Annotated in this window: 53 protein-coding genes (2 of these 53 cut by a window edge); 27 read left to right on the top strand and 26 right to left on the bottom strand. The window is 66.4% G+C overall.

Going from position 1 to position 55,496, the window contains the following annotated elements; genetic code table 11:
- Positions 1-196: the 5' portion of an efflux RND transporter periplasmic adaptor subunit gene (locus ACQR1L_RS06765; RefSeq protein WP_434857143.1), read on the bottom strand. It extends 911 nt beyond the left edge of the window; the window shows 196 of its 1,107 coding nt (coding positions 1-196); the start codon lies at positions 194-196; the stop codon falls past the left edge of the window.
- Positions 197-525: 329 nt separating this feature from the next.
- Complete coding sequence (locus tag ACQR1L_RS06770) at positions 526-1,857, bottom strand: MFS transporter (RefSeq protein WP_434857144.1); 1,332 nt, start codon at positions 1,855-1,857, stop codon at positions 526-528.
- Positions 1,858-2,228: 371 nt separating this feature from the next.
- Here ACQR1L_RS06770 and ACQR1L_RS06775 point away from each other — a divergent pair, with 371 nt between their 5' ends.
- Positions 2,229-2,666, top strand: coding sequence for a DUF2809 domain-containing protein (locus ACQR1L_RS06775; protein WP_434857145.1), 438 nt, complete (start codon positions 2,229-2,231; stop codon positions 2,664-2,666).
- Positions 2,667-2,888: 222 nt separating this feature from the next.
- On the opposite strand, the gene ACQR1L_RS06780 is transcribed toward ACQR1L_RS06775, so the two are convergent.
- From ACQR1L_RS06780 to ACQR1L_RS06795, 4 genes are all read right to left on the bottom strand, one after another.
- Entirely contained in the window at positions 2,889-3,851 is a 963-nt protein-coding gene (locus tag ACQR1L_RS06780) for an alpha/beta fold hydrolase (RefSeq protein ID WP_434857146.1), read from the bottom strand.
- Positions 3,852-3,900: 49 nt separating this feature from the next.
- Positions 3,901-4,458: a TetR/AcrR family transcriptional regulator gene (locus ACQR1L_RS06785; protein ID WP_434857147.1), complete on the bottom strand. Its 558-nt coding sequence runs from the start codon at positions 4,456-4,458 to the stop codon at positions 3,901-3,903.
- 125 nt (positions 4,459-4,583) lie between these two features.
- A complete protein-coding gene (locus ACQR1L_RS06790) occupies positions 4,584-5,750 on the bottom strand; it encodes a winged helix-turn-helix domain-containing protein (protein ID WP_434857148.1) in 1,167 nt (388 codons plus the stop codon).
- Positions 5,751-5,811: 61 nt separating this feature from the next.
- On the bottom strand, positions 5,812-6,042 hold the full coding sequence (locus ACQR1L_RS06795; RefSeq protein ID WP_434857149.1) for a hypothetical protein: 231 nt from the start codon (positions 6,040-6,042) through the stop codon (positions 5,812-5,814).
- A gap of 375 nt (positions 6,043-6,417) precedes the next feature.
- Here ACQR1L_RS06795 and ACQR1L_RS06800 point away from each other — a divergent pair, with 375 nt between their 5' ends.
- Positions 6,418-7,065, top strand: a complete 648-nt coding sequence (locus tag ACQR1L_RS06800; RefSeq protein WP_434857150.1) for an OmpA family protein — start codon at positions 6,418-6,420, stop codon at positions 7,063-7,065.
- Between the two features lie 3 nt (positions 7,066-7,068).
- Here the strand turns inward: ACQR1L_RS06800 and ACQR1L_RS06805 are convergent, their stop codons facing one another.
- Positions 7,069-8,667 (bottom strand): response regulator, encoded by a 1,599-nt coding sequence (locus ACQR1L_RS06805; protein WP_434857151.1) that lies wholly within the window; start codon positions 8,665-8,667, stop codon positions 7,069-7,071.
- Positions 8,668-8,781: 114 nt separating this feature from the next.
- The gene (locus ACQR1L_RS06810; protein WP_434857152.1) at positions 8,782-10,116 is read right to left on the bottom strand and encodes a glycosyltransferase family 39 protein; all 1,335 of its coding nucleotides are present in this window, start codon (positions 10,114-10,116) and stop codon (positions 8,782-8,784) included.
- Positions 10,117-10,248: 132 nt separating this feature from the next.
- Between ACQR1L_RS06810 and ACQR1L_RS06815 the strand changes: the two genes are divergently transcribed.
- The 5 genes from ACQR1L_RS06815 (at position 10,249) to zigA (ending at position 16,889) form a co-directional block, all read left to right on the top strand.
- Complete coding sequence (locus ACQR1L_RS06815) at positions 10,249-10,950, top strand: FecR family protein (protein WP_434857153.1); 702 nt, start codon at positions 10,249-10,251, stop codon at positions 10,948-10,950.
- Positions 10,947-12,113 carry a hypothetical protein gene (locus ACQR1L_RS06820; protein WP_434857154.1) on the top strand — a complete coding sequence of 389 codons (1,167 nt, stop codon included), beginning with the start codon at positions 10,947-10,949 and terminating at the stop codon, positions 12,111-12,113. Before ACQR1L_RS06815 ends, ACQR1L_RS06820 begins: the two co-directional genes overlap by 4 nt.
- A gap of 139 nt (positions 12,114-12,252) precedes the next feature.
- Complete coding sequence (locus ACQR1L_RS06825) at positions 12,253-13,701, top strand: MATE family efflux transporter (RefSeq protein ID WP_434857155.1); 1,449 nt, start codon at positions 12,253-12,255, stop codon at positions 13,699-13,701.
- 294 nt (positions 13,702-13,995) lie between these two features.
- Entirely contained in the window at positions 13,996-15,222 is a 1,227-nt protein-coding gene (locus ACQR1L_RS06830; protein WP_434857156.1) for a TadE/TadG family type IV pilus assembly protein, read from the top strand.
- Between the two features lie 461 nt (positions 15,223-15,683).
- Positions 15,684-16,889 (top strand): zinc metallochaperone GTPase ZigA, encoded by a 1,206-nt coding sequence (gene zigA, locus ACQR1L_RS06835; RefSeq protein WP_434857157.1) that lies wholly within the window; start codon positions 15,684-15,686, stop codon positions 16,887-16,889.
- Positions 16,890-17,029: 140 nt separating this feature from the next.
- Here the strand turns inward: zigA and ACQR1L_RS06840 are convergent, their stop codons facing one another.
- Complete coding sequence (locus tag ACQR1L_RS06840) at positions 17,030-17,548, bottom strand: cupin domain-containing protein (RefSeq protein WP_434857158.1); 519 nt, start codon at positions 17,546-17,548, stop codon at positions 17,030-17,032.
- A 144-nt stretch (positions 17,549-17,692) separates the two neighbouring features.
- Here ACQR1L_RS06840 and ACQR1L_RS06845 point away from each other — a divergent pair, with 144 nt between their 5' ends.
- Positions 17,693-17,908, top strand: a complete 216-nt coding sequence (locus ACQR1L_RS06845) for a CsbD family protein (protein WP_434857159.1) — start codon at positions 17,693-17,695, stop codon at positions 17,906-17,908.
- A gap of 367 nt (positions 17,909-18,275) precedes the next feature.
- Here ACQR1L_RS06845 and ACQR1L_RS06850 read toward each other — a convergent pair whose 3' ends face one another.
- Both ACQR1L_RS06850 and ggt read right to left on the bottom strand, forming a co-directional pair.
- On the bottom strand, positions 18,276-18,743 hold the full coding sequence (locus tag ACQR1L_RS06850) for an FKBP-type peptidyl-prolyl cis-trans isomerase (RefSeq protein WP_434857160.1): 468 nt from the start codon (positions 18,741-18,743) through the stop codon (positions 18,276-18,278).
- A gap of 1,150 nt (positions 18,744-19,893) precedes the next feature.
- A complete protein-coding gene (gene ggt / locus ACQR1L_RS06855) occupies positions 19,894-21,480 on the bottom strand; it encodes a gamma-glutamyltransferase (protein WP_434857161.1) in 1,587 nt (528 codons plus the stop codon).
- A gap of 132 nt (positions 21,481-21,612) precedes the next feature.
- Between ggt and ACQR1L_RS06860 the strand changes: the two genes are divergently transcribed.
- Together ACQR1L_RS06860 and ACQR1L_RS06865 are read left to right on the top strand one after the other, a co-directional pair.
- Positions 21,613-22,389, top strand: a complete 777-nt coding sequence (locus ACQR1L_RS06860; protein WP_434857162.1) for a rhodanese-related sulfurtransferase — start codon at positions 21,613-21,615, stop codon at positions 22,387-22,389.
- On the top strand, positions 22,376-22,603 hold the full coding sequence (locus ACQR1L_RS06865; protein WP_434857163.1) for a SlyX family protein: 228 nt from the start codon (positions 22,376-22,378) through the stop codon (positions 22,601-22,603). Before ACQR1L_RS06860 ends, ACQR1L_RS06865 begins: the two co-directional genes overlap by 14 nt.
- 13 nt (positions 22,604-22,616) lie before the next feature.
- On the opposite strand, the gene ACQR1L_RS06870 is transcribed toward ACQR1L_RS06865, so the two are convergent.
- The gene (locus ACQR1L_RS06870) at positions 22,617-24,527 is read right to left on the bottom strand and encodes a diguanylate cyclase (protein WP_434857164.1); all 1,911 of its coding nucleotides are present in this window, start codon (positions 24,525-24,527) and stop codon (positions 22,617-22,619) included.
- Positions 24,528-24,688: 161 nt separating this feature from the next.
- Positions 24,689-24,934 (bottom strand): hypothetical protein, encoded by a 246-nt coding sequence (locus ACQR1L_RS06875; protein WP_434857165.1) that lies wholly within the window; start codon positions 24,932-24,934, stop codon positions 24,689-24,691.
- Between the two features lie 171 nt (positions 24,935-25,105).
- On the opposite strand from ACQR1L_RS06875, the gene hemE reads away from it, so the two are divergent.
- Positions 25,106-26,152: a uroporphyrinogen decarboxylase gene (gene hemE, locus ACQR1L_RS06880; protein WP_434857166.1), complete on the top strand. Its 1,047-nt coding sequence runs from the start codon at positions 25,106-25,108 to the stop codon at positions 26,150-26,152.
- A 4-nt stretch (positions 26,153-26,156) separates the two neighbouring features.
- Here hemE and hemC read toward each other — a convergent pair whose 3' ends face one another.
- The 3 genes from hemC to ACQR1L_RS06895 all read right to left on the bottom strand — a co-directional run bounded on the left by hemC (position 26,157) and on the right by ACQR1L_RS06895 (position 30,059).
- Positions 26,157-27,134 carry a hydroxymethylbilane synthase gene (gene hemC, locus ACQR1L_RS06885; protein ID WP_434857167.1) on the bottom strand — a complete coding sequence of 326 codons (978 nt, stop codon included), beginning with the start codon at positions 27,132-27,134 and terminating at the stop codon, positions 26,157-26,159.
- A gap of 15 nt (positions 27,135-27,149) precedes the next feature.
- Positions 27,150-28,775 (bottom strand): GMC family oxidoreductase, encoded by a 1,626-nt coding sequence (locus ACQR1L_RS06890; RefSeq protein ID WP_434857168.1) that lies wholly within the window; start codon positions 28,773-28,775, stop codon positions 27,150-27,152.
- 93 nt (positions 28,776-28,868) lie between these two features.
- Complete coding sequence (locus ACQR1L_RS06895) at positions 28,869-30,059, bottom strand: acetate/propionate family kinase (RefSeq protein WP_434857169.1); 1,191 nt, start codon at positions 30,057-30,059, stop codon at positions 28,869-28,871.
- A 170-nt stretch (positions 30,060-30,229) separates the two neighbouring features.
- Here ACQR1L_RS06895 and ACQR1L_RS06900 point away from each other — a divergent pair, with 170 nt between their 5' ends.
- On the top strand, positions 30,230-31,264 hold the full coding sequence (locus ACQR1L_RS06900; RefSeq protein WP_434857259.1) for a uroporphyrinogen decarboxylase family protein: 1,035 nt from the start codon (positions 30,230-30,232) through the stop codon (positions 31,262-31,264).
- A 136-nt stretch (positions 31,265-31,400) separates the two neighbouring features.
- Positions 31,401-32,036, top strand: coding sequence for a hypothetical protein (locus ACQR1L_RS06905; RefSeq protein ID WP_434857170.1), 636 nt, complete (start codon positions 31,401-31,403; stop codon positions 32,034-32,036).
- Between the two features lie 3 nt (positions 32,037-32,039).
- Here the strand turns inward: ACQR1L_RS06905 and ACQR1L_RS06910 are convergent, their stop codons facing one another.
- The 4 genes from ACQR1L_RS06910 to ACQR1L_RS06925 form a co-directional block, all read right to left on the bottom strand.
- A complete protein-coding gene (locus ACQR1L_RS06910) occupies positions 32,040-33,020 on the bottom strand; it encodes a PDR/VanB family oxidoreductase (protein WP_434857171.1) in 981 nt (326 codons plus the stop codon).
- 11 nt (positions 33,021-33,031) lie between these two features.
- Positions 33,032-33,787 (bottom strand): GntR family transcriptional regulator, encoded by a 756-nt coding sequence (locus ACQR1L_RS06915; protein ID WP_434857172.1) that lies wholly within the window; start codon positions 33,785-33,787, stop codon positions 33,032-33,034.
- A 5-nt stretch (positions 33,788-33,792) separates the two neighbouring features.
- A complete protein-coding gene (locus ACQR1L_RS06920) occupies positions 33,793-34,836 on the bottom strand; it encodes a Rieske 2Fe-2S domain-containing protein (RefSeq protein WP_434857173.1) in 1,044 nt (347 codons plus the stop codon).
- 371 nt (positions 34,837-35,207) lie between these two features.
- Positions 35,208-35,816: a nuclear transport factor 2 family protein gene (locus ACQR1L_RS06925; RefSeq protein WP_434857174.1), complete on the bottom strand. Its 609-nt coding sequence runs from the start codon at positions 35,814-35,816 to the stop codon at positions 35,208-35,210.
- A gap of 1,249 nt (positions 35,817-37,065) precedes the next feature.
- Here ACQR1L_RS06925 and ACQR1L_RS06930 point away from each other — a divergent pair.
- Positions 37,066-37,545: a VOC family protein gene (locus ACQR1L_RS06930; RefSeq protein WP_434857175.1), complete on the top strand. Its 480-nt coding sequence runs from the start codon at positions 37,066-37,068 to the stop codon at positions 37,543-37,545.
- A gap of 35 nt (positions 37,546-37,580) precedes the next feature.
- Here ACQR1L_RS06930 and ACQR1L_RS06935 read toward each other — a convergent pair whose 3' ends face one another.
- The gene (locus tag ACQR1L_RS06935) at positions 37,581-38,300 is read right to left on the bottom strand and encodes a class I SAM-dependent methyltransferase (protein WP_434857176.1); all 720 of its coding nucleotides are present in this window, start codon (positions 38,298-38,300) and stop codon (positions 37,581-37,583) included.
- Positions 38,301-38,439: 139 nt separating this feature from the next.
- On the bottom strand, positions 38,440-39,594 hold the full coding sequence (locus ACQR1L_RS06940; RefSeq protein WP_434857177.1) for a PcfJ domain-containing protein: 1,155 nt from the start codon (positions 39,592-39,594) through the stop codon (positions 38,440-38,442).
- Between the two features lie 255 nt (positions 39,595-39,849).
- Between ACQR1L_RS06940 and ACQR1L_RS06945 the strand changes: the two genes are divergently transcribed.
- The 6 genes from ACQR1L_RS06945 (at position 39,850) to ACQR1L_RS06970 (ending at position 44,334) form a co-directional block, all read left to right on the top strand.
- Positions 39,850-40,812, top strand: a complete 963-nt coding sequence (locus ACQR1L_RS06945) for a PDR/VanB family oxidoreductase (RefSeq protein WP_434857178.1) — start codon at positions 39,850-39,852, stop codon at positions 40,810-40,812.
- Positions 40,813-40,817: 5 nt separating this feature from the next.
- The gene (locus tag ACQR1L_RS06950) at positions 40,818-41,021 is read left to right on the top strand and encodes a hypothetical protein (RefSeq protein WP_434857179.1); all 204 of its coding nucleotides are present in this window, start codon (positions 40,818-40,820) and stop codon (positions 41,019-41,021) included.
- 267 nt (positions 41,022-41,288) lie between these two features.
- Positions 41,289-42,932 carry a SagB/ThcOx family dehydrogenase gene (locus tag ACQR1L_RS06955; RefSeq protein WP_434857180.1) on the top strand — a complete coding sequence of 548 codons (1,644 nt, stop codon included), beginning with the start codon at positions 41,289-41,291 and terminating at the stop codon, positions 42,930-42,932.
- A 24-nt stretch (positions 42,933-42,956) separates the two neighbouring features.
- Entirely contained in the window at positions 42,957-43,763 is an 807-nt protein-coding gene (locus ACQR1L_RS06960; protein WP_434857181.1) for an ankyrin repeat domain-containing protein, read from the top strand.
- Positions 43,760-44,077, top strand: coding sequence for a hypothetical protein (locus ACQR1L_RS06965; RefSeq protein WP_434857182.1), 318 nt, complete (start codon positions 43,760-43,762; stop codon positions 44,075-44,077). The genes ACQR1L_RS06960 and ACQR1L_RS06965 overlap by 4 nt, the downstream gene beginning before the upstream one ends.
- 17 nt (positions 44,078-44,094) lie before the next feature.
- A complete protein-coding gene (locus ACQR1L_RS06970; RefSeq protein ID WP_172114072.1) occupies positions 44,095-44,334 on the top strand; it encodes a hypothetical protein in 240 nt (79 codons plus the stop codon).
- Positions 44,335-44,681: 347 nt separating this feature from the next.
- On the opposite strand, the gene ACQR1L_RS06975 is transcribed toward ACQR1L_RS06970, so the two are convergent.
- Positions 44,682-45,131: a Rieske (2Fe-2S) protein gene (locus ACQR1L_RS06975; protein WP_434857183.1), complete on the bottom strand. Its 450-nt coding sequence runs from the start codon at positions 45,129-45,131 to the stop codon at positions 44,682-44,684.
- 193 nt (positions 45,132-45,324) lie between these two features.
- On the opposite strand from ACQR1L_RS06975, the gene ACQR1L_RS06980 reads away from it, so the two are divergent.
- Positions 45,325-45,966, top strand: coding sequence for a glutathione S-transferase family protein (locus tag ACQR1L_RS06980; RefSeq protein ID WP_434857260.1), 642 nt, complete (start codon positions 45,325-45,327; stop codon positions 45,964-45,966).
- Positions 45,967-46,192: 226 nt separating this feature from the next.
- Here the strand turns inward: ACQR1L_RS06980 and ACQR1L_RS06985 are convergent, their stop codons facing one another.
- Together ACQR1L_RS06985 and ACQR1L_RS06990 are read right to left on the bottom strand one after the other, a co-directional pair.
- Positions 46,193-47,911, bottom strand: a complete 1,719-nt coding sequence (locus ACQR1L_RS06985) for an ATP-binding protein (protein WP_434857184.1) — start codon at positions 47,909-47,911, stop codon at positions 46,193-46,195.
- A gap of 25 nt (positions 47,912-47,936) precedes the next feature.
- Positions 47,937-49,547 carry a flavin monoamine oxidase family protein gene (locus ACQR1L_RS06990; RefSeq protein ID WP_434857185.1) on the bottom strand — a complete coding sequence of 537 codons (1,611 nt, stop codon included), beginning with the start codon at positions 49,545-49,547 and terminating at the stop codon, positions 47,937-47,939.
- A 138-nt stretch (positions 49,548-49,685) separates the two neighbouring features.
- Between ACQR1L_RS06990 and ACQR1L_RS06995 the strand changes: the two genes are divergently transcribed.
- The 6 genes from ACQR1L_RS06995 to ACQR1L_RS07020 all read left to right on the top strand — a co-directional run bounded on the left by ACQR1L_RS06995 (position 49,686) and on the right by ACQR1L_RS07020 (position 53,675).
- Complete coding sequence (locus tag ACQR1L_RS06995; RefSeq protein WP_434857186.1) at positions 49,686-50,090, top strand: nuclear transport factor 2 family protein; 405 nt, start codon at positions 49,686-49,688, stop codon at positions 50,088-50,090.
- A gap of 164 nt (positions 50,091-50,254) precedes the next feature.
- Positions 50,255-50,635: a hypothetical protein gene (locus ACQR1L_RS07000; protein WP_434857187.1), complete on the top strand. Its 381-nt coding sequence runs from the start codon at positions 50,255-50,257 to the stop codon at positions 50,633-50,635.
- A gap of 2 nt (positions 50,636-50,637) precedes the next feature.
- A complete protein-coding gene (locus ACQR1L_RS07005) occupies positions 50,638-51,156 on the top strand; it encodes a hypothetical protein (protein WP_434857261.1) in 519 nt (172 codons plus the stop codon).
- A gap of 92 nt (positions 51,157-51,248) precedes the next feature.
- Complete coding sequence (locus ACQR1L_RS07010) at positions 51,249-51,410, top strand: hypothetical protein (protein ID WP_434857188.1); 162 nt, start codon at positions 51,249-51,251, stop codon at positions 51,408-51,410.
- A 98-nt stretch (positions 51,411-51,508) separates the two neighbouring features.
- Positions 51,509-52,099 carry a cysteine dioxygenase gene (locus tag ACQR1L_RS07015; protein WP_434857189.1) on the top strand — a complete coding sequence of 197 codons (591 nt, stop codon included), beginning with the start codon at positions 51,509-51,511 and terminating at the stop codon, positions 52,097-52,099.
- A complete protein-coding gene (locus tag ACQR1L_RS07020) occupies positions 52,056-53,675 on the top strand; it encodes a rhodanese-like domain-containing protein (RefSeq protein WP_434857190.1) in 1,620 nt (539 codons plus the stop codon). Before ACQR1L_RS07015 ends, ACQR1L_RS07020 begins: the two co-directional genes overlap by 44 nt.
- A gap of 99 nt (positions 53,676-53,774) precedes the next feature.
- Here ACQR1L_RS07020 and ACQR1L_RS07025 read toward each other — a convergent pair whose 3' ends face one another.
- Positions 53,775-55,496: the 3' portion of an ATP-binding protein gene (locus tag ACQR1L_RS07025; RefSeq protein ID WP_434857191.1), read on the bottom strand. 669 nt of this gene lie beyond the right edge of the window; only the last 1,722 of its 2,391 coding nucleotides appear in the window; its start codon lies beyond the right edge, outside the window — the gene reads right to left on this strand; its stop codon occupies positions 53,775-53,777.

Consider the following 55,496-nt stretch of genomic DNA (forward strand, 5'->3'; position numbering starts at 1 on the left):
GCGGACGGATGGTGCCGACGAAGCTGCGCTCCGGCGTCTCGGCCTCGTAATGGACCGAGGCGACCAGAACCGGCCGGACCGGCTCGGCCTTCTGGGCGACGGTTTCATTGCACCCGGCCAGGGCCGCCGCCATGGTGGCCAGCGCAAGGCCAGTCAACAGCTTGGAATAACTCGCGAAAATCAGGCGGATCAACATCGGACACCCCTCGCTGCGAATGCGAGGGAGTGTCGAATGTCGAGTGATGATTGTCAATAATCGTCAGAGATCATGACTTCGTGAATGTTAAGACATCTTGCCGCAGGTGCTGAAGAGAAGGGGCAGATCTCGGTCGGCGGGAGTGTCCATCACCTCACGGCGTCATTCCGGGGCGACCGCGCCAGCGGTCGAACCCGGAATCTCGAGCTTGGTTTGCACCACAGCGACTCATCTCGGGATTCCGGGTTCGGTCGCTGTCGCGACCGCACCGGAATGACGGCGCCTGGTCTCAACGCACGGTGTCCGCAGCGCGGATCACCGCAACGCGCTCACTCCGCCGGCGCCTGGCCCGCGAACTCCACCTTGCTCTCGTGGCCGCCGAAGAACACGAGCAGACCGGCCATCAGCGGCAGCGCCGACAGCGCGAGCAGGCCATGCGTGGTCGAGCCCGTCGTGTCCTTGATCCAGCCGACCAGATAGGGACCGCCGAAGCCGGCGAGATTGCCGATCGAGTTGATCAGCGCAATCGCGCCGGCGGCAGCCGTGCCCGACAGCCACGCCGTCGGCAATGTCCAGAACACGCCGAACACGCAGAACACGCCGATCGCGGCGAAGGTCAGCGCGACCATGGTCAGCGTGGGATCGCCGATCTGGCTCGATGCGGCCAGCGCAATCGCGATCAGGATCATCGGCGCGCCGACATGCACGACGCGCTCGCGCGTCGCATCGGAATGACGCGCCCACAGGATCATCGCGACGGTGCCGAATGCATAGGGGATCGCGGTGACGAAGCCGGTTTGCGTATTGGTCAGGCCGAACGCCTTGACGATCTGCGGCAGCCAGAACTGCATGCCGTAGAGCGCGCCGACGAAGCCGAAATAGATCAGGCTGAGCACGATCACCTTAGGCGACGACAGCGCCTCGCCAAGCGTCATGTGTCCCGCCGCCTGCTTCGCCGCGGTCTCCGCCTCGAGCCTGGCCGCGAGCCAGGCCTTCTGCTCCGCCGACAGCCAGGTCGCGTGCTCCGGCCGGTCGGTCAGATAGAACCAGGTGACGACACCGAGAATGATCGACGGGATGCCTTCGATGATGAACAGCCACTGCCAGCCCTGCAGCCCCATCCATCCGTGCAGGCCGAGCAGCAGGCCCGACACCGGCGCGCCGATCACGGTGGAGACCGGCACGGCCACCGCGAAGGCGGCGAGGAAGCGCGCACGATACTGCGCCGGGTACCAATAGGTGAGATAGAGGATGATGCCGGGAAAGAAGCCGGCCTCGGCGACGCCGAGCAGGAAGCGCAGGATGTAGAAGCTCCACGGACCGGACACCAGCGCCATCAGCGCCGAAATGATGCCCCAAGTCACCATGATGCGGGCGATCCAGCGGCTGGCGCCGAACTTCTCCAGCGCCAGATTGCTCGGCACCTCGAAGATGAAATAGCCGATGAAGAAGATGCCGGCGCCCCAGGCGAACACCAGCGGCGAGAATTTCAGCTCGGCGTTCATCGTCAGCGCGGCGAAGCCGAGATTGACGCGGTCGAGATAGGAGAAGAAATAGGCGAGCACCAGGAACGGAATCAGCCGCCACGAAATGGCGCGGATGGTTGTGGCCTCGATATCGGACCGGCCAGACGCGGCCGGACGAATGGTTGACGAACTCATCGATCTCCTCCCGGGAGCATTGCAAAATTTGATAGTTGATGGCGGTGTTGAGCATCAACGGTGGCAAGTCAATTGGAAAACAAGCAATCCCACAGCATGTCGGTGCATCGCGGGCGCGCGGCGTGCGCATGGCGACCTCCGGGCCTGATGCTCCCGGCCGCGCCGGCTCGACACGCATCGCCGTCACGACACGCCCCATTGTCGTCCCGGCGAAAGCCGGGACCCATACCCCCAGACGGCAGTTTGAGGCACGCTGGTGATTGGCTTTTTCGCAACTCACATCGGCCGCGGCGTCTGGATCCCGGATCGGCGCTGTGCCGCGCGGACGCGCGTCACAGCTTGTCCGGGACGACAGTGGAGGGTGGCCGACCATGACGGGACTGAGTGAGCACCGCCGTGCGTTGGCCCTGGCGACAGCGTTGATCGTCATCGCGCTCGGCCTCGCCTTGCGCTTCTACGGTCTGGGTCTCGGTCTTCCCGCCTTCGTCGTCAAATACGGCGGTTCCATCCTTTGGGCGACGATGGTGTACATGCTCCTGGTCGCGCTGCTGCCGCTGAGGTCGTGGCGGCAGATCGGCGGGCTCGCGCTCGCCGTCGCCGTGATCGTCGAGGCGAGCCGGCTGATCCATACGCCCTGGCTCGACAGCTTCCGCCTGACGCTGGCCGGCGCGCTGCTGCTCGGTCGCATCTTCTCGCTGTGGAACATCGCCGCCTATGCGATCGGCATCCTCATCGGCATAGCGATCGATCGGATCGCGGCGCGGTCTCCTCGGCCTAACAGCACGGCGAAAGATGCTGCCAATTTGTAACTCCGTCATGCCCGGGCTTGTCCCGCCTGCGCGGCCGAAGCCGCTTCGGCGCGGCGAAGGCCCGGGCATCCACGTCGTTCCCAATATGCCGGATGACGTGGATGGCCGGGACAAGCCCGGCCATGACGACGTGGAGATTGACGAGCGCAAAACTGCCGTCCAAATGCCATCGCCCAGCACGGCTTAGGTTGCCTGGGGCGAGGCTCCATGCTGGCTGAGATCTCAGTTCGAATTGGCACCCGCGCGACTGAAGAATGTCATCAGTTCCTCCGCCAGGACGGCCGGCTGCTCTTCCGGGATGTAGTGGCCGCACGAGCCGATCGTGATGCCATCGACGCGCTCGGCGACCTGCCTGAGCGGCGCGGCCATGTCGACGATCGATCCCTGGTCGGCGCCGACCGCCAGCACCGGCGGCTTCAGTTTGCCTTTGGCTTTCAGCTCGCGGTTCTGATCCGCCGACACTACGGCCGCACGATAATAGCCAAGTCCCGCGCGCAGGCCGCCGGCCTTGGTCAGCACGCGCGCGTATTCGTCGAGATCGCCCTCAGAGAATGCTTCGGGATTGGCGCCCTTGCGGCGCAGAAACCAGGCGAGATAATCGCGCTCGCGGCCCTCAATCAGCATCTCCGGAAGGTCCGCGACGACGTGGAACGCGAAGTGCCAGGTGCGCCACGCGCGGTCCGGCGCGTACGGCAACGCCTCGGGCAAGGTCACGCCGGGAATGCCCGCATCCAGCAGCGCCAGGCTTTGCACGGCATCTCCGAACAGTGCCGCGTAGGGATAGGCCACCCACGCGCCGATGTCGTGCCCGGCGAGATGATGGCTGGTGACGCCAAGCTGCTGCAGCAGGCGATGAACGGAGGTGGCGAGCGTCTGGGTGTCGTAGCCATCCGCCGGCCGGTCCGAGTCGCCCTGCCCTGGAAAGTCGATCGCAATGACGCGATAACGCGCGCCCAGCAGCGGCATGACCTTGCGCCAGGCAAACCAGCTCTGCGGAAAACCGGCCAGCAGCACCACGACCTCGCCATCCGGCCGGCCCCCGCTGACATAGTGCAGCCTGAGGCCGTCGACGGTCGCGAACCGGTGCGTGAAGCCGGGCAACGCGGCGTCATCGCGCGCGAATGGTTCCGCCGCGACCAGCCGCGACGGACCTTGGGTAGAAACGACGTTCATCAATTCCGACATGGATCATCCTCTTTATTATAGAACAAACGTTTCCTAATTTCGCGCAACATCACGCGAACAGGGCCGCGGCTTGTTTTGCCACCTTCGTCATCTCGCTCTTGGCGCGTCCGGTCTTGCCGACCACCCGCAGGCCCTGGATGACGCAGAACAGGGCCCCGGCGACGACCTCCGGATCGAGATCCGGCCGGATCGATCCGTCGGCCTGGCCGAGCCTGATCAGGTCGCGCAACAGGGTCTCGACCCGGCGCAGCGAATTGCGGACCTTGGCCGAGGCCTCCGCATCCAAGGTGGCGAGCTCGGTGGCGCTGGTAACGACCAGGCAGCCGCGCCGGCCCTCGCTGTCGCTGGCGGAGTCCGCATAGAATGCCAGCAAGGCCTCCAGCTTGTCGCGGCCGCGGTGTTGCGCATCGAGCCGCTCGCGCAGCTGCCGGTCGCGGCGCGCGATGTAGTAGTCCAGCGTCGCCAGGAAAATCGCGCTCTTGTCCGCGAAGGCCTTGTAGAGGCTGCCGGTGGCAAGCTTCATCGCAGCCCGCAATTCCGCCAGCGAGGCGCCGTGATAGCCACGCTCGCTGAACACCACCAGCGCCTTGCCGAGGGCGGTATCCATGTCGAACTCGCGCGGCCGGCCTGGCCCGCGGCGCTCTGATGAATTCGTCTGCGGCTTCGTCATGCCCTATTTTAGGAAACATTCGTTTCCAAATCAAGCCCGCCGATCGCCCGTCGGACACAAGGTCAGTCTCCCAGTTGAAACCGTTGGAAGCGGTGCAGCTCGTCCTCGATCGTCCGCTTGAGCGCCTTGCGATGGTCGCCGCGCGCCGCCTTGCCCTGGCCGACCCAGCTCCATTGCTGCATCAGCAGCTTGCCGTTCTGCCGGTCGGTCTTCAGATCGATCGCCGCGACGATCTCCTCGCCGACCAGCACGGGTAGCGCAAAGTAGCCGAACAGCCGCTTGTCCTTCGGCACATAGGCCTCGAAGCGGTGGTCATAGTCGAAGATCGCCTGCGTCCGCTTGCGCTGGATGATCAGCGGATCGAACGGCGACAGGATGTGCACGCGCGCAGGGTCGATCGCGATCGCCTCCTCCAGCGCGGCCGGCGCCGCCCAATGCTCGTGCCTGCCGGCGCCCTCCAGCGCGACGGGAACGAGCTCACCGCGCCGGACGCGCTGATCGATCACCCGTCGCACATCCGCCTTGCGCGGCGCATTGAGATGGCACAGCGAATCCAGGCTGACGACGCCCTGCGCACGCAGGCCGCGATCGAGCAGATAGGCCGCGATCTCGCGCTCGGTCGCGCCCTTCGGCAGCCGGTCCCAGCCGAAATGCCGCGTCGTGAGATCATAGGTCTTGAGCATGCCGTCGCGGCCGGCGACCGTCAGCACGCCCTCATAGAAGCCGAGCTGCAGCGCCCGCTTCGACGGCTTGCGGCTCGCCCAGGCGTGGTCCTTCTCGCGCAGCTCGTCATCGTCGATGTCGCGGATCGTCAGCGCACCGCCCTGCCGGATCAGCCGCATCACCTTGCGGCTGTCCTCGGGCTTCACCGTCTGCAGCCAGCGATGCCCCTCGCGGCGATAGCGCCGCATGGCGGGCACGAAATAGCGGAAGTCCTGCACCGGAACGTAGGACAGCGCATGCGTCCAATACTCGAAGATCGTCTTGTCCGCGCTCTGCGCCTGCGTGAGATCTGCGCGCCGATAGGCCGGGATGCGGCTGAACAGGATGTGGTGGTGACAGCGCTCGATCACATTGATGGTGTCGATCTGCACATAGCCGAGATGCGCGACGGCGGCCGCGACGGCTTCGGGACCGGCACCGAACGGCGCCTCCTGATCGAGGCGCTGGGCGCGCAGCCAGAGCCGTCGCGCGGCGGTCTTCGAGAGCGGGAGGGGAACGGACGGCATGACGGCGCGATCGTGCGAGATTCGCCCGCATCGGCGCAACGGCAATCAACCGCCGTCCAACCTATTGCTTGGGCTTGTCCGGGATGCTGCCGGTGGCGATCTCGGTCTTGCAGCTGGCGCGGCCGGCGTCCGGCGCGTGACACTTGTAGACGCGGCCGGTCAGGCGGTCGACGAGCCAAGCCGTATCCTCCGACGGACTTTCCAGACCGACATAGCGATTGCCGACGGCGGAGATCAGGGTCGACAGCAGGATCGAGGCCGCAATGATGGTTGCCCCGATCAGCGTCGACATGGAACCGGAGGATCCCGACGAGTCCGGGGGGCTCGTTCGGGACGTGTAGTCGCGCCTCTGTGATGAGTTGAACACGGCTATGCTTTTCTGTTCACGCTTCTTCACTCAATTCGCCGCTGGCCCGCGTCGCTCCTTCTCGTTTGCGATTTTTTTCCGGCGATGGATATCCGGTAGAACCGCATCTGGCCGATTTGTTGTTCGCAGACCGGCCATGGGCCGATTGCATTGCGACAACCTCGCAGCCGCATGGGCAGGACCGAGCCGCGCCGGTTCCCAGGGCGATGCGTGACGTCGATCACATTCCGATGCTTTGAACCGGTTCTACTGTCGGCGCATCCAATGGCCATAGGTCATGAAGACCCCGAGGATACGACGATGACCCCGTTTTATGGACGTTTTGCAGTTCGGGCGGCGGCGTTTTCCGCCGTGTTGACGATGAGCGTGGGCGCGGCGCTCGCCGGCGAGGCGGTCTCCGCCGACCAGATCCTGAACGCGCTCAAGCCGAAATCGGCGACCCGCAGCCTGTCGACCACGCCGGCGCCGCAGGTCGATCCGGCAACCCAGGCCAAGCAGGCCGCCCTGCTCGACAGCGTGCGCAATCGCAAGACGCGTTCGCTGTCGCTTGGCGAGCGCGAGCAGATCGCGGAACTCGCCGCAACCAAGCCGAAGATCGATCTCGAGATCCAGTTCGACTACAACTCGGCCGAGATCAGCAAGGCCTCGATGCAGGCGGTGCAGGAACTCGGCAAGGCGCTGTCGGATCCGAACCTCAAGGGCTCGACCTTCGTCGTCGCCGGTCACACCGACGGCATCGGCAGCGAGAGCTTCAACCAGGATCTCTCCGAGCGCCGCGCCGACACCATCAAGCGCTTTCTGGTCGACAAATACGGCCTCACCGGCCAGGACCTCGTCACCGTCGGCTACGGCAAGACCAAGCTGAAGGACACCGCGAACCCGGCCGATCCGCTGAATCGCCGCGTCCAGGTCGTCAACATGGACACCAAGACCGCGGCGGCGAAGTAATGATCACGGCGTGTCCAGCACCTCACGGATCTTGGTGCTGAGCATCGCCCGGCTGAGCGGCTTCTGCAGCAGCGCAACGCCTGGATCCAGTCGCCCCTGATGGACGATGGCGTTGCGCGAATAGCCGGTCATGAACAGCACCTTCAGCGTCGGGCGGGTGACGCGCAGATCATCCGCCAGCTGCCGCCCGTTCATCCCGGGCATCACGATGTCGGTGAGCAGCAGATCGACGTCCAGCGGCTCGCGCGCCAGCAGCGCCAGCGCCGCCGGACCATCGGGCGCCTCATGCACGGCATAGCCGAGTTCGGCCAGGGTCTCGGCGATGTAGCTGCGCACCTCGGGCTCGTCCTCGACCACGAGCACGGTCTCGCTGCCTCGACTGCCGACGACCGCGGCACGGTTGTCCGGCGCCTCGACGGCGGCGGCATGCGCGCGCGGCAGATAGATCTTCACCGTCGTCCCCTCGCCGACCTCGCTGTAGATGTTCACGTGGCCGCCGGACTGTTTCACGAAGCCGTAGACCTGGCTCAGCCCGAGGCCGGTGCCCTGCCCCGGTTCCTTGGTGGTGAAGAACGGATCGAACGCCTTCTCCACGACCTCGCGCGGCATGCCGACGCCGGAGTCGGTGATCGCGATCAGGACGTATTGGCCGACCCGGACGTCGGCGTGCTGCCGCGCATAGGCCTCGTCGATGAAGCTGTTCGAGGTCTCGATCGTCAGCTTGCCCTGGCCCTGCATCGCGTCCTTGGCGTTGACGACGAGGTTGAGGATCGCGGCCTCCATCTGGCTCGGATCGACCTCGACCTGCCACAGCCCGGCGCTTTCGACCACCTCCACGCTGATCATCTCGCCCAGGGTCCGCCGGAAGAAATCGGACATGCCCGCGAGCAGCCTGTTGACGTTGGTCAGCCGCGGATCGAGCGGCTGGCGGCGGGCGAAGGCGAGCAGCCGCTGCGTCAAGGTCGCGGCGCGCTGAGCCCCATTCGCAGCATGCGCGATGGCGCGCGCGAGGCGGTCGCGGGCGGCTTCGCCCTGCGCCTGCAGGCTGCGCTCGGCGATTTCCAGGTTGCCGCTGATGATGGTGAGCAGGTTGTTGAAGTCATGCGCGACGCCGCCGGTCAGTTGGCCGACGGCTTCCATCTTCTGCGCGTGGCGCAGCATGTCCTCGGCCTCGCGCCGTTGCCGGCTCTCGACGACCAGCGCCGCCTCCGCGGCGCGCAGCTGCGCCGGCGACGGGATCGCCAGGATCTTGGGCAGCAGCGGCCACAGGATGCCGGCGGTGAGGATCGAGGCCAACGCGGTCATGGCCTTGACCAGACCCTCGATGCCGTAGATCGGAACCCACAGCGTGACGATCGACAGCACATGGGTGACGCCGCAGGCCATGATGAACAGCGCGAACGCCCAGAACAGGAACCCGAAATCGACATCCCGCCGCTTCAGCACGAACAGCGTCAGTACCACCGGAATGGAGAAATAGGCCGCGGCGATCACGGCATCGGACGCGACATGCAGCCAGATCAGCTCGGGTTCCCAGAGCAGACAAATCCCGTGCGGAGACAGACTCGACGAATCGAGCAGCCGCTGCAGCCATCCCAACATTGAGCCTTGCTCCCCCAACGCTTCTCGCGAAGCAGAGCGAAACTGGCTGCGGGGGATGGTCTCGTCAAGCAACAGACGGCGGGAACCCAAGGGAACTCACGTTCCGATGAGGGCTCAGATCCAGCTCTGGAACAACATCAGCCGCGTGAACGTCTGCATCGTCGTTCCCAGGAACGCCGCGCTGACCGGCAGCAGCGCGAGGAAGCCTGTGACCGCGACCGCGGCATAGGCCCACAGCGCCCAGCGCGGTGCGCGCAGCAGCACATGGACCAGCGCGAGACTCGCGAGCGTCGCCGACGGCAGATAGTAGTAGAGAAAGCTCAGCGCGCGCGGCAGCAGCGCCCAGGGCAGATAGCAGCCGAGATAGAACGCCAGAATCAGGAACGCCGTCGCGCTTCGCGAAGCGATGAAATCCCGCAGGCAGATCGCAAGCGCCGGCAGCGCAGGCCACAGCACCAGGGGATTGCCGAGCAGCACCACGGCGGCGATGCTGTTGTCGCTCACCTTGTCGAACAGGAACCAGACCGGCCGGACCAGGAACGGCCAGCTCGGCCAGGCGCTCATATAGGTGTGGCCGGCGATCGCCGTGGTGACGCTGTCGGCGAAGATGCGCCGCTGCGCTTCGAAGATGGCCATGACCGACAGACCATGCAACGGAACGAAGGTCGCGAGATAGCAGAGCAGCGGCGCGGCGCCGAAGCACAGCCCGATCTGCGTCCAGCCCAATCCGGGCCATTGCTCCGGCTGATACCAGTCTGTTTCCGCGGCATCGCCGAACGACGCCTGCCAGTGCTGCAGCAGCTTGATCAGGCCGACGATGAGCAGCGCCGTCAGCAGCGGGAACAGGCCGCTCCATTTGCAGGCGATCGACAGACCGAACAGCGCTCCGCTGAGCGCAAACAGAGCTTGCGGCCGTCGCTGCCGGTAGGCGAACAGGAACGCGGCGATCGCGAGCAGGCTGAAGGCGAGCGCGCCGATGTCGAGCATCGCCGTGCGCGCCTGCACGAACAGCATCTGATTGACGAAGGCGAGCAGCGCCGCCGCGATCGCCGGTCCCTGCGCCGCGAACAGCGCGAGGCCGCACAGATAGATCGCGGCGACGGCGAGCCCGCCGAGAACGGTGCTTGGATAACGCCACGCGAAGGCATTGTCGCCGAACGTCCTGATCGACAGCGCGATCAGCTCCTTGGCGAGCGGCGGATGCATCGGGTTGAGCTGCGGGTTCGCCGGCGCCAGCCCCAGCATCTGCCGCGCCGCCGGCACGTAATGCACCTCGTCGAAGACGAATTTTGCCGGCGACGCCAGCCCGACCATGAGCACGACATGGGCGACGAAGAAGATCAGGAGCGCCGTCAGCGCGGAGCGGCGGGCCGACAGCGCGCCCTCCGGCGCAGCATCGACCGCGTCCTCATCGTCGTCACGATCGGCAACGGCACCCTTCACGCGCATGCGAATGAACTAATCCGGTTGGCTGTGCAACTAAACACCATCGACGCATCGAGGCAAACTTGTGTCCATTTTACAACAACCTCGCCAATCGTCTTCAGCTAGATTGGCTCGGGAACGATCTTCGGTGTGGATATGAATCTGCGTCGCCGAACATGTGTTGCTGCGCTGTCCGTCGCCGCCCTGCTGGGAGCCGCGAGCGGCGCCTGTGCCGACACGCGCATCGGCGAGGCGGTGCTGGTGCAGAAGGATGTGCTGCGCATCGCCGGCGCGTCGACGAGCCCGATCAATGTGGGCGACGGCGTGGTGCGCAACGAGACGGTGCGGACCGGTGCCGACAGCGCCGCGCGCCTCGTCATGATCGACAGCACCAATCTCTCGCTCGGCGCCAATGCCAGCCTGACGCTCGACCGCACCGTGTTCAATGACGAGACCAGCTATCGCGACATCGCGATCCGGCTCGGCACCGGCGCGTTCCGCTTCGTCACCGGTCATTCGGAGAAGGCCGCCTACAAGATCAACACGCCGCTCGCCACGATCGGCGTTCGCGGCACCATTCTCGACATCAGGTCGCAACGCGGCCAGACCATGGTCGTGCTGCAGGAGGGCGCCTCGCGCGTCTGCACCCTCACCTTTCAATGCCTCGAGCTGACCCAGCCGGGCGACACCGCGATCATTACCGCCACCGGCAATGGCCGGAGTTCGATCAAGAAGACCAGCAATCCGTCCTGGAGCTTCGCGGCGACCTGCGGCTCGACCTCGGGCCTGTGCACGGTGACCGATCTCGCCAGCAACACGCCGCCGCAGGACTTCACCGGCATTCTGTGCGGGCGATGACGATGCGGATGCGCGCGGGCCGGCTCACATCTTTGCTGCTCGCCCTGGCCGGCGGTGCGCTCGCGCTCGTGATGCAGGCAGCGCCCGCCGCGGCGCAGAGCTGCGGCGTCGACAATTTCGCCGCCGCGGCGGCGTGCCCGACACCCTCGCCTTCACCCTCGCCCTCGCCGTCTCCCACCGCGACACCGACACCAACCCCGACGCCCAGCCCGACATCGACGCCGACGCCGTCACCTTCGGTGTCACCGACACCGACGCCGACCCCCACGGGCGCGGGCAACAGCGCGGCCGCCATCAATGGTCTCGCGGACCAGCGCTTCAACCAGATGATCACGAACCGCGTGCTCGGCCTGGTGCTGCTGGGGGTGAACGAGCAGGTCAATTGCAACGATTGCGTCAGCGCGTTCGGCTCGGCCGGCTCGTTCTCGGCCGGCATTCATGGCCGCAAGCAGTTGACCAATAATCTCGCCCTGCTCGCCGGCCTCGCCTACACCCATTACAACGAGAACGGCTACCACGTGACCTCGGCGCCGATCGGCGCCTTCGCGCTGCGCTACGATGTCGCCGACTGGGGCTCGTCGCGGCCGTTCTTCGACATCGGCACCATCCTGACGCCTTATGAGAAGGTGCGCTACGGCCGCAGCTACGCAACCAGCCTCGGCAATGTCACGGTCGACGGCACGACGACGGCCTCGAACTATGCGGTCTACGGCCGCGCCGGCTGGATCAGCCGGATGTCGCCGCGCGACGAGCTCGCCGCCTCGGTCGAACTGTGGCAGCTCTGGCAGCACGTCGCCGGCTATCGCGATCCCGCCGCCGCCTTCAATCCGTTCGACGCATCGATCGCCGGCGGCACCGACCGCACCAGCCTCGTCAAGATCGGCGGCCAGTGGACGCATCTGTTCGGCACGAGCATCGAGGCCAACATCAATGGCGGCTACGTGCAGTCCTTCGCCACGCGCTCCGGCATCGTCGCCACCGTGACCGGCACCGGCACGGTGACGCCCACCATGGGCAACCAGGGCTGGTTCGAAGTTGGCGGCCGGCTCGGCTTCCGCCTGCAGAAGGGCTGGGTCGCCGACCTCTTTGTCAACGGTACGCTCGGCCCGCAGCCGGTCGGCAACACCATGCACGGCGGCATCGGTCTGCGCATTCACTACTAGCCGCGTCATCAAGCCGGCCGGCTGCCCCTTCAATTCTTCATGATCGACCCGCCGCCGGGTCTGCTTGACCCTCCCGGCCCTCGGCCCTATTGCATGATGATTATCATTCAAATCGGGCACGCCCGCCCGCGGAGGCAGCATGGACGTCTCGACCCAGGCAAATCGCCCGGCCGCCGCCCCTTCCGCGTCACGGGACACGCCTCCCGCCGTCGCGCCGCCTCCCGATCCCTCCCGCGCCAAGGCCGCCGCGACCCGCGCCGCGCTGCTGTCCGGCCCGGTGCTGCCGACGCTGGCGCGGCTGGCGCTGCCGACGATGTCGGTGCTGGTGGCGCAGACCGCGGTTAACGTCGCCGAGGCCTATTATGTCGGATTCCTCGGCACCGACGCGCTCGCAGGCGCCGCGCTGGTGTTCCCGATCTTCATGCTGATGACGATGATGTCGAATGGCGGCATCGGCAGCGGCGTGTCCTCGGCGGTCGCCCGCGCCATCGGCGCCGGCCGCAATCTCGACGCCGACGCGATCGCGTTCCACGCCATCGTGCTCGCGGTGATCGCGGGCGGCCTGTTCACGCTGCTCACGGCGTTGTTCGGCCCGGCGCTGTACCACGCGCTCGGCGGCCGCGCCGGCGCGCTCGAGGCGGCGCTGCGCTATTCGAACTACCTGTTCGCCGGCGCCATTCCGGTCTGGATCGTCAATCTGCAGGCCGCCGCGCTGCGCGGCGCCGGCAATGTCCGGGTGCCCGCGCTGGTCACGCTGGTCGGCGCCGTGCTGATGATCCCGGCCTCGCCGATCCTGATCTTCGGCCTCGGGCCGCTGCCGGGGCTCGGCATCGCCGGCGCCGGCATCGCCTTCGGGCTGTATTATTGTGGCGCCATGCTGGTGCTGGTGCGCACCATGGCCTCGGGCCGCTCCAGCCTGCATGTGCGCGTCGCGCCGCTGCAGCTCCGGCTGTTCGCCGACATCCTCAAGGTCGGCCTGCCGACGGCGCTCAACGCGGTGCTGGTCAACCTCACCGTGATCCTGGTGACGGCGCTGGCCGGCCGCTTCGGCACATCAGAGCTCGCCGCCTACGGCATCGCCTCGCGGCTCGACTACATCATGATCCCGATCCTGTTCGGCCTGTGCACTGCGACCCTGACCATGGTCGGCATCAATGTCGGCGCCGGCCAGCACGCCCGCGCCCGCCGCATCGCGCTCACCTCGGCGCTGACCGGCGCAGCCCTGGTCGGCGCGATCGGCTGCCTCGTGGCGCTGCATCCGCCGCTCTGGCTGGCGCTGTTCAGCCATGATGCGGACGTGCTGCGCGAGGGCGCGATCTATCTGCGCACGGTGGCGCCGGCCTATGCCGCGCTCGGCTTCGGCTTCGTGCTCGCGTTTGCCGGCCAGGGCGCCGGCCACGTGCTGTGGCCATTCATCGGCTCGGCCATCCGCATCCTCATCGCCGCCGGCGGCGGCTTCATCGCCATCAGCATGCTCGGCGGCGGCATGGCCTCACTTGCCGCGATGGTTGCGCTCTCGCTGCTCGCCTACGCCTTGGTGTGCAGCCTCGTGCTCGCGCCGCGGATCTGGCGACCGGCTGCACCGTGAACAGCGTAACGACGATCGAGCGCAACGGGACGAACTGCAACTAACAAGCGGTCCTCTCCTCACCGCCTGAGACAAGCAATTTGCGCGCGCACCACCGGCGGGTGGTGCCAACACGCCGCTCTCGTCGATCTGACAAACAGACTGATAACCGTCGCGCCCTGCCTCCGTGCATGCGCGTTGCTTTATGGAACCGGATTCAGAACGCGGTAATGTCTCACCGTCACTTCCTAAGGCTCAGGAGCTCGCACGCGGCGGCGCAGAGCTTCCGATATCAACCAGCAGGAAGCGTTGCACATGACGGCATCTTTCTCGCCAACGGCTCTTCGCCGGCTCGGCCGCAACTTCTGGCGCGCCCATGACGGCCAGATCAGCATGATCTTCGCAATCACCAGCATTCCGATCCTGGTGTCGGTCGGCGCCGCCGTCGACTTCGCCAAGACCGGCGACACCAAGGCCCAGTTGCAGAAGGCGGTCGATGCCGCGGTCCTCGCGGGCGTCACCCAGGCCAGCGCGCAGCAGGTCTCGACCGCGAGCGCGATGTTCTCGGGCAGCATCAGGGACCGCTTCGGCAGTGGCGCCTCGGCGACCTTCTTTGCCAATACCGACGGCTCGCTATCGGGCAGCGCCACGACCACGGTGAAGACGTCGTTCCTGAACGTGATGGGCACGTCATCGCTCGGCGTGAGGGCATCCGCCACGGCGAAGCCGGGCGCGCAGGGCAAGTCGCCGGTCTGCATCCTGCTCGTCAGCACCATCAATTCGCAATCGCTGCTGGTCAATTCCGGCGCCCAGCTCAATGCGCCGGGGTGCGAGATCCACGTGCTGTCGACGCAGACGCCGGCCGCGATGTTCAACGCGACCTTGAACGCCAAGCGGATCTGCGTGAAGGGCAACAACATCACCAAGAATGGCGGCGCCAATCCGCCGGTCGAGACCGGCTGCGCCGCGATTGCCGATCCGTTTGCCGGCAAGCTGCCGGTCGTCACCGTGGGCGCCTGCACCACCAATAACAGGACCTACGATCCCGGCTCGGTGACGCTGAGCCCCGGCGTCTATTGCGGCTCGACCAACTTCAACGGCTCGGGCACGCTGACGCTCAGCCCGGGCCTTTACATCGTCAAGGGCACGATGACCTTCAACTCGGGATGGACGGTCACCGGCAACGGCGTCACCTTCTATCTCGCCGACCAGAACGCCACGCTCACCTTCAACGGCAACGTCAACGCCACGCTGTCGGCGCCGACCACCGGCACCTACGCCAACATCCTGATCTACGAGCCCAACGGGCTGTCGACCACGAATCTGCCGATCAACGGCAGCAGCAGCTCGTCCTACACCGGCCTGATGTACCTGCCGAGCCGCAACGTCACCATCAACTCGGTGTCGACCATGAGCAGCAACAGCGTCACCATGGTGTTCAACACGCTCACCCTCAACCAGACCAACTGGACCATCGCCCCCGGCGCGCTCTCGATGTCGGTGACGACCGGGCCGGTGGGGACGGCATATCTGGCGAGGTAGTTGCATGGGCGGCGCGTATCGTTGTCGTCGCGCGAGCTGTCGCCTCGAGCGCCGCTGCGCCCCCTCTCCCCGTTCTTCACGGGGAGAGGGTTGGGCAAGGGGCAGCCCGCGCTCATCGCGCGAAAGGTGCGCTCCCCTCCCCCTTGCGGGGAGGGGAGCTCACCGTCCGCGCAGCAAGAGCTCGGCTTCCACGGGAATCGGCAGCAGCACAGAGCACACGCATTAGCTCGCTGCGGCCCAGTTCGTGGCGGACGTCTACGGATGGTCAACGACAGCCGAGGCCACCTCCGGGCGCCCGCGGGTCCCCGTGTCTCCCACCCGCTCTCCTCACGCCTTCGTCACCACCCCTCCCTTGACACCCCCAGCCTTTCCGATGATGTTATGTTATAACATCACAATTTGGGCTCCCATGGCTGTCCGCCGGCACCGTCCGCTCCCCCTGAAGAGGCTGTTCGATCTCGATGCGCAAACTCCCCGTCACGGTCTTGTCCGGCTTCCTTGGGGCTGGGAAGACTACTTTGCTGAACCACGTCCTGAACAACCGCCAGGGTCTGAAAGTGGCGGTGATCGTGAACGACATGAGCGAGGTGAACATCGATGCGGATCTCGTTCGCGATGGCGGTGCCAATCTTTCGCGGACGGATGAGCAGCTCGTCGAAATGACCAATGGCTGCATCTGCTGCACCTTGCGCGACGACCTGCTGAAGGAGGTCCGCGCGCTCGCCGAAAGCGGCCGCTTCGACTATCTCGTGATCGAATCCACCGGGATTTCCGAGCCGCTCCCCGTCGCCGCGACCTTCGACTTCCGCGACGAGCACGGCCAAAGCCTGTCGGACGTCGCCCGGCTCGACACCATGGTGACCGTGGTCGACGCGGTGAACCTGCTCAAGGACTACGGCTCGTCCGACTTCCTCGCGCAGCGCGGCGAGGCGCTGGAGGGCGACACGCGCGCGCTGGTCGACCTGCTGGTCGAGCAGATCGAGTTCGCCGATGTCGTCGTGCTGAACAAGATCGACGATGCGAGCGCCGAGCAGCGCGACGTCGCGCGCAAGATCATCTGCTCGCTCAACCCCGATGCCGAGCTGATCGAGACCAGCCACGGCCGCGTGCCGCTGGAACGTGTGCTCGCCACCGGCCGCTTCGACTTCGCGCGCGCTCAGCAGCATCCGCTCTGGTACAACGAGCTCTACGGCTTCGCCGACCACGCGCCGGAGACCGAGACCTACGGCGTCACGAGCTTCGTCTATCGCGCCCGGCGGCCGTTCATCCCGGCGCGCTTCGACCAGTTCCTGCGCGAGCCATGGCCGGGGGTGATCCGCGCCAAGGGGCATTTCTGGCTGGCGACACGGCCGCAATGGCTCGGCGAAGTCAGCCAGGCCGGTGCGGTCGTGCGCACCAGCGCGCTCGGCTTCTGGTGGGCGTCGGTGCCGCAGAAGCTGTGGCCCGAGGATCCCATTTGGCGCGCCCGCATGGTGGAGCGATGGGACGAGATCTATGGCGACCGCCGTCAGGAGATCGTTTTCATCGGCAGCAACATGGACGAAGCCGGCCTGAGCGCGCGGCTCGATGCCTGCCTGCTGCCGGGCAAGCCCGCGATGGACGTCGCGGCGTGGGCCCGGCTGTCGGATCCGTTTCCGGTATGGCGGCGCGCCAACGAGGCCGCCTGATCGGCGGCGGTCCGAACTAAGAACTCAAAGCGGCGAGACACACGCGCGACAGTCGCCCCTGCTTCGCGTGTGAGGCGGCAGTACAGCTGCCGCCGGCCCGGCGGAGCCATCGCGAGATGGCTCCGCCAATCGGCGTCGCGCTACGACTTCGACTCGGCGGGATCGCGGTGCACGGGATCGACCCACAGCACGGTCTCCGGCTTCTCGACCGGCTCGATGTCGATGTTGATCGCGACCGCCTCGCCGTCGCTGCGCACCAGCACGCATTCCAGCACCTCGTCGGCGCTGGCGTTGATCTCCTGGTGCGGCACGTAGGGCGGCACGAAGATGAAGTCGCCGGGCCCGGCTTCCGCCGTGAATTGCAGCTGCTCGCCCCAGCGCATCCGCGCCTTGCCCTTGACCACGTAGATCACGCTTTCGAGATGGCCGTGATGGTGCGCGCCAGTCTTGGCGTCGGGCCTGATCGTGACGGTGCCGGCCCACAGCTTCTGCGCACCGACGCGGGCGAAATTGATCGCGGCCTTGCGATCCATCCCCGGCGTCGACGGCACGTTGCCATCGAGCTGATTGCCGGGAATGACGCGGACGCCGTCATGCTTCCAGCGCTCGTCGCCATGATCGTGGGAGTGCCCGTGCGCGTGGTCGTGAGAACCTGACATTTTCTTCTTCTCGAATTCGTGATGGTCGGTAGGAACCAGCGAATCCTAGCCGAAATGCCGCATCGGCGCCATTCCGGTTCCGCCGAACCTTTTCGCGGCGCCCGCGTTGAGACAGCACAAGTTCACACACACAGGAGAGCAACGATGGGTTCGACCATGGACAAGATCAAGGGCGCGACCAACGAGGCGATCGGCAAGGCCAAGCAGGGTATCGGCGAAGCCACCGGCAACGAGCGCCTGCAGGGCGAAGGCGCCATCCAGGAAGTGAAGGGCAAGGGCCAGCAGGCGCTGGGCGATGCCAAGCAGGCCACCAAGGACGCGGTGAACACCGCGGCCGGCGCTGCCAACAAGAACCTCTGAGCGAGGTGAGCGACGGCGCGTTGCTGATGCGGCGCTGCTGATCGCGGTCGGAGCGAGATCCAAAGCCGGCTCCTCACGGGGCCGGCTTTACCTGTTTATTAGTTGTGATCTGTAGGGTGCTCAAAGGCGCCGAGCTGGTTCGATCAAAGCGCAGCTGCCACCCGCCGTTGCCCACCATCCCGACCACCTCTGCCGATCGACGGTGGGCACGCACCCGCCCTGCGGGCGGGTGCCCACCCTACATGATCTGCAAGATCAATAGCCTATCGCTGCCCGATACAGCGCCCTCTCCCCTTGTGGGAGAGGGCTCGTTAATCAGCACCGCGCTCTGCTGATGCTGTGGGGCAGCAGCCGGGACTCACGCCCCCTACTTCACGCCCAGCAATTCCACGTCGAACATCAGCGTCGCGTTCGGCGGGATGACGCCGCCGGCGCCGCGGGCGCCGTAGCCGAGCTCCGGCGGGATGATCAGGGTGCGCTTGCCGCCGACCTTCATGGTGGCGACGCCCTCGTCCCAGCCGGCGATCACGCGCTTCATGCCGATCGGGAATTCGAACGGCTCGTTGCGGTCGACCGAGGAGTCGAATTTCTTACCCTTCTGGCCGTTCTCATACAGCCAGCCGGTGTAGTGCATCACGCAGGTCTGGCCGCGGGCCGGCGTCGCGCCGGTGCCTTCCTTGGTGTCGATGATCTGCAGTCCGGAGGGAGTGGTCATGGTCTTTCCTGTCGGTTGGGAACTGGTCTGCGCCGAGGCTCGCTGAGAGCCCAGCCAGGCGCCGGCCGCGGTTGTCACCGCCGCCATCAGCGCAACTCGTCTCGTCATCGGACGCCGCATATGTCCAGACTGCCTCTGCTCGGTTACGGGAGCCGGGGTTTAGCGCAAGCCGCCGCGGCTGACCAGCCTGCGAGGGCCGCGGCGGAACGCGCCTCAAATTCCGGAAAATAAAATCTTCTTGCTATAAATCGGAACTCATGATTGTATGCGCGCATCCCGCCTCAAGCAGAGGGGCGTAGCGCGCGATCGTCACGACACGCGAGGCGGGGATGCGGTGGCCGCGAGAGATCGCAGCGTTCCTCGGCAACGAGGGCGCGGACGAACGATCGCTCGCGGACGTGAAGTCGCGGCGTCCTGATACCCCGATGCTGGTATCAAGCCGCGATGGCACTGACGTGCCGCGTGGTGATGGTGGCCAACAAGCCCGGCGCACCAGGGAGACTGCGTATAAGCGTGAAGACCATCGCGCAGGGAATGCCGGCGTGGTTCGGCTTTGCCTGTGGTACCTGCCGCCTGCATTCTTTCACGCAGGCGGGCCATGGGTGAGGCTGTCACCCGGCATTCCCTGCGCCCTCTGCATGATTGCGAGGGACGAACGAAGCGAACAACTCGGGCGTCATCAGCCGCGAGAACGTGATGGCACGCTCTTCGCTGCTCGCCCCGTATCGCCGCCAAAACCACCGCCGTCGTCCCGGACAAGCATCGACGCGCGCCAGCGCGGTGATGCGCCGATCCGGGACCCATACGCCGCAGCAGTCGTGAAGGGCACAAAAGCCAATGACCAGCCCGCCTCAAACCGCTCTCTGGGGGTATGGGTCCCGGCTCGAGGCCGGGACGACACTGCATGTGTAGAAGCACGGCGCCAGCGACAAACTTCGTCATTGCGAGCGAAGCGAAGCAATCCAGGGGCCGAGTGCGCGACTCTGGATTGCTTCGTCGCGGGGCCTGTCATCGGGCCGCGCTTCGCGCGGACCCGTTGGCTCCTCGCAATGACGGTGGTGAGCATCTGTGCCCGACAATGCAAACTGCCGGGTGGGCAAAGCAGACGCCCGCAGGGCGGCAGCGTGCCCACCGTCTATCGGCGAGCGCAGTGTGCGAGTGGTGGGCACGGCGCGTGCGAGAGCGATGCCCAACTGATAGATCGTGGCGCGCCTCTGCCCACCCTACGGGCTGGCGCGCGACGATGAGAGCGACAGAAAACGCGTTCGCCTCAGTACCCCAGCGCGCAGCCGTCCTTGCGCGGGTCGGAGCCGCCGGTGAGCGTGCCCTTGTCCCAGTCGATCCAGATCGCCTGGCCGCCGCCGAGCGGCGACACCACCTTGGTGGTCTTGTGGCCGATCTTCTGCAGGCCCTCGACCACCTCGGCCGGCACGCCGTCCTCGAGCTGATAGACGCCTTCGTAATGCAGACCGCGCGCCATATCGATCGCTTCCTGCACGTCGCAGCCATAGTCGAGGATGTTGGTCAGCACGTGGGTCTGGCCGACCGGCTGGTACTGGCCGCCCATGACGCCGAACGACATCTGCGCGCGGCCGGCCTTGGTGGCCAGCGCCGGGATGATGGTGTGCAGCGGACGCTTGCTGGGCGCGATGCAGTTCGGATGGCCGGGCTGGATGCGGAAGCCGCCGGCGCGGTTCTGCAGCAACACGCCGGTCTCGTTGGAGACGATGGCCGAGCCGAACGAATGCGCGATCGAGTTGATAAAGGAGCAGACGTTGCGGTCGCGGTCGACGACGGTGATGTAGACCGTCTCCGGATTCATCGGCGGCGCGACGTTCGGCAGATCCAGGAGCTTGTCGAGGCTGATCTGCGAGATGTACTCATCGGCGAACTCCTTGGCGAGGATGCTCGCGACCTCGGTGGTCATGTGCTCGGGATCGCCGATGTGCTGCTCGCGCATCATGTAGGCGATGCGCGCGGCCTCGGCCTCCAGATGGAAGCGCTCGACGCTGAGCGGATCGATCCGCGTCAGGTCGAAGCGCGAGAGGATGTTCAGCATGACCAGCATGGTGATGCCCGGGCCGTTCGGCGGGCACTGCCAGACGTCGTGGTCCTTGTAGGTGGTGCCGATCGGCGAGGTCACCTCGGTCTGGTGATTGGCGAAGTCTTCCAGCGTGTGCAGGCCGCCGATGCCGCGCAGGGTCTGCACCATGTCCTCGGCGACCGCGCCGGTGTAGAAGCCCTTCGGCCCCTCCTTGGCGATCACGCGCAGGGTCTGCGCCAGTTCCGGCTGGCGGATCACGTCGCCGGCGACGGCGGCCTTGCCGCGCGGCAGGAAGTAGCGCGCGGTGTTGGTGCCGTTCTTGAGCTTCTCGAACTGATTGTTCCAGTCGAAGGCGACGCGCGGCGCCACTACATAGCCGTCCTCGGCGGCGCGGATCGCCGGCTGCAGCAGCCGGTCGAGGCCGAGCCGGCCATGGTCGCGCAGGATGCGGTCCCAGGCGTCGATCGAGCCCGGCACCGACACGGCATGCGCCGAGGTCAGCGGCACCGAATGGATCTTGCGCTCGAGGTACCAGTCCACGGTGGCCGCCGCCGGCGACCGGCCGGAGCCGTTATAGGCCATGATCCGGCCTTCGCCCTTGGGCTGTACCAAAGCGAAACAGTCGCCGCCGATGCCTGTCGACTGCGGCTCGATCACGCCGAGCAGCGCGCAGGCTGCGACCGCCGCGTCCGCCGCCGTTCCGCCGGCGCGCAGCACCTCGATGCCGGCCAGCGCGGCCTGCGGGTGCGAGGTAGCGATCATGCCGTTCTGGGCGTGGACCGTGGACCTGCCGGGGAAATGGAAGCTTCTCATCGTTGCTCGCTGGGTGATCGTGTGGTGGCTGGAATGCCAGGGCTCGCCGGCTACATCGCACATTCCTTCCGGGCTCGGCAATGCCCGGGGATACCAGCTTTTCTATGGTCAGCTCTGCTGCTAAACGGCCGCATGCCCCTCGCCGTCGCCGCCTTCTATCAGTTCGTTGCACTGCCGGATTACCGCGACCTGCGCGCACCGCTGCACGCCTTCTGCGCCGCCCGCGGTATCAAGGGCAGCATCCTGCTTGCCGAGGAAGGCATCAACGGCACGGTCGCCGGCACGGCCGAGGCGATCGAGGCGCTGGTCGCCGAGTTTCGCGACGGCGCGCTGTTCGCCGGGCGTCTGGACAATCTGGAGCTGAAGCTCTCGACCGCCGCGGCGATGCCGTTCCAGCGCATGAAGGTCCGGTTGAAGCGGGAGATCGTCACGCTCGGCGATCCCGCCGCCGACCCGACCCGGCAGGTCGGGACCTATGTCAGTCCCGCGGATTGGAACGCTCTGATCGCATCACCTGATACGCTCGTGCTCGACACGCGCAATGCGTTCGAGGTGGCGATGGGCACGTTCGAAGGCGCCGTCGATCCGGGCCTGCGCAGCTTCGGCCAGTTCAAGGATTTCGCCGCGCGTGCGCTCGATCCTGACCGGCACAAGCGGGTCGCGATGTTCTGCACCGGCGGCATCCGCTGCGAGAAGGCCAGCGCGCTGCTGCTGGCCCGCGGGTTCTCCGAGGTCTACCACCTCAAGGGCGGCATCCTGAAATATCTCGAGGAGATTCCGGAAGCTGAGAGCCGCTGGCGCGGCGGCTGCTTCGTGTTCGACGAGCGCGTCGCCATCGGCCACGGCCTGCGCGAGCTGCCAATGGCCGCAGACGCAACACAGGGGAGCGCACGCGATGAGCAGCTTTGAGCCGTCCAGCGAGGAGCTCGGCGAGCGGATCGACCGGCTCGAGATGCGGCTGACGTTCCAGGACGATACGATCGAGACGCTGAACCAGACGATCACGGCGCAGTGGCGCGAGATCGATGCGCTGAAGCGGCAGATGGCCCTGCTGATCGAGCGGCTGGAGGACGCCCAGAGCAATGCCGAGGGGCCGCGCAATGAGCCGCCGCCGCATTACTGATGCCGGCGCGGTCTCAGGCCGGAACGGTCGCCGGCGCCTTGCCGGACGGCAGCTCGATCACCTCGCCGGCCATGACCATGCGGTCGCGGCCGCCGTCCTTGGCGGCGTAGAGCGCGCGGTCCGCCGCCTCGATCAGCGAAGCCGGGCCCGCGGAGCGCTCGAAGCCGGGGCGACACACCGCCGCACCGATGCTGGCCGTGACGAAGCCCGGCGGGTTGTGGTCGTGAAGGATGCGCGCCTCATGCAGCGCCCGCCTAATCCGCTCGCCCAGCCGCAAGCATCCGCCGGCGTCGGTATTCGGCAGCAGGATCGCGAACTCCTCGCCGCCGTAACGGGCGACGAGATCCGAACTGCGCTGCGCCTCGTCGGCGAGGATGCCGGCCACCGTGTGCAGGCATTCGTCGCCCGCCGGATGGCCATAGGTGTCGTTGAAGGCCTTGAAATGGTCGATGTCGATCATCAACAGCCCCAGCGTGGTCTTGTCGCGATAGGCCCTGCCCCACTCCTCCAGCAGCCGCTCGTCGAAGCGGCGCCGGTTCGCGAGGCCGGTCAGGCCATCCTCGATCGCCAGCGTCTCGAGCCGACCCTGCAGCGCCTTCTGCTGGGTCACGTCACGCGTCACCGCCACGAAGCCGTCGAGCGTGCCGTCGGGCCTGCGGGTGGCGCGGACGGTGGCTTCAACCCAGATCTCGGATTTGTCGCGGCGGCGCATGCGATAGGTCGCCCGCGCCTCGTCGACGACGCCTTTCTTGATCTGCTCCAGCATCTCCTGCAGCTGCGGCCGGTCCAGCGGATTCACGCCGGAGATGGCGCGCTTGCCGAGCAGTTGCGACGGATGCCAGCCGAGAACGCGCATGGTCGAGGGCGAGATGTAGCCGATACATTCGTCCAGCTCGATGCGCGTCACGATGTCGCTGGAGCCTTCGGCAAGCAGCCGGAAGTTTTCCTCCTTCGCCGCGAGCGCGGCCGCGAGCTGCTGCCGCCGCAGCACCTGCTTGGCGAGGAAGACGCCGATGGCCACGATGAGCGCGACCAGGCAGACGAGCACGGCGATGCGCAGAAACGCCTCGTGCCGCCACACTGCCAGAATGTCGGCCTCCGTTCGTGTGGCGAGAATCAGGAACGGGTAGCGCTGCGCGTGCTGATAGAAGCCGATCCGCTGCAGCGTTTCGCCGAAGCGGCGGAACTGCAGGATGCCGGATGCGGGGTGGTACGGAATGGCGTCCACGATCGGACGTCCGAGACGCTGCGGGTCGGGATCGGCGTTGTCGGCAAGCACCGCCCCGTCACGGCTCATCAGGCTGATCGTGCCGTGATGCCCGACATCGAACTGCCGATAGAATTGCGCAAAATAGGCGACATCGATGGTCGCGAGCACGACGCCGCCGAAGCGGCCGTCCGCGTGATTCCAGCGACGCGACAGGGTGATCACCCATTGGCCGCCCGACTTGCTCTGCACGGGATGGCCGATCAGCAGCGAGCGATCGGCCGAGTTCCTGTGATGACCGAAATACTCGCGGTCGGCATTGTTGTAGTTGGCGAGCGTGACATCCTCGGTCGTCGCCAGCCAATCGCCTTTCTCGTCATAGGCGAACACGCCCCTGATGCGGCCAAGGGTCGCCTTTCGCGATTTCAGAATCGTCTGGAGACGCGGGATCGCGCCCGGCTTGCCGTCGTCGGTCTCGAGCGCGGTGACGACCCCGCGCAGCAGCGAATCCGCCAGTTCGAACGTGTCTTCGACATGCTGCGTCAACGACCGCGCCAGGTTGCCGAGATCGACCTCGGCGTTGTGCAGCTCGGCATTCCGCGAGGACCATTCGCTCCAGCCGCTGAACGCGAGGATCGCGCCGCACATGAGCGCAAGAACGCCAGCCGCCCACACGGGCAAGCGGCTCAGATCAACTCTCGTCGTACCAACGTCCATTCCGCGGGACTCTCCGGACGGTTCCAGAGTCCCACGGACATCTTATCTAACTCTGAAATCAGGACCTTCGCCGGGTGGACTAAGCGCCCCGTAAGACTACGGCAACGGCCGTACAACTACGGAAAGCGCCTGCACAGCAGCGCGCTTGCGGCACGATTAGTTCAGCGCGCGAACACCGATCTCACCTTGTCCCACAGCGAGGGATTGTGCTCTCCGTGGCGGTCCAGGTCAGGATCGTGCGCTTTCACCCGCGTCGTCGGCTGCTGCAGGCTGACGGGATCGGATGCCGGGAATGTGTCCATCAGACCCTTGTCGAGCTGCGTCTTGGCTTCCCGATCGAGGCGCTCGGCCTCGCGCGGGTCGACGGCGTGCTTGTCGTGCGGAGCCGGATTGAATTTTTCAGCCATGATCGATCTCCCTTCGGGGATACAACGCGGCGGTGAAAGGCGTGTTCCCGGACACCCGAGCGCTGGCGGGCGCCGGACCTGCGCATTGCGACCCGATATGAGCTTGGCCGGAACCGTCCCGCCATGTATCACGGACGGTAAACTGATCCCCAGGGGTTGCGGAGCGCCAGCGTGAGTGAGACTGCCGTGAACAAGCCTTTCATCGACGTGCTGGCCGGCCAGCGGCAGAGCGTGCCGCCGATCTGGATGATGCGGCAGGCCGGCCGCTATCTGCCGGAATACCGCGAGGTCCGCGCCAAGGCCGGCGGTTTTCTCGACCTCTGCTTCAACCCGGAGCTCGCCGCCGAGGTCACGCTGCAGCCGATCCGGCGCTTCGGCTTCGACGCGGCGATCATCTTCTCCGACATCCTGGTGATCCCGCACGCGCTCGGCCGCAGCGTCCGCTTCGAGGTCGGCGAAGGGCCGCGGCTCGATCCGCTCGATAAGCCGGACAAGATCGCGACACTGTCGCGGCAGGCGGATCTCTCCAAATTGGAAGCCGTGTTCGAGGCGCTGCGCCGCGTCCGTGCCGAGCTGCCGCAGAGCACCGCGCTGATCGGATTTTGCGGTGCACCGTGGACCGTCGCGACCTACATGGTGGCCGGCCATGGCACGCCCGACCAGGCGCCGGCGCGGCTGCTCGCCTATCGCCATCCCGACGCCTTCCAGACAATCATCGACGCGCTGGTCGACAGCTCCGTCGCCTATCTCTTGAAGCAGCTCGAGGCCGGCGCCGACGCGCTGCAGATCTTCGACACCTGGGCCGGCGTGCTGCCCCCGCGCGAGTTCGCCCGCTGGTCAGTCGCGCCGACGCGGCGCATCGTCGAAGGCGTGCGCAAAGTTCGGCCCGACGCCAAGATCATCGGTTTTCCCCGCGGCGCCGGCGCGCTGCTGCCGGGCTATGTCACCGAGACCGGCGTCGATGCGGTCAGCATCGACTGGACGGCTGAGCCGGGCCTCGTGCGCGAGCGGGTGCAGAGCAAGGTCGCCGTCCAGGGCAATCTCGATCCTCTGGCGCTGATCACCGGCGGCGCGGCGCTCGACCAGGCGGTCGACGACGTCTTGGCGAGCTATGCCGGCGGCCGGCACATCTTCAATCTCGGCCACGGCATCACGCCCGAAACCCCGATCGCCCATGTCGAGCAGATGCTCAAACGCGTGCGCGCCTACAAGGCGTGACCGACTAACGCGGCCGGCTGCGCTCGATCAGCTCAGCCGCGCCGTTGCCAAGCAGTTCGAGCCCGACCGCACGGCCGAGCTCGCGCGGACGATCGGCGGGGCCGGTGCGCTGAGCCTCGATGAAGCGGCCGCCGTCCTCGTCGAGCACCGAGGCGGTCAAGGTCATCTGGCCGGCCTCGATGGTCGAAAAGCCGGCGATCGGCGAATTGCAGTGGCCGTTCAGCACCCACAGCACCTCGCGCTCGGCATCCGCGCAGGCCCGCGCCGCCGCATCGTCGATGGTCGCCAGGATGCGCCGGGTCTCGAAATCCGCCGCCGGACATTCGACGGCGACGATGCCCTGCCCCGCCGCCGGCAGCATGTCGGCCGCGGGGAAGTCGTAGGACGCGCGGTCCGACAGGCCCACGCGCTCCAAGCCGGACCGCGCCATGATCAGCGCATCCGCCGGCCCGACCGCGTCGCCGTCCGGCAGCCGCTGCAACTCGCCATTGTCGAGCTTGCGGATGCGGGTGTCGGCAGCGCCGCGGAAATGGATCAGTTCGGCGTGCGGAAACAGCCGCCGCGCATAGGCCGCACGACGCACCGCATTGGTGCCGATCTTGAAGCCGCGGCCGCCATCCTTGCGGAAGTCGTCCAGCGACAGCCCTTGGCGCAACACCAGCACATCGCCCGGCGGATCGCGCGACAGGAGCGCCGCAATGACGAGGCCCGGCGTCTCCTCGTTTCCGGGCATGTCCTTCAGCGAATGCATCGCCGCATGCAGCCTGCCGTCCAGCATCGCCCGCCGGATCTCGGCGACGAACGCGCCGCCCTTGCCGCCATGGGTCAGAAGCTTGCTGGTCTGGTCGGAATCTCCCGTCGTCTCGAACTTGACGATCTCGATGTCAAGGGAGGGGATCGCAGCCTGCAGCCGGCGCGCGATCTCTTCCGTCTGCGCCAAGGCCATCGTGCTCTTGCGGGTGCCGATCCGGAAACGTGTCACGAACTCATTCCTGCGTCAGCGCGCGTCCTGCAAGATCATGTCGGAGGCCTTCTCCGCGATCATGATGACCGGCGCATTGGTGTTGCCCGAAACCAGGTCCGGCATGATCGAGGCGTCGACGACGCGCAGGCCGTCGATGCCGCGCACGCGCAGGCGCTGATCGACCACGGCCAGATCGTCCGACCCCATCCGACAGGTCGAGGTCGGATGATAGATCGTGCTGCCGGTCTGCCGGCAATAGGCCAGAATGTCGTCGTCGCTCACGACCTTGGGTCCAGGAAAGGCTTCATCCGAGACATACGGCTTCAGCGCCGGGGCCGCCAGGATTTTCCGCAGGATCCGCAGGCCGTCGACATTGGCCCGCCGGTCCGTTTCACTCGCGAGATAATTGATCCGGATCTCAGGCGGCGCCGCCGGGTCGGCACTCCTGATCCGCAGCGAGCCGCGGCTTTCCGGCCGGAGCTGGCACACCGAGGCCGTGAAGCCGGAGAAGGTGTGCAGCTTCTCGCCCATCTTGTCGGTCGAGAACGGGATGAAATGGATCTGGATGTCGGGGCTGGCGAGCCTGGAATCGGTCTTGAAGAAGGCGCCGGCCGTACCGGCCGCGATCGTCAGCGGCCCGCTGCGGAAGGCGGCGTAGCGCGCACCCGCCAGCACCTTGCGCACGGGATGATTGACGATGTCGTTGAGCGTGATGCGCTGACTGCAGCGCATCACGATGCGCACCTGGAGGTGATCCTGCAGATCGTGTCCGACGCCGGGTGCGTCGAGCACGACGTCGATGCCATGCTGCTTCAACAGGTCGGCCGGACCGACGCCGGAGAGCTGCAGCAGCTGTGGCGAATTGTACGCGCCGCTCGACACCAGGATCTCCTTGCGGGCCCGGGCCGTCCGCAGCCGGCCGCGCTGGCTGAACACGACGCCGCGCGCACGACGACCTTCGAACAGGATGCGCTGGGCCAACGCATCGGTCTCGACATGGAGGTTGCTGCGGCCGAGTGCGGGCCGCAGGTAGGAGACCGCGCTGCTGGCGCGGCGGCCGCGCCGTGTGGTCGTCTGGAAGTACCCGACGCCCTCCTGGCTCGCGCCGTTGAAGTCGGCGTTGAACGGCAGCCCGGCCTCCACCGCCGCCCTCACGAAGGCCTCCGACAGCGGGTCCTCATGGCGCCAGTCCGACACCGGCAGCGGCCCGCCGACGCCGTGGTAGTCGTCGGCGCCGCGGCACTGATTTTCCGCCCGCTTGAAATAGGGCAGCACGTCGTCATGGCCCCAGCCGACATTGCCGCGCTGCCGCCAGCGATCGTAATCCTCGTGCTGGCCGCGGACATAGAGCAGGCCGTTGATCGAGCTGGAACCACCGAGCACCTTGCCGCGCGGCTGAAACACCGAGCGGCCGTCGAGGCCAGGCTCGGGCTCGGTCTGGTACATCCAATTGACGGTCTTCTCCTTGAACAGCTTGCCGTAGCCGAGCGGCACGTGGATCCAGATGTTGGTGTCCTTCGGACCCGCTTCGAGCAGCAACACCTTGTGCCTGCCATCGCTGCTGAGCCGGTTGGCGAGAACGCAGCCGGCGGAGCCGGCACCCACCACCACGTAGTCAAACTCCAGGTCCGCGCCATCAGACGCCACGCTGCCTTCCATCGTTCCCTGCCCGGCTCTCTTGTTCTTTCATCCCGGATGATACCAGAATGCCAGGACATGCAAGCGGCAAATCGGCAGAGCTGGTGGGCCATGTCAGTGGTTGCCACGCGCATCGAGCAGTTGCGCGGTGTGCCGCGCGATCATCATCTCCTCATCTGTCTTGATCACGAACACGCGCGCCCGGGACTCGTCGGACGAGATCAAGGTCTCGCCGGCACGGTTTCGGTCGTCGTGCAGCGCAACGCCGAGCCAATCGAAATCCCGGCAGACACGCGCGCGAATGCGCCAGGCGTGCTCGCCGATACCGCCGCAGAACACGATAGCATCAAGGCCCGACAGGACCGCCGCCATCGCGCCGAGTTCGCGCCTGATGCGATCGACGAAATAGTCGACGGCCTGCTGCGCCGCTTGTGTCCCGGCCGCCTCCAACTCGCGCATGTCCTGCGACAATCCCGAGAGTCCCTTGAGACCCGAATGATTGTAGAGAAGGTCCGTGACGGCCTCCGCCGTCATTCCCTTTTCCTGAAGCAGGTACAGTACGACGCCCGGATCGAGCTGCCCGCACCGCGTCCCCATCGGCAGTCCGTCGAGCGCGGTGAAGCCCATCGAGGAGCCGATGCTGCGCCCGTCGCGGACCGCACACATCGAGGCACCATTGCCGAGATGCATCACAACGACGCCCCCCTTCTCCTGCTCCGGCGCGATCTCCTTGAGCCGCGAGATCACGTACTCATAAGACAGCCCGTGAAAGCCATAACGCCGGACGCCGTCATCGTAGAACGCGCGCGGCAAGGCGTAGGTGTCGTTCACCCAGGGATGCGAGCGGTGGAACGCGGTGTCGAAACACCCGACCTGCAGCGCATCGGAAAAGGCCCGGTGCGCGGCCCGCACGCCCGCGAGATTATGAGGCTGGTGCAGCGGCGCCAGCGGGACGAGCGCCTCCAGCCGATCGAGAACATCGTTCTCGATCGCGACAGGACCCGTGAACGCAAGCCCACCATGGACGATACGATGGCCGACGGCGTCCACCGGCATCTGGCCCATGGAACGCCGCAGAAGCTGCAGCACGCGGCCGAGAGCCGCCTCATGGTCGGCCGCCTCGGCAGCACTGACCGGCTCGTCGACAAGCCCATCCTGCAGCTTCGCCTCGAGCTTCGGGGTCGCACTGCCCAGCCCCTCGATCTGGCCACGCAGCACCTCGGTCAGTTCACCGTCCTGCGCGAACAGGGCGAATTTGATCGAAGACGAGCCGGCATTGAGCGTCAGGATATGTCGCATCGCCATCTCACCGGTTCTCACAGTCCTCAGCCGCAGCAGTCAATCTGCAGAAAATGCGATCCATTTTCATGACGATCCGAAGACAGACAAAACGCTAGGTTGCACATTAGCACTGACTTCTCGTCTGCTAACATGTTCCAGAGCGAGTCGGACCGCGGAGGCCCCCTGTGGTGAACATGCCCCGACATCTCCTGCCCACCACCGTGGTCGGCAGCTATCCCCAGCCCGATTGGCTGGTCGATCGCGCCATGCTCGCGAAATCCATTCCGCGCATCCGGCTGCAGGGGATGTGGCGCATTCAGCGCCCGCTGCTCGAGGAAGCCCAGGACGATGCCACTATCGTCGCGATTCACGACATGGAACAGGCCGGCGTCGACATCATCTCGGATGGCGAGATCCGCCGCGAGAGCTACTCCAACCGCTTCGCCACCGCACTCGACGGCATCGACGCGGACAACCCCGCGATCATCATCTCGCCCGCCGGCAACAAGACGCCCGTGCCGCGGGTCGTCGGACCGATCCGGCGCAGATATCCGGTCGAGCTGCGGGACATGGAGTTCCTCCGTCGCAACACCACCCGCGCGGCCAAGATGACGCTGCCGGGCCCTTTCACCCTGAGCCAGCAGGCGCAGGATGATTTCTATCACGATGACGAAGCCGTCGCGATGGCGTTCGCCGAGGTCGTCAACGCCGAGGCCCGCGACCTGCAACGGGCCGGCGCCGACGTCATCCAGCTCGACGAGTCCTGGGTGCGCAGCAATCCGCAGGCGGCGCGGCGCTATGCGGTCAAGGCCATCAACCGCGCGTTGGACAATATCACCGTGCCCACCATCGTTCACGTCTGCTTCGGCTATGCGGCCATCGTGCCGGGCTCCAGCAAGCCGGGCAGATATCCCTTTCTCACCGAGCTTGCCGACTGCTGCGCGACGCAGATCTCGGTCGAGGCGGCGCAGCCGCGGCTTGATCTCGGCATTCTCAAGGAGCTTTCGGCCAAGACCATCGTGCTCGGCGTCCTCGATCTCGGCGATCCCGAGATCGAGCCCGCGAGCGTCATCGCCGAGCGCATCCGCAACGGCCTCAAAGTGGTGGCGCCGGAGCGGCTCGTTGTCGCGCCCGACTGCGGCATGAAGTACCTGCCGCGCGCCGTTGCCTTCGGGAAATTGAGGGCGATGTGCGCGGCGGCGGCGCGGGTCCGCGAGGAGCTCGCATAAAGGCAATGCGGCGGACGCGACGCATGTCGGGCAGCGTTCTCCACGGCGAGGCCACCCTTGGACCCCATTCGCGGAATAAGGCAGGCGGTGAACGCTGGAGGTCGGCAGGGCCGCTTCCAACGGAATGGAGGCTCTGATGGCCGTCTGCTCCACGTCGAAACGCGTTGCCGGTGCGATCGCCCTGTTCGGCTGCGCGTGCAGCGGCAATGCAAGCGCCGATCCGATCGAGGACGTCATGGGCGGCCTGCTGCGCGATGCGCGCAGCTCGTTTGCGCGCGTGGTGCCGCTCGAGCTCGTGCCGACGATGCCGTCGTTGCAGCCTCCTCCCATCCAACAACCCGCGCCGCCAGCACCGGCTCAGGTGTCTCCCGCGGCAGCGACCAAGCCGCCAGCTCCGGAGCAGCGCACGGCCAAGGCCAAGCCGCCGCTTAGCCCCGCTGCCGCCGAATTCGCCGCAGCGGATGCCGCGGAGACCATCGCCGACGCCAATCTCGATGCCGCGCTGGCGGCCAACGAGAAGGCGGTGGCCGATCGCAACGCGGCCGAAGCGCTGGCGAAAGCCAATCCGACCGCCGCTAACATCGCCGCCGCCAAGGCTGCGACCGAGGCGGCGCACATCGCCGAAGCCAACCTCACCGACGCGCTGCTCGCCGACAAGGACGCCGATGCGCGCCTCAAGGCCGCGCGCGAGGCGCTCGCATCCGAGCAGACCGGCCGCAAATCGTCAGCCCGGTCGCAGGCGCCGATGCCGGTCAGCCTGACCGGCAGATAGATCTCACACCGCGTCGACACGCTCCAGCGTATCGATCGTCACCACGCCATGGGCGCGCGACACGCAGGCGCAGAGCTTGCGGTTCTCGTGCTTCTGCTCGTCGCTGAAGAACACGTCGCGATGATCGATCTCGCCCTCGACGTCCACGACGTCGATCGCGCAGACGCCGCACTCGCCGCGGCGGCAATCGGCCATGACCTCATGCCCCGCCGCGTTCAGCACGTCGAGCATCGAGCGGTCGCGCGGCACCACGATTTCCTCGCCGCTGCCGCGCAGGCGAACCTTGAACGGCTCGGTCGCCAGACGCCCCGACGATCCGAACGTCTCGTAACTGAGATCAGCCAAGGGGCGGCCACACGCGGCCCACGCGCTGCGCGCCGCATCGAGCATCCGCATCGGGCCGCAGAACAGCACCGCCGTGCCCTGCGGCAGGCTCGCGAACAGGCCGGCGAGATCGAGCCGCTGCGCCTGATCGGCCGCGTAGACCGACAGCTTGTCACCGAGCAGCGTCGACAGCTCGTCGGCATAGGCGGCATCGCCGCGCGACCGCACCGCATAATGCAGCGAGACGTTCGGCGTCTTGCGCACGAGCGCCTGCGCCGCGCCGACCAGCGGGGTGATGCCGATGCCGCCGGCAACCAGACAATAGTGGGGACGCTGCCAGTCGACCTGAAGCAGCGAGGATGGAGTGGCCACATCCAGCCGGGCGCCCGGCTGCAGCGACCACAGATAGCGCGAGCCGCCGCGGGAATCTTCGGCGAAGCGCACCGCGATCCGGTAACCGCGCGGATCGCTCTCGCCGACCAGCGAATAGGAACGGACGTCCGGCTGGCCGTCGATCAGCACACTCACCTTGATGTGGCTGCCGACCGGATAGGGCGCGGCGATGTAGCCGTCGGGTCGCAGGATGAATTCGCGGATGCCGGATGCGAGATCGCGCGTCGCCACGAGAGTCGCCGGCGACCAATGGTCCTGGAAGCGCATGATCGTCTCCGTTAGTTCGAACTCACCATCTTGATCAGCACGGCGGCCGGCACGAGGTCCATCGGTCCCCTGGCCTTGACGGCCAGTCGCAGGTTGCGCGCCGCCAGCCGCGCATGCTCGCGCATGATGCCCTCGGCACGCGCGCCCTCGCGGTTCTCGATCGCGTCGATGACGATGCGATGGTGCTCCTGCGCGACCACCAGGATGTGGCGCGCTTCGGGGAGCGCCGACTGCGCCATCACGAAACCGCTCGGCGAGGCGAAGGGCAGCGCGCTGGCGCGATCGACCTGGCGGATCACCGGCGGGCTGCGCGACAATTCGGCCAGCAGCGCGTGGAAGCGGGCGTTGAGCGCGACATAGGCCGAAAATGCATCGAAGGAGATTTCCTGCGGCGCGATCAGCTCGTCGATCTGCGCGAGGCATTCGCGCATCGGCTCGGTGTCGCGGACGGAGACACCGCGCTCGGCGGCGAGCCGCGCGGCGAGGCCTTCCATCGTGCCACGCACCTCGATGGAGTCGAGCACGTCGCGCTCGGAGAACGACTTGACCATGAAGCCGCCGGACGGAATGGCTTCCAGCAGCCCCTCCTCCTCCAGCCGCACCAGCGCCATCCGCACCGGCGTGCGCGAGACGCCCGCGGCCTCCACCGCCTGCAGCTCCGAGATGCGCTCGCCGGGGCGCAAGCCGCCGGTGAGGATCAGGTCGCGCAGCGTGAGCTGCGCGCGGACGGTCTGCGAAATCGAGCGATCGTTCTCACGCTCAGGCATTCCAACTACTCCGCGGCTTGGCGCAGCGGTGTCTCACGCGCGATCATCCGATCGATGATCCGCCGTGCCCACATCGCCCCTGCATCGATGTTGAGATTGTAGAACACGCGTCCCGGGTTCTCGTCCATCGCGCGCTGCTGTGCTTCGAGGATGAACTCGTCCTCGCGGAAGATGCCCGACACGCCTTCGCGGATCTCGGTCGTCAGCCGCTGCTCGGAGAGCTTGTAGTTACGGGCGAAGGCCCAGAAATAGTGGCAGGTCTTGTCGGTCTCCGGCGTGATGGTGTTGAGCACCATGCCGTTGACGCCCTGCGAGCGGTCGCCCTCGGGCGCGCCGGTGCCGGTCGGCGCGACGCCGACGTCGATCGTCACCGTGCACGGCGCCTCGAAACGGATGATCTGCCAGCGATCGACCAGGCCGGGCTTGCCGAGCTGCTTGGCCCAGAACGGTGGCGGCTCGATGCCGCGCATCCAGCGCGTCACGGTCGCGGTGCGCTCGCCATGGGTGACGTCGAAAGGGGCCTCCGCCACGGCGTCGTTGCCGATCGACGAGCCGTGCACGAAGGTCTCGTGCGTCAGGTCCATCAGGTTGTCGACCACCAGACGATAGTCGCATTTGACCTGGATGGTCTTGCCGTCGCCGGCCCATGCCGGATCGTGATTCCAGTGCATGTCGGGAATGTCAGCGGGATCGGCGAGCGCCGGATCGCCCATCCACAGCCAGACGAAACGGTGGCGCTCGACCGCGGGATAGGCGCGCACGCAGGCGGAAGGATTGATCGTCTCCTGCGACGGCATGAAGGTGCAGCGGCCCTGCGGACTGAACTTGAGGCCGTGATAACCGCAGACGACGGTGTCGCCTTCGAGCCGTCCCTTGGAGAGCGGCACCAGGCGGTGCCAGCAGGCATCTTCGAGCGCGGCGATCGCGCCGTCCGCCTTGCGGTACATCACCACATGCTTGCCGCAGATGGTGCGGGGCAGCAGGGCCTGCTTGACCTCGGCGTCCCAGGCCGCGGCGTACCAGGCGTTCATCGGAAATGAAGCAGCCATCGCGTTTCCTCGTGTCGGTATACTTCCAACTCGATTGCTGTATACAACATCAAGGTCGGAGAACGCAAGTTCCTTAGCTTTTCGAGGGCGGGCGGCCACTTCTGTATACATTACCTCTTTTAGAAGGTGGGTCGCGACGGCAGGTTCCATCGGCAATGTATCGGGATATTCCTTTCTGATTCAATTATATCACCGATGGTTTCGAACGCGTGCAGCGACAGGCGATCGGACCCTTTCGAACTCACCGCCCCACAGTTCTCGTATTGCTCGTCTTGGTAACGGAACACGTGCTTCGCCGGATCAGACTGCGACGACCAGCCTGCGATGGCGGATTTTGCGCTCGCAGGCGTCGCTGATGCCGGGTTCAACGATCACAGCGGCTCGCCCCGCAGCCACGCCGCGCCGCGCGCGTAGAGCGCCTCCACCTCCGGCCCCTTCAGTCCCGGCATGTCGCGCTTGACGGTGTAGCCGATGCGCGTCTGCAGATAGGCGAGATGGCGGTAGCCGACCGGAAACTGCTCCAGCAGTGCGCGATCGAGCGCGGGCACGGCGCCGGGCGTAACCGGGTCCATGCGGTCCTTCTCGTAGATCGGCTGGCGCAGCACGATGCCCCATCTGTCCTGCCGCTTCTCGAGGAAGTCGTAGAAGCGCCCGGTGCAGAGCACGTCGCACGCGACGCCCTCGACCTCGGCACGCTGCGAGATCGTCATCTTGGTCTGTGAAATCGCTCTATTACCTGCGAGGTCGACCGAGATGCTGCCGAGGAAGTGCAGGATGTTGACGCCCTTGGCCCAGGCCGCCTTGCTGATCTCGATGAATTCGTCGCCGGTGCCCTGCGTCCACGTCGCCATCATCCGCCCGTCCGGATGCCACACGGTGCGAAAGCGCTCCCAATCGCCGGCATCGCGCCAGATCGCCCAGTTCTGCAGCAGCTCGCGGATCTGGCGGTCGTCCTCGATCTCGGCAGCGGTCTTGGTCATGGTGTTTCCTCTTTGCATTGTCCGTGCTGGATACGGGATCGCGATGGCGCTGCAAAGCCGCGGCTGATCATGGCTGTTAGGATCATGCCACATATTCGGTGTCGTCCCGGGCAAGCTCGACAACGCGACAGCGTTGGCGGGCGCTGACCCGGGACCCATACGCCGTGACGGGTGTGGCTGGGTCGGATGGAGCGGCCATCGTGCCTCACAGTCCTCCCTGTGGTTATGGGTCCCGGATCGGCGCGCGCTTGCCGGACAACGCTGCGCGTTGCCGGAGCGCGCTTGTCCGGGACGACAGCGGAGCGGGTGGTTGGCGGCTGCAACAACTCATAAGACACGTCATGAAACACGCGACATCGCCATCCCGCGGCACGGCGTGCCCGAGTGATGCATCGGTCAGGTCCCTCCTCAATCACGAGAGGGCGCGGAGAAGGCCGGACCTCGGCTGAGGCCCGTGGCCCGCCTGCTCAAAAAAATGCAGGCGGCAGGTACCACGAGTACAGCCGGACAGACCCGGCCTTCCCCGCGCGATTGGTTTTAACGGTGTCCTTCGTGCTCTCCCTGGGGATCGGCTTTGTTGCCCCCATCGCCCGCGCGTGCCGTCAAGCAACGACCACGGACTTGACCTCAGCGTCGAGAGGCCAGGACCACACGACTTCGCCGTCCGCGCCGGCCATGCTCGTCTGGCACGACCGTCACGTCCATCGCAGCCCACCTCAACGTTCGTGACGACGCGTACGTCCCTCTGCTCGAGGCGGGTTGAAGGGATAAGAACATGAATTCTGAAAAATCGCAATATATTTTTATTTCAGAGAATAAGCTAGCCACCCCGTCAGTCGATCCGGCGTGACACGCCCTGTCCTTCAAGTTCTCACAGGCGGCCTGTCGGCGTTCCAACATCAGACCGGCAACCGGCCAGCATTGTTGGCGGTGTCGTCCGGCGTCGCCAGGCAGCGCCAGGCGACGGGGAGTCTGCAATGACATCGCCGCCCCCGTCGTTCCGGTGCGCGAGCCGCCAATATTGCGGCAGCAAGGGTCGTGCCGCTGTACGCATGTGGAGCGCGACGACGAAACCGCCCGCTGCGACCCACGAAAAAAAATTCGTCGACGAGCGATCATGATGTCGGATTGTCATGGCCAGCGTCGTCCTCGGACCAGCCGGATCGAGACGAACTGGCGTGATCATGTCCAAACGGCCGTCGAATGCGGATGCAATGACGGCTCGTATGCGCAATGGAAGGAAGCTCCGATGGCCAAGCACAAGAATCTGATCTGTCTGTGGTTCGACAAGGATGCCGAAGCCGCAGCGCGCTTCTACGCCGAGGTGTTTCCCGACAGCCGCGTGACCGGCGTGCACCGGGCGCCGGGCGACTATCCCTCCGGCAAGGCCGGCGACGTGCTGACGGTGGAATTCACCGTGTGCGGCATCCCCTGCCTCGGCCTCAACGGCGGCCCGGCCTTTCCGCAAAGCGAGGCGTTCTCGTTCCAGATCGCCACCGACGACCAAGCCGAGACCGACCGCTATTGGAATGCGATCGTCGGCAATGGCGGCCAGGAAAGCCATTGCGGCTGGTGCAAGGACAAATGGGGCCTATCCTGGCAGATCACCCCGCGGGTGCTCACCGATGCCATGGCCGAAGGCGGCGAGGTCGCCAAGCGGGTGTTCGCCGCGATGATGCCGATGCACAAGATCGACGTCGCCGCGATCGAGGCGGCACGGCGCGGTTGACGTGCGCAAGGCGGAGCGCCGGTGGCGTTCCGCCGTCATGACCGCAGGCAACGCAGATGCAGGAACAGCGGCACGCGCAGCCAGCGCCGGCTGCTGTCGCGGGTGATGATCGCCTCAGGCGTCGACGCCTCGCGCAGTGCTTCGATCAGGAAGCCGGCCTGTTCCAATGCCGCAAAGTAGCTCTGCAGCGGACGATGCGCGCTATGGAAGATCATGCTGAATCCGTCGCGCTCGATGGGGTCGCTGTAGGTGAAGGCGTCGAGATAGCTACCCTGGATGACGAATGGCGCATCCGGGGCAAGGCTTGCGAATTTGCCGGCCGAGCTGAGCGGATGCACGATGGCCATGCATAGCCGACCTCCGGGCCTGAGCACCCGCGCCGCCTCGGCGATCGCAGCCGGCATCGCGTCGACGTCCTGCAGCGACATGAAGGCGACGGCGAGATCGGCGCAGCCATCACCGAGCGGCAGCGCGGCCGCATCGGCTCGCACCACGGCGATCGCGGGATCAGCCGCAAAAGCGGCCGCGATCAGCGTGGGCGAGGCATCGACGCCGATCACCCGGTGCCCTTTGGACGTGAGATGTCGCGACAGCCGGCCCTCTCCGCAGCCGATGTCGAGCGTCAGTGCGCCGGGCGGCGGCAGCAGCGTGTCGAACTGTTCGCGATGATGCCGCCAGAAGCTGTCATGGCCCGGCGCCCTTGCCCACGCCAGCCATGGCTCGGCCTGATCCTCCCACTGCTCGCGCATGGTCATGGCAGTCCCTCCCCGTCCGGCACCTGTGTTCGAGAACCGCGCGTCATAGACCCGCGCGCGAGCGATGTCATGTGACGTTTTCTTTGCAGCGGCTCGGCATCGCTCGACCGGCCTGCGCCGCCCGTAAGGGCGACGCAGCTCATATCTCCGGCAAATGGATGCCGCGTGCCTTGGCCCAGCGCTCCAGGACCTTTCGCTCGTCGGCGTGAGCGACGCGGTTGGCGAAACCGCGCACCTGCACCGCGCGGTGCTGCCGATCGAGCTCGATCGTCAGCAGCCGCTGCGTCTTGCCGGCATGGCGGTGGCGCAGCGACCAGATCGAGGCGTGCCCGGTGATGCACTTGGCCGCGTAGCTCGACACGCAGTGATGCATCGCCCTGGACTCCGCGACGAGATCCTCCGCGCTCCGCAGCTGCGTGATGACGTACTCATCACGCTTCGCGGACGACGGGCTCCACGACCACTCCGCGAGCTGCGCACCCGCCCAATGCGACGGGAGCTGAGCGGCCCGCGCTGTCGGATGCTGGCGCCCCATCTCGATCCGCCGCCGCGCCGCCTCGATGCGCGCGATCACCGCGAGCTCGCGATGCCACGCATTCATCAGGCGGCGCAGCGCCGCGAGCGTCCGCCCCTTGAGGCTGAACTTGCGATCGCGCCGGCGCCGGTGCGCGAAATAGTCGCAGAGATCGTCGATCTCCTCGAGGGTCGTCGGCTGCGCGCAGAAGAACTGCGCGGCCTCGCGCCAGAACGCGATCTCGCCGCGCGGCGTCCGCGCGATCTTCGACCGGGCGATCCGCGACGCCAAAGCGGGATCGTCGGTGTAGGAGCGCGCGATCGCCTGCCAGATCGCCTCGTCGAAGCCGACCTGACCGAGCGGATTGAGGAAGGCGTGAACCTCCTTGCGCGACAGGACGGCCGACGCGCCCGCCTTGTACAGCGAGCCGCCACCGGCGGCCACGATGTACCAGCACTTGCGCAGGTCGCGCTCGTCACGCTCCAGCCCGTCCGCGTCGATCCAGATCTGCTCCAGATGCGCGGCGACCGGATAGCGCGCGAACAGGTGCCGCGCGGCCGCCAGCCGCAGGCGCGCGGGATCGCGCGTCTTCAGCTGCGGCTTCCAAGCTTCAGGAGCGCGAATGATGTCGGCGGAGAAACCGGCTTCGGCCTCGCGGATCGCATTGTGCAGATCCGGCGGCGGGCGCGACGGCCGCGCCACACGGCGCAGCGTCAGCTCATAGGCTTCAACCCGTGCGCGCTCGGCCTCCTGCCGGCGCGCGATCGATGACTTGGCCATGATCGTTCAACATGATGGAGGGACTGTCAGCCGGACGCACTGCGAGCGTCGGCACGGATCGTGTCGCGCACAGTGGGTTTGACATGGCTGATGGCCTCTCGCGTTGAACGCATCTGGAGTTGAAACGGGCGGCGTACATACATCTCATCAGCTGGGAGAGCAAGCGGAAAAGCTGCTTCACTGAGCGAATGCGGCCAATTGGCCTTCTCCTTGCATCGTCTCCTTTTCAGCCGGGTCGCTCCATGGAGTTGTCAGATGTCCGACAGCCTGCACACCGTCGTCGTGGCTAAAAAAGCCATCGAGGCGCACAACATGGCCTCATTCGAGCTCATTCCGGCTGATGATCAGCCGCTGCCGGGGTTCACCCCGGGCAGCCATATCGACGTCACCCTGCCGAACGGACTGACGCGGCAATATTCGCTGCTGAACAGCGCGGCCGAACGCAACCGCTACTGCATCGGCGTGTGGAAGGATGCCAACAGCCGCGGCGGCTCCAAGGCGCTGCATCTCGACATCAACGAGGGCGACAAGCTGCAGGTCAGCCGCCCGCGCAACCGCTTCAAGATCCCGAAGGACACCAAGCGCGCGCTGCTGGTGGCGCGCGGCATCGGCGTGACGCCGATCCTGTCGATCGCCGACACGCTGAAGGCCAAGAACATCCCGTTCGAGCTGCACTACGTGTTCGCGCTGATGTCGCCGGACGCATTCCGCGGCCGGATCGAGGCCTCGGCGTTCGCCGCCGATACCAGATACTACAAGGAAGCGACCGAGAACAATCAGCTGCTGAAAGCCGCCGAGCTGCTGGCCGACCGTCCCGACGACACCCAGCTGTTCATCTGCGGCGTGGACTGGTGGATGGATCCGATCATCGCGCAGGCCAAGCAGAAGGGTTTTGCCGAAGAGCGCATCCATGTCGAGCGCTTCACCGCCAAGGCCGCGGCCGCGCTGCTCGACAAGGTGTTCGACGTCACCATCAAGAGCACCGGCGCGACGTTCAAGATCCCGGGCGACAAGACCGTCACCGCCTTCCTCGAGGAGAACGGCGTCAAGATCGCGACCTCCTGCGAGCAGGGCATGTGCGGCACCTGCAAGACCCGGGTCGTCGAGGGCGAGATCGATCATCGCGACAAGCGGCTGTCGGCGGCGCAGCGCGCGGAAGGCTATTTCCTCCCCTGCGTGTCGCGCGCCAAGGGCGACCGGCTGGTGCTGGATCTGTAGCTGCCGTGACGAGCGAAACCGATCTGTGGCAGACCGCGTGGATCATCGCCGAACAGCACGGCCCGGACGGGCCGGCTTTCGCGAGCCGCATGGCTGATAGTTTCAAGCTCGGCCACAAGATCGACGCGCATCAGGCATGGCTGTCGATCGCCGCCAAGGTCGCGGTGCTGATCGAGGCGAACAACTCGCGCCGCACGCAGCGGCACTGATGTCGAGAAACGGACAGCGCCGGTCGCGCTGTTCGGAATCGGACAACGCTCTCCGCGCTGTCAGTCCGGGAGACGCGCAGCGGCCAGCCCGGCGTCCATATCAAACACCCGCGGTGATGCATTCCTGGCCTGTGCCGGAGGGGCGCATCCGAGGATGAGGCGACAAGACGGCGGCGTGCTCCCGGAACGGATTTTGCTCCGCTCGATCCGGTCACCAAGCGACCGTTCAGGATGCGCGAACGTCGAGCTCGCGCGTTGTGAGGAACCATGTCCGTGTCACCGTCACCCGCAGCGAAGATGCCGGCGGCCGCCGAGATCGCGCTCGCCTATCACGCCCGCACCAAGCATAGCCTGAAGCGCTATGCGGCCGGGCCGGAGACGCTGGACTGGGACGCGCAGCCGAATCCGTTTCGCGAATTCGCAGGCAGCCCGCGGACGGATCTGCCGCTGACGTCGGATCGCCTCACCGCGAGCTTTGCCGCGGCCTGCGAAGGGACGGCGCCGGTGCACGCGCTCACCATCGACGGCGTCGCGCTGCTGCTGGAATTGTCGTTCGGGCTGTCGGCGTGGAAGGAGTACGGCCCCGATCGCTGGGCTCTGCGCTGCAATCCGTCGAGCGGCAATCTGCATCCGACCGAGGCCTATGTGATCGCGGAGCATGTCGCCGGCCTCGGCGACGGGCTCCATCACTATGTCAGCCGCGACCACGTGCTGGAGCAGCGCTGTCGCCGTCGCGTCGCATCGGAGGGGCCGCCGCGGCTCTGGCTCGGTCTGTCCTCGGTCCACCGGCGCGAGGCGTGGAAATATGGCGAGCGCGCCTTCCGGTACTGTCAGCTCGACCTCGGTCACGCACTCGGCGGCATTGGCATTGCGGCCGCTGCGCTCGGCTGGAGCGCACGTGTGATCGATGGCATCGACAGCGCGGCGCTCGCTGCGCTGATGGGCCTCGATCGCGCCGGTGATTTCGCCGGGGTCGAGCCGGAGGATGCCGACGTTCTGGTCGCGATCACGCCTCGCAATGCAGACGGGGCCGCGCATGCGGATCTGCCCCGGCCGTGGACGAACGAGGACATCTGGACGGGAACAGCGAACCGGCTCGATCGCCATCCGCTCTATCGCTGGCCGGTCATTCCCGAGGTCGGCGCGGCCACAGCCGGCATGGCACAGGATGCGATCACGGCGCGCCCGTCCCTGCCACCGCGCGTGCAGCGATCGACGGCCCGCGCGGCCGAGCTCATCCTCGGTCGCCGCAGCGCGCAACGCTTCGATTCCAGGTTCACGATGAGCGCGGATATCTTCTGCCAGTTGCTCGACGCGCTGCTGCCGCGCGCGACGCCGCCCTGGGACGCGTGGCCCTTTGCGCCCCGCCTGCATCCCCTGCTGTTCGTCCATCGCGTCGACGGTCTCGCGCCGGGGCTCTATGCTCTTCCGCGCAACGCGAACACGGAAAGCGATCTGCGGCGGGCGCTGCGTTCTGATTTCGACTGGCGACGCGTCGAGAATGCGCCTGATCATCTGCCGCTGCTCCATCTGCTGCCGACCGACAGCCGCGGCGTGGTCCGCACCTCGAGCTGCCACCAGGCGATCGCCGGCGACAGTTGCTTCACGGTGGCGATGCTGGCCGAGTTCGCACCGCTCGTCAGTGACAATCCCTGGCGCTATCGCCAGCTGCATTGGGAGGCCGGCCTGATCGGCCAGGTGCTGTATCTCGAAGCCGAGGCGGCCGGCCTACGCGGCACCGGCATCGGCTGCTATTTCGACGACTCCGTGCACGAGATGCTCGGCGTCGCCGGCGACCGGTGGCAGACGCTCTATCACTTCACCGTCGGCCGTCCCCTGACCGATGATCGCATCACGACGCTGGCCGCCTATCCGGGCCGCACACGCAACGAAGCGGGAGTCCTGCCGTGAGAGCACTGCCATGAGACGAACAGCATGAGACCGCGCATTCCGTTCCAGCGCATCGACGTCGGCCAGGCGGCCGAGCTGCTGCAGCGTGACGACGTGCTGCGCTTCGACGTCCGCGACCTGGCCTCGTTCAGCACCGCGCACATCGCCGGCGCACAGCATCTCACCCAGCGCAATCTGTCGGAGCTGATCGCCGGCACGACCAGGCGGACGCCGATCCTGATCTATTGCTATCATGGCAACGCCAGCCAGGAATACGCGCAAACCTTCTCCGATTTCGGGTTCACGGAGGTCTACAGCCTCGACGGCGGCTATGAGGCGTGGCGCCAGCGCTTTCCGGCGCGCAGCGGCGCGGCCGACGTCGGTCCGGTGCTGGCGGCGTGGCTCGCCGCCCAGGGCTTTCCCGCTGATGACGTCGACGCTGCGATCGGCAACCGGACGACGCCGCTGATGCGCGCCGCCCATCTCGGCAACGTCACCATCATCCGCGAGCTGCTCGCCGCGGGCGCGGACATCTCGGCCAGGAATGCCGACGGCAACAACGCACTGTGGCTCGCCTGCGTCGGCCGGCATCTCGACGCCATCGATGCGCTGGTCGAGGCCGGCATCGACCTCGACAACCGCAACGACAATGGCGCGACCGCGCTGATGTATGCGTCGTCCTCAGGCAAGGCCGAGGTGGTCGCGCATCTGCTCGCCAAGGGTGCCGACATCGAGAGCGAGACGCTCGACGGCTTCTCCGCGCTCGACATGGCCGCCTCGCTCGAATGCCTCACCTTGCTCCGCGACGCCGCCAAGGCTGCAGCGAGGTCCGCGCGAGAGGTGCGGCCATGACGGTCATCGAGCATGATTTCGGCATGCAGCAGCGCCAGGTCGAACGCCGCTTCCGCTCGCTGCTCAGCCTGGATGCGCTGCACGAGGCCAATGTCCGCGCCAATCCGATCCCCTATCTGGAGCGCGCCAGCGAGCGGATCTATCAGCTCGAAAAAGCGCTGTTCGAGGCGCTGCAGGCAGCGACGACGGCCGCCGATGACGGCGTGGAGACGGTGAGCATCAGCAAGGCTGAGCACCGGCGCCTGCTGCAATGCCGGGCGATCGTCGAGAGCGCCTATGCGCAACTGGTCGCGGACCAGCCTGACACGGAATGAACCTTGGAGAGCGAGATATGAGTGACGGCTTCTTCGTCGACTGGGACGGCAATCTGCGCAGCGCAGCCGATCCCGGCGGCGGCTATCTCTGCGACATCGACACCGTCGCGCGCTATGTCGCGGTGACGACCAAGAACGGCACGCTGGTGCACGAGGCGACGTTCTTCAAGACGCAAGCCGACGTCGAAAAGGCCGGCATCAAGGCCCAGCTGGTGCCGGGCAGTCATCCCTGGGGCAAGAAGGCGGATGGGTTCTGACGGCAAGGAGTGCGTAAGTCGCGGGTAGCGACGTCCTCCTGCCGGACCATGATTCAAGCCGTGCTACCACCACAGGCGACGCTGCGCTCCCTCTCCCCGTCCTTCACGGGGAGAGGGTTGGGGTGAGGGGCAGCGGCACGGGTGGTGTGAGCTACATCCAACGACATCGCATGCGGATGCGCGTGTAAGTTGGAGTCTCAAAAGTAAGTCTGCCCGAGTGGCGGCCCCTCACCCCAACCCTCTCCCCGTAAGAACGGGGAGAGGGAGCGGACCGCCCGCGCTTAGATAGCTTACCTCCCCTACCAACAGGAGAAGAAGTGCTCCTTTGGTTTCGAGGAGCATCCCCCTCAATCCGGATGAATCATGATCTCCATCGTCTCGTCGAGATCGTCGAACGGATCGGGGAAGCTGACATCCTCGACCAGGGCGACGCCGCACAGGCAGATGTCGCCGTCGATCACGGCGAGCGCGATCGGCTCCAGGCTCTGGCCCTCGCAGGCGCCGGCGTTGCAGAGGCCGGTGTCGATCTCGAAGGTCGCGCCGTGCCGGCCGCAGCGGAGCAGGCTGCGGTCGGCGGTGAAGAACTGGCCGCTGCCGATGTTCAGCCATTTGCCCTCGTGCGGGCAGGTGTTGACGTAGCCGACGAAGCCGCCGGACGAGGTGTGGACAATCACGATCGGAAACGGCCGCGCCTCGCCATTGTCGCCGATCCGCGACAGGCTGAACGACTTGGCCTGGCCCTTGCCGATGCTCGCGGTCGGACAGACCACGAAGACTTCCGGCTCACGTTCGGTCATGCGCTGATCTCCCTGAACGCGCGACGGGAGCAGCGGGCCGTGGTGACATCTCCTGTCGCAAACCTGACGGCTCCGGCCCGGATTGGCGGGCCAAGCTGTGTCATTCGCAGAACTGCCCCGAACCTTGCATGAAGCATGCCGTGAGGCGCGATGGCGCCCGGACGATGTCGGCTTGGAGACAATGATGGCCGCGATGAAGTTCTACATGACGCCGGGATCATGCTCGACCGGCATCCACATCATCCTCGAAGAGCTGGAGGAGGTGTTCGAGGCCTACATCGTCAACCTGCCAGCCGGCGACAATTTCAAGGCGGACTATGTCGCGATCAATCCGAAGTCGACGATTCCGGCGCTGGTCCGCAGCGACGGCAGCGTGCTCACCGAGGTCCCCGTGATCGCCTATTGGCTCGGACGCTCGCGTCCGCGCGCCAGGCTGTGGCCAAGCGATCTCGAGACCGAGACACGGCTACTCGAGGCGATGACCTACATCGCCGGCACCGTGCACGGCCACGGTTTCGCCCGCATCTTCGTCACCCCGACCTTCAGCCGCAACGAGGCGGACCAGGAGTCCGTGCGCGCGCTCGGCCGCAACATAGTCGTCAAGGGCTTTGCCATTCTGAGCCGAATGCTCGGCGAGCAGCCCTATCTCGCAGGGGTGTTCTCCGTGGCCGATCCGATCCTGTTCTATGTGGAATTCTGGGCCGACAAGACCGGCATCGCGATGCCCGCCAACCTGCTCGCACACTACCGGCGGATGCTGGCGCGACCGGTGGTGCAGCGGGTGCTGCGCGAGGAAGGCTATAATCCGGCGACGCTGGGCAAGGCCGGCGACTAGGCATGTCCCCGTAGTGCCGTTTGCTTTGAAGCGAACTCTTACCTCTCGTCATTCCGAGGCGCGCAAAGCGCGAACCCGGAATCCATCTCTCCCGTATCACAATAGCCTGTGGTTATGGATTCCGGGCTCGCGCTGCGCGCGCCCCGGAATGACGTGTGGAGATACCTTGGCGCGATCGCTTCGCAATCATGCGTGGATCGAGCCGCTTTAGCACCGTTCCAGCCACCTACTCCGCCGCCTCCGCCATAGGCTCGTGGTCACCGAGATCGATGCCGCGGAAGATGGCGCAGCGGCGGAAGACGTCGATGGTCGGATGCACGCTCTTGTGGTGGCAGTATTTGGCGACGAGTTTCGCCAGGCCCTTGATGTCGCGGCCGGACGCCGCCGGAAACGTCTCGACCAGGAGCTCGATCAGGCCCGCGTCCACCTTCAACCCGAACTGCTCGCACATCACCCGCCAGATCCGGCCGCGCGCATCGGCGTCCGGCGCCTGGAACTTGATCAGCGCGATGCAGCGCGAGACGATCGCTTCGTCGATGTCGTCGATGCGGTTGGTGGTGAGGAACAGCAGGCCGTTGAAATATTCGAGCACGCGCAGGAACACGCCGACGACGGCGTTCATGGTCATGTCGTCCTCGCGGCGCTTGATGTAGACGTCGGCCTCGTCGATCAGCATGACGGCGCCCCAGCGCTGCGCCCGGGTCAGCGCGTCCTTCAGCGCGCCCTCCATCGCCGCGACGTTGAGGCCGAGCTGGCCGGAATGCACGCGATATAAGGGGCGGCCGATGATCTCCGCATAGACCTCCGCCGTCAGCGTCTTGCCGACGCCGGGAGGTCCGGCACACAACACCGTGGTGCCGCCCGACTTGCCGGCGACGATGTCGTCCATCAGCAGGTCCATCTCGGCGGTGAGGATGTCGATCAGGTCGGTCTGCTCCTCCGGCAGCACCAGCTTGTCCTTCAGCTCGGGCTGATAGACGTAGGGCGCCATGTCGTCGGCATGCACCCAGAGATAATGGTGCAGGTCGAGATGGAACATCAGCATGTAGGGATGCACGGGGATCTTGCAGAACACGCCCTGCGGGATCGCCGCCTTCGACTCCTCGACCTCCTGCTCGGCATCGTAGAGATTGCTCTTGGCGGCTTTGCGCAGATACGGACCGAGAATGTCGCCGGTCACTTCCAGCGTCAGCGCGCGCTCGGTCAGGATGCCCTCGTCGTTGACGAGCCGGGCGGTACCGCCGCCCGACGACAGCACGATGACGTCCTTGCGCGACCAGTCCGTATCGCGGTGCGAGGAGTTCGGATCGTCGGCGAAGAAGCCGATGCCGCGGCCGGAGAACTGCGCCCCGTAGCGGCCGCGCCATGCGAAATAGCGTTCCGCGGTCTCGTCATAGGCCGCGATCAGCTCGGGCGTTTCCTTGAGAAAGCCCTTGGCGGCAAAGATCTCGGCGACGGTCCGGCCGACGATGTCGCCGGTGGAGATGCGCAAGGTCGACGTGGTGATCGCGCCCTTGGCGTTGGCCTTGAGCTCGATGAAGACGCGGCCGGCCTCGTCGTTGGACGGCGCGGTGTAGTCGAGCCGGGTCACCACATAAGGCAGCGGCCGGCTGGCGACATTGGCGGTGAACATCCAGCCGCGGATGGCGCCGGAGATCAGATAGCGCACGATCGCCGGAAGCACCTGCTCCAGCTCATGCTCGGAGAAGCGCGTGCCGGACCCGTTGAAGGCGCGCTGCAAGGTCGCGATCTGCGCGGCACGCGCGTGCCACTCGGGCCCCGCCTTCTGATAGCTGTCGCGCAGGACATCGAGCTCGGCGCTCGCGAGCTGGGCGAGGTTGATTTCGACCTTGTCGCCGAAGCGAAGCTGCTCCGTCAGCGAGGCGAGATGCGGAAAGGCCGCGGCCATCGCCTCGATGATGGGACGTTCGATCTGCAGCTTCATCGCGCGTGCCCCAGAGCCGTCGCAGTCACGACGACACCCCCGTCGGCTGCCGCGCAGCTTCGGCCTTCGCCAGCAGAATGCGGTTCGCGGCCAGCGAGAACTCCTGCCAGGCGGCGGCGATGTCGCGCAGGATGGTCTGCACATAGTCCTTCGGCGGCTTGTGCTCGAACGGGAAGTTCGAGAGCGCGCAGGAGGTGCGGTTGAAGGCAACGGCGTCGTCGAGCAGCGACTGCATGACGTCGCGGAACGGCTTCTGGACCTCGGGCATCAGGCCCGAGCGCCCGCGCTCGATCGCGACATGGCGCATGTCGAAGCTCAGCGCCTCCAGCACCTGCAGCGCAGCGGCGAACACCTGCTCGATGGCGCCGAGGACGGCGAGCTGGGTGAGCTGCTCGCGCTGCTGCGTGGCGAGGCTGCGGTTCAGGCGCTGCCGATAGTCGTCGAACGCCGCATCACGCTGCGCCGCGACCCAGGAGGCGAACCAGGCGAGGCTGGCGTCATTGCCCGACAGCCCCTCGCCCACGCCACCCGGCCGCACGCCCACCGGCGCGTCGGCGGCCCGCGCCAGCGCGCGCTCGATGCGCCGCGCCGCATTGACGGCGCCTTCGAGATAGCCGGCCGCATGGCTTGCGGTCTCGGCGCCGCCGAGATGCAGCCGGCCCTCCCACAGCGCCCGCCGCAGCATCGGATTGGCGATCTCGCTGTGCTCGCCGCGCGGCGTCGTCCGGTCCAGCGCGCTGCAGGTGAAGCGATCCGTCGCCCAGTCCTGATAATGCTGCTCGCCGCTCTCCAGCGCCGAGCCGAACAGCTGCACCATCTGGCTGTCCATCAGCATCGGCAGGCCGACATTGAAGGCTTCGCGCAGATCGGGAGGAAAGGCGAGGAAGCCGCCGAGCGCGGCGCGGTCGCCGCCTTCGTCGCAGGCATCGAAGATCTCGCCGACGACGGCCTGCTCGTGACTCACGAAGGCGTTGCCCGATTGGCCCTTGTCGCGCCAATGCGCCTGGTCATAGGCGATCACGATTTTGGCCTGCGCGGCCATCCAGGTCTCGGCGTTGCGCATCGCCTCGAAGGTCGCGTCGTCGAGCGCGGGATAGAAGCCGACATGATCGATCAGCAGCCGCGGCGGCAGCGCCAGCACCGCGCGTTTGGCTTCAATCGCGACCGACTCCGTTTCGGTGGCGAAGATCAGCCGCACATGCGTGCCGCAATCGACGATGCGCATCAGCTCATGGCCGAGATGGATCACGGAAGCCGGCAGATCGCGCGACAGCGCCTCGACCAGCTTCGTCATGCCCCCGGACAGCCGGCGCGCCCCCTGATGAATCGGCGGACCGCTGATGGGCTCGGCCGCCTTGTCCGCCTCCTTCAGGTGCAGCACCGTGCCGTCGTCATGCTGGGCGAAATCGGTGAGTCCGAGCTCGGCGATCAGGCCGGTGAGCAGCGGCTGGGTCTCGGGCCAGAACCAGGTCGGCCCGAGATCCAGCGCGAGCCCGCTTGTGCTCTTCGCTGTCATGATCCGCCCGCCCAGGCGATGTCGGGCTTCGAACAACGCAAACGTCCCGCCGCGCTGCTGAAGGCTGCGCGCGAGTGTTATTCCGCACAATCCACCCCCGACAATGGCCGTTTCGAGCATGACAGGACCTCGGCTGCTGCGTTGCAATGGCGTGCCGATGGGGGCTTGCAAGAAGCTTGCAAGTTTGCGCCGAGGCAGGTGATGTGCGGTTTCGGACATCGGGTGATGTTCGGCAAAGGACTGACGCAGGACTGCGGCATGAGTGACGAAAGCGCGATCATCGCCGCCAATGCGGCCTTCTACGCGGCCTTTGCGGCCGGCGACTTCGCCGCGCTGGCGGCGCTGTGGGCCGATGGCGACGGCATCTCCTGCATCCATCCGGGCTGGCCGGCGATCGTCGGCCGCGCCGCCGTGATCGGCAGCTGGCGCGACATCCTGAGCAATCCGGCGCGCCCCCAAATCGTGTGTGCGGAACCGCACGCCATCGTCGATGGTGATCATGGCCACGTGGTCTGCATCGAGCTGGTCGATGGTGCCGCGCTTGCCGCCTCAAATCACTTCAAGCGGATCGGCGGCGGCTGGCGGATGGTCCACCATCAATCCAGCGCGATCGCGCAGCTCGTGTCGTCACAGGACGACAGTGACGGCCACAGTCTCCACTGATCGCGGCGCGTCTGGCACGAAATTTGATCTGTCATCTCGCACCGGCGGAAATGTCGGTGATTGTTGATTTTCGCCGCGTTGGATTCGGACCCGATCTCCGTATCCACGCGGGGCGATCGGTACGCTGCGACCAGCATCGTACTGATGCCGACGGGAGACACGGGATGGCACGCGTTCTGACCGCCTATCTGAAGCGCACCGATGTGCCGACGCGCCCAGCGTTGCAGCAGGCGATCGCGCGCCTTCCGTTCGCGCTGACGCTCGACGACGGCTATGTGCCGTTCGAGACATCGGGCTATCTGCCCTGCACGCTCGATGGCGAGGATGCCGGCTTCGACCTGCGCTTCGCCGGCGTGACGGAGCGGCGGGCGGACGCGGGCGAAGTCGCCATGACGATGAAATGGAGCGGCGACCCGCGAGAGGAGGCCGCAGCACTCGCGGTGGGCGCCGCACTCGCCAGGGATTTTCGCGCGACCGTCGAACGCGACGGCGCACAGCTTTCATCCGACCACATGCTCGAACAGGCGAAGGGAGCACTGGTATGAACATGACGGCTCCACTTCAACCAAGCGCGATCCACGCCGTGCCGGCCGAGCTCTGCGACTGCGGCTTCCGCCTCCTGATGATCCGTCAGTTCAATGTCGGCGCGGTGCCGCCCGCTTTCGCGATCATCGATCAGCGCATCATGCGGATGCCGCAGCGGCTCGGACGTCACGGCGTCTCGTTCGCCGCGACGTTTCTGCCCGACGTGATGGCGTGGCTGATCGATCATCTCGGCCGCCCGTCGTTGCATGATGAGAGCGGCCGCTCCTATCGCAATCCGCGCTGGCCGGTGGTGTGCTGGCACGACCAGGAGCGCTACTGGCCGAGCGGCGCCGTCACGGTCGAGTGGTTCGCCGAGGTCGCCTTCCAGGATCACGCTTCGTGGATGGCCTTCCGCACCCATTGGCAGGACGGCCTGATGGGCCGAAATGCTGACGAAGACACGTCTGCGGGAGAAGCGGATCAACGCAGCATGCACTCATCGGAAAAGGAATTTACCGAAGATGCGCTTCAGCAGGCATGATCTGCCAAATTGACGCGGAGCCGAGCCCTGCTCTGTTCGGCGCCGATCGAGGCATGATATCAAAGCGGTTGTGAAACGACGCGGAGGCTATCATGCGCTACGTCTCGTGGGTGGGAGGCTGGCTCGGTCACCTGATGCCGCAGCGGCGAGCTGACGCCCGCACGGAGCGCGGCGAACTGGCCGTGCGACGTCGCACCGGTGAGCTGTCGAACGAGGATCTCTTCTACCTCGCCATGCTCGGACCTCACGTGTAGAACGCACCAGAGATCCCGCTAGGCGCGCGACGCGTTCGGCAAAACCGACATCAACAAGATCGACTTCGACAAGTCGACTTCGCAGAGACCGACTTCAGATGACTGACATTGCCCGTTTGCGCGACTTCGTCGCCGAAACCGCGCGCCTCGTTGCCGATACGACTGACGAAGCGATATTGCTCGCGGCCCTCGCACCGAAGCTGAAAGACCTGATCGCGCATGACGATTGGCTGCCGGACGCCTATGCCGTCGCCGACGGTGCCCGCTACCGGCAGTATCTGCTCTATGCCGATCCGCTCGACCGGTTCTCGATCGTCAGCTTCGTCTGGGGTCCGGGCCAGGGCACGCCCGTTCACGACCACCGCGTCTGGGGCCTGGTCGGCGTGCTGCGCGGCGAGGAGCGGTCCGTGAGCTATGCGCGGCAGGCGGATGGCAGCCTGCGCGGAGGCATGCCGGAACGGCTACAGGCTGGACAAACTGCCGCAGTCTCGCCAGAGATTGGCGACATCCACGCCATCTCCAACGGTCTGGCGGACCGCTCCTCGATCAGCATCCACGTCTATGGCGGCAATATCGGCCGCATCCGGCGCGCGGTCTATGACGCGGAGAGCGGCACGAGCAGCGAGTTCATCTCCGGATATTCGAATGACAGCGTCCCCAACCTCTGGCCCGACCGCACCGCCGCCTGACATCGAAGGCTTCACTACACCAAAGGAGCTACGGCGGCGCTGGCGCGCCAATGAAGAGGTGGCGCTGCTCGACGTCCGCGAGGAAGGGCCCTATTCGCTGTCGCATCCGTTCTTCGCGGTCTCGCTGCCGCTGTCGCAGATCGAGCTGCGCATCCTCGACCTGATCCCGCGGCTCTCCGTGCCGGTCGTGGTCTATGATGACGGCGAAGGCGCTGCGGAGCGTGCGGTGCCGCGCATCCGCGCGCTGGGCTACAGCGACGTGTCGATCCTGGCCGGCGGGCTCGCCGGCTATGCCCGGGTCGGTGAAGTGTTCCGCGACGTCAACGTGCCGAGCAAGGCGTTCGGCGAACTGGTCGAGGCGATCCGCCATACGCCGTCGCTGTCGGCGGACGAAGCCAAGGCGCTGATCGAGCGCGAGTCGAACCTGGTCTTGCTCGACGCCCGCCGCTTCGAGGAGTACCGCACCATGAGCATTCCGCGCGGGGTCAGCGTCCCCGGCGGCGAGCTCGCTTTTCGCGCGCGCGAAATTGCGCCGTCGCCCGACACCACGATCATCGTCAACTGCGCCGGGCGCACCCGCTCGATCATCGGCACGCAGTCGCTGATCAATGCCGGTCTGCCGAACAGGATCTATGCCCTGCGCAACGGCACGATCGGCTGGACGCTGGCCGGCCATCACGTCGAGCGCGGCAAGACCGCGCGCATGCTGGAACGGCCGCAGGCGAGCTACGCCAAAGCTCTCGCCGACGCCAAATCCTGGGCTGAGCGAGTCGGCGTCGGCATGCTCGATGCAGCGACGTTCGCGCGCTATCAGGCGGAGGCCGCAACACGGACGCTGTACTGCCTCGATGTCCGCACGCCCGAGGAATATGCCGCCGGTCATCCGGCCGGATTCGCCTCCGCGCCTGGCGGCCAGTTGGTGCAGGCGACCGACGAATGGGTCGGCGTGCGCGGCGCGCGGCTGGTGCTGTTCGATGACGACGGCGTGCGCGCGCGCATGACCGCGTCGTGGCTGACACAAATGGGCTGGGACGCCTCGATCATCGGACCTGACGTCGTGGCGCCGACGGCAACGGAGATCCCTGCCCCCTGCCGGCCGGCCTTGCCGGAGATCGGGGATGCGGCGATCGATGTGGCACGGCTCGCCGCTGACCGCGCGGCCTGGACCATTGTCGATCTCACGCGCAGCCCGAACTACAAGGCCGGACACATTCCCGGCGCGCATTTCGTGCTGGCGTCGCGCTTTGCAACGGATCTCCGCAAGCTGCCGGGCGACGGCCCGATCGTGCTCGCAAGCGCCGACGGCGCGGAAGCGGCGTTTGCGTTGGCCGATGCGCGATCGGCGACTAGCCGGCAGGTTCGCGTCCTCGACGGCGGCACGCGGGCTTGGACGACAGCGGGACATGCGCTGGAGACAGATCGACAGTCCTGGATCTCGACGCCGGACGACGTCTACAAGCGCCCCTATGAAGGCACCGACAACGCCGCCGAGGCGATGCAGGCCTATATCGATTGGGAGCTGCAACTCGTCGCGCAGCTCGCCAATGATTCCGTGTCCAACTTTCACGTGGTGTAGTCCGGGCCGCATCCGATCGCCGGGTGGACGACGAGGCAATCGCGGCGCGGATGCAACCGTGCGCTTCGGCTGCTCGGGAATGCCGCGAACGACGGCGGATCAGGACGGGTCGCAGGCCCGGGATGTCGCCGCCGGCGGCAAGGTCGTCTCCAAGGATTCGCACGCGCCCGGCTGCAACGGCGGTGCGCCGGGAAGTTGCGGCAACGCCCAGCGGCGGATGGCCTCGAACAGCAAGGGCGGCTGGATCGGCTTGGTGACGTAGTCGTTCATGCCGGCGGCGAGATAGGTCTCGCGCTGGCCGACCAGCGCGTTGGCGGTCAGCGCGATGATCGGCGTGTGGCACGCGGGCGGCGGCAGTTCGCGGATCGCGCGCGTCGCCGACATGCCGTCCATCTCCGGCATCTGGACGTCCATGAGCACCAGGTCGAAGCGCCGCTTGAACACGGCGGCGATGGCCTGGACACCGTTGACGACAATGGTCGGCCTGAAGCCCTGCTTGACCAGCAGGCTGGAGATCAGCGTCGCGATGATCGGGCTGTCCTCGGCGACGAGAATGTCGAGCGGCCGATCGGGCGACGCCTCGATCGGCTCGATCGTCAGCACCGGCGCTTCGCCCTGCCGGCATCTCACCTCGAACCAGAAGCGGCTGCCGCGGCCGAGCTGGCTGTCGACGCCGATGTTGCCGCCCATGATGGTGCAGAGCTGCTTGCAGATCGCCAGGCCGAGCCCGCTGCCGCCATACTTCCGCGTGATGGAGGTGTCGGCCTGAACGAAGGGGTCGAAGATCTGAGCCTGGATCTCCGGCGACATGCCGATGCCGGTGTCGATCACCTCGATCCTAAGATCGATTGCGCCATCCTCATGCGCGCGATGGCTCGCGCGCACGTCGATTCCACCCCGCTCGGTGAACTTGATGGCGTTGGCGACGAGGTTCAGCACCACCTGGCGGATCCGCGTCGGATCGCCCTTGAGGAATTGCGGCAGCTCGGGTGCGAGGCTCACCTTGAGATCGAGACTGCGTTTCCTCGCCCTCTCGCCCATGAAGGAGACCGCGCTCTCGACCAGATTGCGCACGTCGAAATCGATGCTCTCGGATTGCAGGCGGCCCGCTTCGAGCTTGGAGAAGTCGAGGATGTCGTTGATCACGTCGAGCAGCAGATCGGCGGATTCCTTGGCCAGCGCGGTGTAGCGCTTCTGCTCGTCGGTGAGCGTCGTTCCGCGCAGCAGGTCGACCATGCCCACCATGCCGCTGAGCGGCGTGCGGATCTCGTGGCTCATGATCGCGAGGAAATCCGACTTGGCGCGGTTGGCGGCCTCGGCGGCATCGCGCGCGGCGCGCAGCTCCGCACCGGTCGCTTCCAGCTCCCGTTTCTGCTCCTCGAGATCGGCGCGGATCGCCTGGACGTAAGCGAGCTTCTGCTCGAGCTCAGCCTGGACCGTCTTGAAGGCGGTGATGTCGGTGACGAGGCAGACGGTGCCGCCATCGGAGATGCGATGATCGACGCTCTGGATCCAGCGACCATTGATCTCGCGATGCTCGATCAGGCGGCTGCCGCCGAGGTGCCAGGCGCGCTTGCGCTCCAGCCATTGCTCGAAGCCGGCACCCTTCGGGCGGATCAGCCCATCGTCGTGGGCCCGCCGCATCAGGTCGGTGAACGAGATGCCGGGCCGCATCAGCCTGGCCCAGCCTGGAAACATCTCGCGGAAACGCGTGTTCGACAGCACGAAGCGGTCGTCATTGTCGAACAGGACAAAGCCCTTGGTGAGCGCCTCGATGGCGTCGAGCAACAATTGCTGCGCCTGCTCGGCCGCGATCTCGGC

This window comes from Bradyrhizobium sp. HKCCYLR20261, assembly GCF_051168435.1.
In the GTDB taxonomy this organism is placed as follows: Bacteria; Pseudomonadota; Alphaproteobacteria; order Rhizobiales; family Xanthobacteraceae; genus Bradyrhizobium.

Bases quoted from the DNA above. Each gene is read 5' to 3' on its own strand.
- ACQR1L_RS06770 (WP_434857144.1), bottom strand. From the start codon at position 1,857: ATGAGTTCGTCAACCATTCGTCCGGCCGCGTCTGGCCGGTCCGATATC.
- ACQR1L_RS06775 (WP_434857145.1), top strand. From the start codon at position 2,229: ATGACGGGACTGAGTGAGCACCGCCGTGCGTTGGCCCTGGCGACAGCG.
- ACQR1L_RS06780 (WP_434857146.1), bottom strand. From the start codon at position 3,851: ATGTCGGAATTGATGAACGTCGTTTCTACCCAAGGTCCGTCGCGGCTG.
- ACQR1L_RS06785 (WP_434857147.1), bottom strand. From the start codon at position 4,458: ATGGATACCGCCCTCGGCAAGGCGCTGGTGGTGTTCAGCGAGCGTGGC.
- ACQR1L_RS06790 (WP_434857148.1), bottom strand. From the start codon at position 5,750: ATGCCGTCCGTTCCCCTCCCGCTCTCGAAGACCGCCGCGCGACGGCTC.
- ACQR1L_RS06795 (WP_434857149.1), bottom strand. From the start codon at position 6,042: ATGTCGACGCTGATCGGGGCAACCATCATTGCGGCCTCGATCCTGCTG.
- ACQR1L_RS06800 (WP_434857150.1), top strand. From the start codon at position 6,418: ATGACCCCGTTTTATGGACGTTTTGCAGTTCGGGCGGCGGCGTTTTCC.
- ACQR1L_RS06805 (WP_434857151.1), bottom strand. From the start codon at position 8,667: ATGTTGGGATGGCTGCAGCGGCTGCTCGATTCGTCGAGTCTGTCTCCG.
- ACQR1L_RS06810 (WP_434857152.1), bottom strand. From the start codon at position 10,116: ATGCGCGTGAAGGGTGCCGTTGCCGATCGTGACGACGATGAGGACGCG.
- ACQR1L_RS06815 (WP_434857153.1), top strand. From the start codon at position 10,249: ATGAATCTGCGTCGCCGAACATGTGTTGCTGCGCTGTCCGTCGCCGCC.
- ACQR1L_RS06820 (WP_434857154.1), top strand. From the start codon at position 10,947: ATGACGATGCGGATGCGCGCGGGCCGGCTCACATCTTTGCTGCTCGCC.
- ACQR1L_RS06825 (WP_434857155.1), top strand. From the start codon at position 12,253: ATGGACGTCTCGACCCAGGCAAATCGCCCGGCCGCCGCCCCTTCCGCG.
- ACQR1L_RS06830 (WP_434857156.1), top strand. From the start codon at position 13,996: ATGACGGCATCTTTCTCGCCAACGGCTCTTCGCCGGCTCGGCCGCAAC.
- zigA (WP_434857157.1), top strand. From the start codon at position 15,684: ATGCGCAAACTCCCCGTCACGGTCTTGTCCGGCTTCCTTGGGGCTGGG.
- ACQR1L_RS06840 (WP_434857158.1), bottom strand. From the start codon at position 17,548: ATGTCAGGTTCTCACGACCACGCGCACGGGCACTCCCACGATCATGGC.
- ACQR1L_RS06845 (WP_434857159.1), top strand. From the start codon at position 17,693: ATGGGTTCGACCATGGACAAGATCAAGGGCGCGACCAACGAGGCGATC.
- ACQR1L_RS06850 (WP_434857160.1), bottom strand. From the start codon at position 18,743: ATGCGGCGTCCGATGACGAGACGAGTTGCGCTGATGGCGGCGGTGACA.
- ggt (WP_434857161.1), bottom strand. From the start codon at position 21,480: ATGAGAAGCTTCCATTTCCCCGGCAGGTCCACGGTCCACGCCCAGAAC.
- ACQR1L_RS06860 (WP_434857162.1), top strand. From the start codon at position 21,613: ATGCCCCTCGCCGTCGCCGCCTTCTATCAGTTCGTTGCACTGCCGGAT.
- ACQR1L_RS06865 (WP_434857163.1), top strand. From the start codon at position 22,376: ATGAGCAGCTTTGAGCCGTCCAGCGAGGAGCTCGGCGAGCGGATCGAC.
- ACQR1L_RS06870 (WP_434857164.1), bottom strand. From the start codon at position 24,527: ATGGACGTTGGTACGACGAGAGTTGATCTGAGCCGCTTGCCCGTGTGG.
- ACQR1L_RS06875 (WP_434857165.1), bottom strand. From the start codon at position 24,934: ATGGCTGAAAAATTCAATCCGGCTCCGCACGACAAGCACGCCGTCGAC.
- ACQR1L_RS06890 (WP_434857168.1), bottom strand. From the start codon at position 28,775: ATGGAAGGCAGCGTGGCGTCTGATGGCGCGGACCTGGAGTTTGACTAC.
- ACQR1L_RS06895 (WP_434857169.1), bottom strand. From the start codon at position 30,059: ATGGCGATGCGACATATCCTGACGCTCAATGCCGGCTCGTCTTCGATC.
- ACQR1L_RS06900 (WP_434857259.1), top strand. From the start codon at position 30,230: ATGCCCCGACATCTCCTGCCCACCACCGTGGTCGGCAGCTATCCCCAG.
- ACQR1L_RS06905 (WP_434857170.1), top strand. From the start codon at position 31,401: ATGGCCGTCTGCTCCACGTCGAAACGCGTTGCCGGTGCGATCGCCCTG.
- ACQR1L_RS06910 (WP_434857171.1), bottom strand. From the start codon at position 33,020: ATGCGCTTCCAGGACCATTGGTCGCCGGCGACTCTCGTGGCGACGCGC.
- ACQR1L_RS06915 (WP_434857172.1), bottom strand. From the start codon at position 33,787: ATGCCTGAGCGTGAGAACGATCGCTCGATTTCGCAGACCGTCCGCGCG.
- ACQR1L_RS06920 (WP_434857173.1), bottom strand. From the start codon at position 34,836: ATGGCTGCTTCATTTCCGATGAACGCCTGGTACGCCGCGGCCTGGGAC.
- ACQR1L_RS06925 (WP_434857174.1), bottom strand. From the start codon at position 35,816: ATGACCAAGACCGCTGCCGAGATCGAGGACGACCGCCAGATCCGCGAG.
- ACQR1L_RS06930 (WP_434857175.1), top strand. From the start codon at position 37,066: ATGGCCAAGCACAAGAATCTGATCTGTCTGTGGTTCGACAAGGATGCC.
- ACQR1L_RS06935 (WP_434857176.1), bottom strand. From the start codon at position 38,300: ATGACCATGCGCGAGCAGTGGGAGGATCAGGCCGAGCCATGGCTGGCG.
- ACQR1L_RS06940 (WP_434857177.1), bottom strand. From the start codon at position 39,594: ATGGCCAAGTCATCGATCGCGCGCCGGCAGGAGGCCGAGCGCGCACGG.
- ACQR1L_RS06945 (WP_434857178.1), top strand. From the start codon at position 39,850: ATGTCCGACAGCCTGCACACCGTCGTCGTGGCTAAAAAAGCCATCGAG.
- ACQR1L_RS06955 (WP_434857180.1), top strand. From the start codon at position 41,289: ATGTCCGTGTCACCGTCACCCGCAGCGAAGATGCCGGCGGCCGCCGAG.
- ACQR1L_RS06960 (WP_434857181.1), top strand. From the start codon at position 42,957: ATGAGACCGCGCATTCCGTTCCAGCGCATCGACGTCGGCCAGGCGGCC.
- ACQR1L_RS06965 (WP_434857182.1), top strand. From the start codon at position 43,760: ATGACGGTCATCGAGCATGATTTCGGCATGCAGCAGCGCCAGGTCGAA.
- ACQR1L_RS06970 (WP_172114072.1), top strand. From the start codon at position 44,095: ATGAGTGACGGCTTCTTCGTCGACTGGGACGGCAATCTGCGCAGCGCA.
- ACQR1L_RS06975 (WP_434857183.1), bottom strand. From the start codon at position 45,131: ATGACCGAACGTGAGCCGGAAGTCTTCGTGGTCTGTCCGACCGCGAGC.
- ACQR1L_RS06980 (WP_434857260.1), top strand. From the start codon at position 45,325: ATGAAGTTCTACATGACGCCGGGATCATGCTCGACCGGCATCCACATC.
- ACQR1L_RS06985 (WP_434857184.1), bottom strand. From the start codon at position 47,911: ATGAAGCTGCAGATCGAACGTCCCATCATCGAGGCGATGGCCGCGGCC.
- ACQR1L_RS06990 (WP_434857185.1), bottom strand. From the start codon at position 49,547: ATGCTCGAAACGGCCATTGTCGGGGGTGGATTGTGCGGAATAACACTC.
- ACQR1L_RS06995 (WP_434857186.1), top strand. From the start codon at position 49,686: ATGAGTGACGAAAGCGCGATCATCGCCGCCAATGCGGCCTTCTACGCG.
- ACQR1L_RS07000 (WP_434857187.1), top strand. From the start codon at position 50,255: ATGGCACGCGTTCTGACCGCCTATCTGAAGCGCACCGATGTGCCGACG.
- ACQR1L_RS07005 (WP_434857261.1), top strand. From the start codon at position 50,638: ATGACGGCTCCACTTCAACCAAGCGCGATCCACGCCGTGCCGGCCGAG.
- ACQR1L_RS07010 (WP_434857188.1), top strand. From the start codon at position 51,249: ATGCGCTACGTCTCGTGGGTGGGAGGCTGGCTCGGTCACCTGATGCCG.
- ACQR1L_RS07015 (WP_434857189.1), top strand. From the start codon at position 51,509: ATGACTGACATTGCCCGTTTGCGCGACTTCGTCGCCGAAACCGCGCGC.
- ACQR1L_RS07020 (WP_434857190.1), top strand. From the start codon at position 52,056: ATGACAGCGTCCCCAACCTCTGGCCCGACCGCACCGCCGCCTGACATC.